Origin of the sequence: Bacillus nitratireducens (assembly GCF_001884135.1) — a bacterium.
GTDB classification, from domain to species: domain Bacteria; phylum Bacillota; class Bacilli; order Bacillales; family Bacillaceae_G; genus Bacillus_A; species Bacillus_A nitratireducens.
The window spans coordinates 288,358-346,028 of the sequence record NZ_MAOC01000091.1; the positions used below are offsets into that span (position 1 = coordinate 288,358).

General features: G+C 35.8%; 56 protein-coding genes (2 of these 56 only partly in view). 17 read left to right on the forward strand and 39 right to left on the reverse strand.

What is annotated here, in order from left to right; translation table 11 throughout:
• Positions 1-36: the end of a hypothetical protein gene (locus BAU23_RS26325; protein ID WP_016130033.1), read on the forward strand. 192 nt of this gene lie to the left of the window's left edge; only the last 36 of its 228 coding nucleotides appear in the window; its start codon lies beyond the left edge, outside the window; the stop codon is at positions 34-36.
• Positions 37-145: 109 nt separating this feature from the next.
• Here the strand turns inward: BAU23_RS26325 and BAU23_RS26330 are convergent, their stop codons facing one another.
• Complete coding sequence (locus tag BAU23_RS26330) at positions 146-1,372, reverse strand: MFS transporter (RefSeq protein WP_208611249.1); 1,227 nt, start codon at positions 1,370-1,372, stop codon at positions 146-148.
• 97 nt (positions 1,373-1,469) lie between these two features.
• Here BAU23_RS26330 and BAU23_RS26335 point away from each other — a divergent pair, with 97 nt between their 5' ends.
• The 3 genes from BAU23_RS26335 to BAU23_RS26345 all read left to right on the forward strand — a co-directional run bounded on the left by BAU23_RS26335 (position 1,470) and on the right by BAU23_RS26345 (position 3,597).
• A complete protein-coding gene (locus BAU23_RS26335; RefSeq protein WP_071735488.1) occupies positions 1,470-2,321 on the forward strand; it encodes a LysR family transcriptional regulator in 852 nt (283 codons plus the stop codon).
• Positions 2,314-2,826, forward strand: coding sequence for a DUF3916 domain-containing protein (locus BAU23_RS26340; protein WP_071735490.1), 513 nt, complete (start codon positions 2,314-2,316; stop codon positions 2,824-2,826). Before BAU23_RS26335 ends, BAU23_RS26340 begins: the two co-directional genes overlap by 8 nt.
• Before the next feature lie 93 nt (positions 2,827-2,919).
• Positions 2,920-3,597 carry a YdcF family protein gene (locus BAU23_RS26345; protein WP_071735492.1) on the forward strand — a complete coding sequence of 226 codons (678 nt, stop codon included), beginning with the start codon at positions 2,920-2,922 and terminating at the stop codon, positions 3,595-3,597.
• A gap of 55 nt (positions 3,598-3,652) precedes the next feature.
• Here the strand turns inward: BAU23_RS26345 and BAU23_RS26350 are convergent, their stop codons facing one another.
• From BAU23_RS26350 to BAU23_RS26400, 11 genes are all read right to left on the reverse strand, one after another.
• Complete coding sequence (locus BAU23_RS26350; RefSeq protein ID WP_016130038.1) at positions 3,653-4,012, reverse strand: hypothetical protein; 360 nt, start codon at positions 4,010-4,012, stop codon at positions 3,653-3,655.
• Positions 4,013-4,096: 84 nt separating this feature from the next.
• On the reverse strand, positions 4,097-4,693 hold the full coding sequence (locus tag BAU23_RS26355; RefSeq protein ID WP_071735494.1) for a hypothetical protein: 597 nt from the start codon (positions 4,691-4,693) through the stop codon (positions 4,097-4,099).
• On the reverse strand, positions 4,693-7,014 hold the full coding sequence (gene helD, locus BAU23_RS26360) for an RNA polymerase recycling motor HelD (RefSeq protein WP_071735496.1): 2,322 nt from the start codon (positions 7,012-7,014) through the stop codon (positions 4,693-4,695). Before helD ends, BAU23_RS26355 begins: the two co-directional genes overlap by 1 nt.
• A gap of 58 nt (positions 7,015-7,072) precedes the next feature.
• Entirely contained in the window at positions 7,073-7,657 is a 585-nt protein-coding gene (locus BAU23_RS26365; RefSeq protein ID WP_016130041.1) for a TetR/AcrR family transcriptional regulator, read from the reverse strand.
• Between the two features lie 212 nt (positions 7,658-7,869).
• Positions 7,870-9,486: an FAD-dependent oxidoreductase gene (locus BAU23_RS26370; RefSeq protein WP_071735498.1), complete on the reverse strand. Its 1,617-nt coding sequence runs from the start codon at positions 9,484-9,486 to the stop codon at positions 7,870-7,872.
• A 419-nt stretch (positions 9,487-9,905) separates the two neighbouring features.
• Complete coding sequence (locus tag BAU23_RS26375) at positions 9,906-10,265, reverse strand: 4'-phosphopantetheinyl transferase superfamily protein (protein ID WP_016130043.1); 360 nt, start codon at positions 10,263-10,265, stop codon at positions 9,906-9,908.
• Positions 10,258-11,184: a DMT family transporter gene (locus BAU23_RS26380; RefSeq protein ID WP_001180997.1), complete on the reverse strand. Its 927-nt coding sequence runs from the start codon at positions 11,182-11,184 to the stop codon at positions 10,258-10,260. The genes BAU23_RS26375 and BAU23_RS26380 overlap by 8 nt, the downstream gene beginning before the upstream one ends.
• Positions 11,185-11,262: 78 nt before the next feature.
• Positions 11,263-11,583, reverse strand: a complete 321-nt coding sequence (locus BAU23_RS26385; protein WP_000432919.1) for an ArsR/SmtB family transcription factor — start codon at positions 11,581-11,583, stop codon at positions 11,263-11,265.
• Positions 11,584-11,716: 133 nt separating this feature from the next.
• Positions 11,717-12,910 carry an aminotransferase class I/II-fold pyridoxal phosphate-dependent enzyme gene (locus BAU23_RS26390; protein WP_000214187.1) on the reverse strand — a complete coding sequence of 398 codons (1,194 nt, stop codon included), beginning with the start codon at positions 12,908-12,910 and terminating at the stop codon, positions 11,717-11,719.
• 98 nt (positions 12,911-13,008) lie between these two features.
• Positions 13,009-13,281, reverse strand: coding sequence for an acyl carrier protein (locus BAU23_RS26395; RefSeq protein WP_000186169.1), 273 nt, complete (start codon positions 13,279-13,281; stop codon positions 13,009-13,011).
• Positions 13,282-13,409: 128 nt separating this feature from the next.
• On the reverse strand, positions 13,410-13,691 hold the full coding sequence (locus tag BAU23_RS26400) for a hypothetical protein (RefSeq protein WP_000968549.1): 282 nt from the start codon (positions 13,689-13,691) through the stop codon (positions 13,410-13,412).
• A gap of 333 nt (positions 13,692-14,024) precedes the next feature.
• On the opposite strand from BAU23_RS26400, the gene BAU23_RS26405 reads away from it, so the two are divergent.
• From BAU23_RS26405 to BAU23_RS26415, 3 genes are all read left to right on the forward strand, one after another.
• On the forward strand, positions 14,025-14,273 hold the full coding sequence (locus BAU23_RS26405; protein WP_000578779.1) for a hypothetical protein: 249 nt from the start codon (positions 14,025-14,027) through the stop codon (positions 14,271-14,273).
• A 357-nt stretch (positions 14,274-14,630) separates the two neighbouring features.
• Positions 14,631-14,786, forward strand: coding sequence for an IS3 family transposase (locus tag BAU23_RS31065; RefSeq protein WP_079999286.1), 156 nt, complete (start codon positions 14,631-14,633; stop codon positions 14,784-14,786).
• 253 nt (positions 14,787-15,039) lie between these two features.
• Entirely contained in the window at positions 15,040-16,506 is a 1,467-nt protein-coding gene (locus tag BAU23_RS26415) for a protein adenylyltransferase SelO (RefSeq protein ID WP_071735499.1), read from the forward strand.
• A gap of 178 nt (positions 16,507-16,684) precedes the next feature.
• Here the strand turns inward: BAU23_RS26415 and BAU23_RS26420 are convergent, their stop codons facing one another.
• Positions 16,685-17,614, reverse strand: coding sequence for a hypothetical protein (locus BAU23_RS26420; protein WP_131802519.1), 930 nt, complete (start codon positions 17,612-17,614; stop codon positions 16,685-16,687).
• A 250-nt stretch (positions 17,615-17,864) separates the two neighbouring features.
• Here BAU23_RS26420 and BAU23_RS26425 point away from each other — a divergent pair, with 250 nt between their 5' ends.
• Positions 17,865-18,959 carry a response regulator aspartate phosphatase gene (locus BAU23_RS26425; protein WP_002066505.1) on the forward strand — a complete coding sequence of 365 codons (1,095 nt, stop codon included), beginning with the start codon at positions 17,865-17,867 and terminating at the stop codon, positions 18,957-18,959.
• Entirely contained in the window at positions 18,956-19,144 is a 189-nt protein-coding gene (locus BAU23_RS26430) for a Phr family secreted Rap phosphatase inhibitor (protein ID WP_002137631.1), read from the forward strand. Before BAU23_RS26425 ends, BAU23_RS26430 begins: the two co-directional genes overlap by 4 nt.
• Before the next feature lie 348 nt (positions 19,145-19,492).
• On the opposite strand, the gene BAU23_RS26435 is transcribed toward BAU23_RS26430, so the two are convergent.
• From BAU23_RS26435 to BAU23_RS26460, 6 genes are all read right to left on the reverse strand, one after another.
• Positions 19,493-20,098: an FMN-binding negative transcriptional regulator gene (locus BAU23_RS26435; RefSeq protein ID WP_071735503.1), complete on the reverse strand. Its 606-nt coding sequence runs from the start codon at positions 20,096-20,098 to the stop codon at positions 19,493-19,495.
• Between the two features lie 141 nt (positions 20,099-20,239).
• Positions 20,240-20,767: a GrpB family protein gene (locus BAU23_RS26440; protein ID WP_000813598.1), complete on the reverse strand. Its 528-nt coding sequence runs from the start codon at positions 20,765-20,767 to the stop codon at positions 20,240-20,242.
• A gap of 23 nt (positions 20,768-20,790) precedes the next feature.
• Positions 20,791-21,138: a DUF4260 domain-containing protein gene (locus BAU23_RS26445; RefSeq protein ID WP_001172056.1), complete on the reverse strand. Its 348-nt coding sequence runs from the start codon at positions 21,136-21,138 to the stop codon at positions 20,791-20,793.
• A gap of 39 nt (positions 21,139-21,177) precedes the next feature.
• The gene (locus BAU23_RS26450; RefSeq protein WP_000865829.1) at positions 21,178-22,146 is read right to left on the reverse strand and encodes a bile acid:sodium symporter family protein; all 969 of its coding nucleotides are present in this window, start codon (positions 22,144-22,146) and stop codon (positions 21,178-21,180) included.
• A gap of 4 nt (positions 22,147-22,150) precedes the next feature.
• Positions 22,151-23,542, reverse strand: a complete 1,392-nt coding sequence (locus BAU23_RS26455; RefSeq protein WP_000406964.1) for an FAD-binding oxidoreductase — start codon at positions 23,540-23,542, stop codon at positions 22,151-22,153.
• A 171-nt stretch (positions 23,543-23,713) separates the two neighbouring features.
• Positions 23,714-24,112, reverse strand: a complete 399-nt coding sequence (locus tag BAU23_RS26460; protein ID WP_000737900.1) for a DUF2871 family protein — start codon at positions 24,110-24,112, stop codon at positions 23,714-23,716.
• A 255-nt stretch (positions 24,113-24,367) separates the two neighbouring features.
• Between BAU23_RS26460 and BAU23_RS26465 the strand changes: the two genes are divergently transcribed.
• Positions 24,368-24,871 carry a GNAT family N-acetyltransferase gene (locus BAU23_RS26465; RefSeq protein WP_000636218.1) on the forward strand — a complete coding sequence of 168 codons (504 nt, stop codon included), beginning with the start codon at positions 24,368-24,370 and terminating at the stop codon, positions 24,869-24,871.
• A 32-nt stretch (positions 24,872-24,903) separates the two neighbouring features.
• Here BAU23_RS26465 and colA read toward each other — a convergent pair whose 3' ends face one another.
• Together colA and BAU23_RS26475 are read right to left on the reverse strand one after the other, a co-directional pair.
• Complete coding sequence (gene colA / locus BAU23_RS26470; protein ID WP_071735505.1) at positions 24,904-27,819, reverse strand: collagenase ColA; 2,916 nt, start codon at positions 27,817-27,819, stop codon at positions 24,904-24,906.
• Between the two features lie 204 nt (positions 27,820-28,023).
• Positions 28,024-28,701: an MgtC/SapB family protein gene (locus BAU23_RS26475; protein ID WP_000052100.1), complete on the reverse strand. Its 678-nt coding sequence runs from the start codon at positions 28,699-28,701 to the stop codon at positions 28,024-28,026.
• A gap of 313 nt (positions 28,702-29,014) precedes the next feature.
• Here BAU23_RS26475 and BAU23_RS26480 point away from each other — a divergent pair, with 313 nt between their 5' ends.
• Positions 29,015-29,533 carry a GNAT family N-acetyltransferase gene (locus BAU23_RS26480; RefSeq protein WP_001103136.1) on the forward strand — a complete coding sequence of 173 codons (519 nt, stop codon included), beginning with the start codon at positions 29,015-29,017 and terminating at the stop codon, positions 29,531-29,533.
• A gap of 123 nt (positions 29,534-29,656) precedes the next feature.
• Here BAU23_RS26480 and BAU23_RS26485 read toward each other — a convergent pair whose 3' ends face one another.
• Positions 29,657-30,565, reverse strand: coding sequence for a VOC family protein (locus BAU23_RS26485; RefSeq protein WP_071735507.1), 909 nt, complete (start codon positions 30,563-30,565; stop codon positions 29,657-29,659).
• A gap of 218 nt (positions 30,566-30,783) precedes the next feature.
• A complete protein-coding gene (locus tag BAU23_RS26490) occupies positions 30,784-31,695 on the reverse strand; it encodes a VanW family protein (protein WP_000488981.1) in 912 nt (303 codons plus the stop codon).
• 464 nt (positions 31,696-32,159) lie between these two features.
• On the opposite strand from BAU23_RS26490, the gene BAU23_RS26495 reads away from it, so the two are divergent.
• A complete protein-coding gene (locus BAU23_RS26495; RefSeq protein ID WP_000283697.1) occupies positions 32,160-32,486 on the forward strand; it encodes a hypothetical protein in 327 nt (108 codons plus the stop codon).
• A 118-nt stretch (positions 32,487-32,604) separates the two neighbouring features.
• On the forward strand, positions 32,605-33,696 hold the full coding sequence (locus BAU23_RS26500) for a DUF3900 domain-containing protein (RefSeq protein ID WP_071735509.1): 1,092 nt from the start codon (positions 32,605-32,607) through the stop codon (positions 33,694-33,696).
• 300 nt (positions 33,697-33,996) lie between these two features.
• Here the strand turns inward: BAU23_RS26500 and BAU23_RS26505 are convergent, their stop codons facing one another.
• The 8 genes from BAU23_RS26505 to BAU23_RS26540 form a co-directional block, all read right to left on the reverse strand.
• Entirely contained in the window at positions 33,997-34,344 is a 348-nt protein-coding gene (locus tag BAU23_RS26505) for a hypothetical protein (protein ID WP_000609021.1), read from the reverse strand.
• A gap of 388 nt (positions 34,345-34,732) precedes the next feature.
• Positions 34,733-35,578, reverse strand: a complete 846-nt coding sequence (locus BAU23_RS26510; RefSeq protein ID WP_000786406.1) for an exonuclease — start codon at positions 35,576-35,578, stop codon at positions 34,733-34,735.
• 189 nt (positions 35,579-35,767) lie between these two features.
• A complete protein-coding gene (gene cspB / locus BAU23_RS26515; RefSeq protein WP_001179147.1) occupies positions 35,768-35,968 on the reverse strand; it encodes a cold shock-like protein CspB in 201 nt (66 codons plus the stop codon).
• 218 nt (positions 35,969-36,186) lie between these two features.
• Entirely contained in the window at positions 36,187-37,086 is a 900-nt protein-coding gene (locus BAU23_RS26520; protein WP_071735511.1) for a WD40/YVTN/BNR-like repeat-containing protein, read from the reverse strand.
• Between the two features lie 16 nt (positions 37,087-37,102).
• Complete coding sequence (locus tag BAU23_RS26525; protein ID WP_071735512.1) at positions 37,103-37,546, reverse strand: flavodoxin; 444 nt, start codon at positions 37,544-37,546, stop codon at positions 37,103-37,105.
• A 141-nt stretch (positions 37,547-37,687) separates the two neighbouring features.
• Complete coding sequence (locus tag BAU23_RS26530; RefSeq protein WP_000070943.1) at positions 37,688-38,308, reverse strand: acetate uptake transporter; 621 nt, start codon at positions 38,306-38,308, stop codon at positions 37,688-37,690.
• 86 nt (positions 38,309-38,394) lie between these two features.
• Entirely contained in the window at positions 38,395-38,790 is a 396-nt protein-coding gene (locus BAU23_RS26535) for an NUDIX hydrolase (protein WP_001254075.1), read from the reverse strand.
• On the reverse strand, positions 38,787-39,128 hold the full coding sequence (locus tag BAU23_RS26540) for an ASCH domain-containing protein (RefSeq protein WP_001268351.1): 342 nt from the start codon (positions 39,126-39,128) through the stop codon (positions 38,787-38,789). Before BAU23_RS26540 ends, BAU23_RS26535 begins: the two co-directional genes overlap by 4 nt.
• A 139-nt stretch (positions 39,129-39,267) precedes the next feature.
• On the opposite strand from BAU23_RS26540, the gene BAU23_RS26545 reads away from it, so the two are divergent.
• Positions 39,268-39,825 carry a CatB-related O-acetyltransferase gene (locus tag BAU23_RS26545; RefSeq protein ID WP_000966296.1) on the forward strand — a complete coding sequence of 186 codons (558 nt, stop codon included), beginning with the start codon at positions 39,268-39,270 and terminating at the stop codon, positions 39,823-39,825.
• Positions 39,826-39,872: 47 nt separating this feature from the next.
• On the opposite strand, the gene BAU23_RS26550 is transcribed toward BAU23_RS26545, so the two are convergent.
• Positions 39,873-47,345, reverse strand: coding sequence for a DUF7507 domain-containing protein (locus tag BAU23_RS26550; RefSeq protein WP_071735514.1), 7,473 nt, complete (start codon positions 47,343-47,345; stop codon positions 39,873-39,875).
• Between the two features lie 122 nt (positions 47,346-47,467).
• Here BAU23_RS26550 and BAU23_RS26555 point away from each other — a divergent pair, with 122 nt between their 5' ends.
• Positions 47,468-48,217: a (S)-benzoin forming benzil reductase gene (locus BAU23_RS26555; protein WP_071735516.1), complete on the forward strand. Its 750-nt coding sequence runs from the start codon at positions 47,468-47,470 to the stop codon at positions 48,215-48,217.
• Positions 48,218-48,252: 35 nt separating this feature from the next.
• On the opposite strand, the gene BAU23_RS26560 is transcribed toward BAU23_RS26555, so the two are convergent.
• The 6 genes from BAU23_RS26560 to BAU23_RS26585 form a co-directional block, all read right to left on the reverse strand.
• The gene (locus BAU23_RS26560; protein ID WP_116733321.1) at positions 48,253-49,089 is read right to left on the reverse strand and encodes a GNAT family N-acetyltransferase; all 837 of its coding nucleotides are present in this window, start codon (positions 49,087-49,089) and stop codon (positions 48,253-48,255) included.
• A gap of 60 nt (positions 49,090-49,149) precedes the next feature.
• The gene (gene argH, locus BAU23_RS26565; RefSeq protein WP_071735520.1) at positions 49,150-50,658 is read right to left on the reverse strand and encodes an argininosuccinate lyase; all 1,509 of its coding nucleotides are present in this window, start codon (positions 50,656-50,658) and stop codon (positions 49,150-49,152) included.
• 101 nt (positions 50,659-50,759) lie between these two features.
• Positions 50,760-51,869: a serine hydrolase gene (locus BAU23_RS26570; protein WP_000751348.1), complete on the reverse strand. Its 1,110-nt coding sequence runs from the start codon at positions 51,867-51,869 to the stop codon at positions 50,760-50,762.
• A 117-nt stretch (positions 51,870-51,986) separates the two neighbouring features.
• On the reverse strand, positions 51,987-52,919 hold the full coding sequence (locus tag BAU23_RS26575; protein WP_071735522.1) for a nucleoside hydrolase: 933 nt from the start codon (positions 52,917-52,919) through the stop codon (positions 51,987-51,989).
• 119 nt (positions 52,920-53,038) lie between these two features.
• Complete coding sequence (panF, locus tag BAU23_RS26580) at positions 53,039-54,478, reverse strand: sodium/pantothenate symporter (protein ID WP_071735524.1); 1,440 nt, start codon at positions 54,476-54,478, stop codon at positions 53,039-53,041.
• A 3-nt stretch (positions 54,479-54,481) separates the two neighbouring features.
• A complete protein-coding gene (locus tag BAU23_RS26585; RefSeq protein ID WP_000656242.1) occupies positions 54,482-54,760 on the reverse strand; it encodes a YhdT family protein in 279 nt (92 codons plus the stop codon).
• 273 nt (positions 54,761-55,033) lie between these two features.
• On the opposite strand from BAU23_RS26585, the gene dhaS reads away from it, so the two are divergent.
• The gene (gene dhaS, locus BAU23_RS26590) at positions 55,034-56,518 is read left to right on the forward strand and encodes an aldehyde dehydrogenase DhaS (protein ID WP_000080284.1); all 1,485 of its coding nucleotides are present in this window, start codon (positions 55,034-55,036) and stop codon (positions 56,516-56,518) included.
• Positions 56,519-56,568: 50 nt separating this feature from the next.
• Here the strand turns inward: dhaS and fabG are convergent, their stop codons facing one another.
• Positions 56,569-57,309 (reverse strand): 3-oxoacyl-ACP reductase FabG, encoded by a 741-nt coding sequence (gene fabG / locus BAU23_RS26595; RefSeq protein ID WP_000365010.1) that lies wholly within the window; start codon positions 57,307-57,309, stop codon positions 56,569-56,571.
• Positions 57,310-57,594: 285 nt separating this feature from the next.
• Between fabG and BAU23_RS26600 the strand changes: the two genes are divergently transcribed.
• On the forward strand, positions 57,595-57,671 hold the 5' portion of the coding sequence (locus BAU23_RS26600) for a YfhD family protein (protein WP_000792006.1). It continues 73 nt past the right edge of the window; the window shows 77 of its 150 coding nt (coding positions 1-77); its start codon is at positions 57,595-57,597; the stop codon falls past the right edge of the window.

The window sequence follows — 57,671 nt, forward strand, 5'->3', positions numbered from 1 at the left end:
ATTACAGGTAATTTCAAAAGAGGAAATGAGCGTTAATGAAAACGAATCTCATTTACAAATTGATTATACAGCATATTAAAAAAGAAATGTCACTCCCATGACATTTCTTTAGATTTTCTTCATAAAAGATTTACATTTTTAATATTCATTTACTTTTACATAAACTTACTGCTGAAACGCTTAGTAATGCAGCTATCCCCATCCATGCATATGTGTAGCCTTCTCGATCTACTATATAACCAAACAAAGCAGGTGCAAAGATAATAGCAATTTGATTAAGCGTAAGTGCAAAACTCATTGTTAAACCTACCGATTCCTCACTTGCAGACTCAGCAACTTCGACCATAAAAAGACTAAACCAACCAATTGCAAAAAATCCTAATAGTCCGCTTACCACAAATAATGCCCCAAGTCTCATTGTATGTATACTCATCACAACAACTAGAATTAAGCAAGAAGAAATACATACACAAATAAACAACGGTGTCCGACGATTCCCTTTGTAATATGTATCACTTATTGTAGCTAATATAATTCGGCCTATCATTCCCGCAAATAGCATAACCGAAAATACTTTCCCTGCTAAAATAGGTGTTATCGATTTTTCAACAGCTAAAAATTTCATAAAATGTCCGACTAATACCATCTGTAAAGAAATCATACAAATACCTGTAATAAAAATTGGATACAGCTCTTTTTTACATATTACCTTTTTTAACTGCATCCAAAAAGAAATACTTACATTTTCTTGGCTCGTGTGTTCTCGTACGTACGATTCCCTATAAAATATGAAAAACAATAACCCACCTACTATACATATAGTTACAATAACATTTATCGTATAAGATAAACTAAATTTAAGTGTAAGCAAAGGGATCGTTACTCCTGCTAACGCCCCGCCAATAGGTATACCGGCTTGCCGTATTCCCATAGCTAATCCGCGCATTTCTTTCGGAAACCATTTCAAGATTACTTTACTTCCCCCTGGCTGGGATACGCTATAAAAAGTTCCTATTAAAAGAAGGACATATAATAGCCCAATAAATCCCCTTGCCATATGAGCAAGTAAAAGCCCCCCGCCAAGTAATACAGCGCTCGCTCCAATTAATATTCTTTCGTTATATCGATCAAGTAACCTTCCGGCAAAAAGCATACAAAACAGCGGACCAATATTTACAGCACTTATTAACAACCCAACCTGCATATTCGAAAGTGCATATTTCTGTTTCCAAAATAAAGCGAGTACCCCTACTCCATATGTTATAAGTGTTGCACTTGCCTGTGCTACCGTTGCCAAAGTTAACATGATCCATTTATTAGAACTACTGTACTTTTCAATTTTTTCTTCACTTATCAACGTTATCTCCCCCATATCCCTTTCATTGTATGAAGGTTCTGATATCATGTAAAATAAGTGTTAATAATAGAATCCATCAAAAAAATTGATACCTTTTTCGGGGTGATAATAAATGGACATAAAAGATTTAACGGTTTTTTACGAAGTTGCGACAGTAGGAAATATATCTCATGTCGCAAAAAATTTAAACTATGTACAATCAGGTGTAACGATGCGTATAAAACAACTAGAAATCGAGTTAGGTGTGCCTTTATTTTATCGAAATGGAAAAGGCGTTACTTTAACTTCTAACGGAAAAATTTTATTAACATATGCAAAACAAATCATCCACTTAATCGATCAATCCATTCAAGCTGTCCAAAGTAACGGAACCGAGCCAAAAGGCACGTTAAAAATCGGGTGTACAGAATCGACAACAGCCGTTCGTCTCCCGCCCATATTAACGACCTATTATGAAAAGTATCCAGAAGTTGAATTGATTCTAGAAACAAATACGACAGACCAATTAACTCAGCTCGTTTTAGAGCGAAAACTTGACGGGGCTCTTATCGCTGGAAATATTCAGCATACTGAACTTCATACACTTTCATTTCGAGAAGAAGAACTCGTTCTCATTAGCAAGACTCCTCTATCTTCCTTTAAAACAATAGGAGAACTGAATTTACTCGCTTTTAGTCAAGGTTGTTATTACAGAAAACTATTAGAAAACTGGCTTCAAGAAGAAGGGATTTCACCTAAAAGAATACTAGAATTCGGAACAATTGAAGCAATACTTGCATGTGTAAAATCAGGTATGGGTACGGCTATTATGCTGAAATCTATTATTCCAGATTACGAACATGGGTTATCTTTAAATACATTACCAAATCACTTTAAAAAGGTTCCTACTACCTTTATTACTCGAAAAGATATTTTCCACTCAGCTGCCCTGCAAAAATTTATGGAGATGATCAACAATGCGTGAAAAAAAAATACGCGGAATGAAACGAAAAACAAAAACTCTTATAAAAAGAATTGAAGACTCTACTAAAGCATTTCCGTCTACTTTCTATAACGATGAATACTGGCATATGTCTTTACCAGGCTCTCAAGCTTTTATCGATTCTAGTACAACACCTAGGAAAGTAAAGCGATTGTGCATTCAAACCCTGTTAAATCAAGCGAATCAATTAATGACAATGAAACCGAACGATACAAATACATATCGAGTCGTTGTTATGATCAAAATAGCAAGCTTATGGAACTCACAAATCATCATATTTAAAAACGACGACTACTTTCAAAAATTTTTCAATAGAGATAATGAATTTCAAAAATGGATTCCCCTCCCCAATGATTCCGACTTCGGGCATGAATGGAAAATATCAATTTCTAACAGTGTCCAAACATTGCATTTCCAAGAGATAATCAAGGATGAAGATGAATTTTATGATGAAGTAGAACTTTTGTTTATAGGAGAGTTATCATAAAAGGGGAACTGTCAAATGAAAAACTTCCCTTTTTCCACTAAACAACATCGCTATATAATGAATTTAACATTTCACTATATAGGAGGTTTTCATATGGTAATCCCTAAATACCCTGAAGTCCCACATCTTACGAAAAAACAAATTGAAGAAATAACCGAAATCGCTTTCCTAAAAGAATCAACACCACAACAGTGTGATGCAATTTTCGTTTTCGGTGGTTCCCATCCTGGGAATTGGCAAGCTCCTTTACATGCTTATCAACAAGGTTTAGGTGCACAAATTATCGTCACAGGTGGTACTAGTTTACATGGAATGAAACATCCAAACTGGAATTATGGAGAGTTATCAGAATCAGAAGTAATTGTTAACAAGTTAATTGAACACGGTGTACCAGAAGACGCTATCATTTTCGAGAAAAACTCTCTCCATTCTATCGCAAATGTAATTGAAGCTAAGAAGATTTTTGATTTTACAACAATTAATAGTTTACTGTTTGTATGTAAAAGTTTAGGAGCAGGTCGGCAATATAGAGTATTAAAAAAACATTTACCAAAACATATAACTTGTATTCCATATACATTTGATACAAGTTTTGATGGTGATTTTATAATTAATAGATATAATTGGATGGAAAATGAGAAAAATCGCTCTATAATTTTCGGCGAATACTTGAGAAATGTTTGCTACGGCCGAAAAGGTGGAATTGAACCTCCTGAGAAAGAGATTGAAGGATTAGAAAAATACGTAGTATATTACCAACATCTTGCATAATATTTTTTCAGCATAAAAAATATCGGGAAGCCAATATAAAGGCTTCCCGAATATTCTAATGATGCATAAATAACACTAAAATTACTTTTCCTCTTTCATTTTCCCACATTTCAACAAAGAAGAGATATTCATCTGGAAAATCTTCTAAAGATACTGGTTCATCAGTAAGACAAATATTATTGTGATATTTTGTATCCCATTCGGCTCTCACATCATCTATTGATTCACGCTCTAAATTACTTTTTCGATCGTCAAAATAATCGGATATAAACACTTCTTCTATTCCACCGTTATAAATCATTTGTTTCAGTTCTGCCAACGTAGGATTATTAGAATATATTTTATTTGAGACTACGATGTCATTGTTGTATAACCGCTTACTCTCATTGTCTATAAAATAACCTTTTCTTCTCATATTTCTCAGTCCTTTATGTGCAGTTTATTATATAGATAAAATATTACTAACGGTATATTATCATAGAGACCTACCTATTACATATTAAGCTAAAGCAGCTGGCGACAATAATTGTGGTCCTTTCCCCATTCGTGCCAATACCCAGTCATCATAATACCACATTTCTGTTTGACGGCGGCTCATCATATAATCCCAGCGTACTTCACGCTCAAATTCGATGATTTGTCCATCGCCACCAATTGTCACCCAGTTAAAACTTCCGTTATTATGCATCATCTTTACCCATAAAACAGGAAATTCCACAGTTTGTCCCCCATCAACATAATGTCTCGTTTGTTTTTCTATGCGAAGCAAAGTTAGGTCATTTGCATATTGTCGATCAACCTTTTTCATTACATCCATTGCTATTTCCTCTGCCTCATCCTTATGAGGTAGTTTATTAGAGTATACTGGCATCATATTCGTATAACTTAAAAGATGCTTATCTTTTTGAGAAGTAATAGTTGTTATATGAGAGCCACCATAATTTAGTCGTTCTTCTGCTTGATAACGATGTATTTCAACATTTACACCATCACGCAATTCTTCATGCTCATGCACTAATTTTACATACTTCGGAATGGATAATAACATTGAAACTTCCTTATTACAGTTTTGAAAAGCATTTAATTGATTAGCCATTAAGCATCTCTCCCTTTACTAGTTTCGTTTTGAAATAATGCTTTCGGTACTTTCGAAAGCATTGTCGTAATCTCTCCTGCATAATATACATATAATTCATGCATCGCTCGTGTACATGCTACATAAAATAAATTCCGTTCAGATTCTTTGCTATACATGTCATTTGAAGCATCAAATATAATAACAGCGTCAAACTCTATCCCTTTTGCCAAATAAGTAGGAATAATCACAACGCCTTTTTCATAAGTCGTATTTTCTTTTTTTACAAGATGAAAATCTAATTTATTCCCTATTGACTCCATAGCCCTTATACATTCTTCATCTGTTTTACAAATGATTGCAATCGATTTATGACTTTGCTTTTGTAAATCTCTTACTTTATCTATGATACTTTCTGCGCGCTCTCGTTCATCATTCACTTTTATACATAACGGTTTCTTCCCGTTACGGTTAAAAGCTTCAATTTCTTTTCCATTTGGAATGATATGTTTTGTAAATTCAATTATCGGTTTTGCCGAGCGATAACTACGGTTAAGCTGAATTTTTTCTACTTTTCTATTTGCAAACAACGTTGAAATCATATCCATCCCTCTATCGCTAGCGTGTGATAAAATGTTTTGATTTACATCCCCAAGCATTGTCCATTTCGCCTTAGGAAACAGCCGCTTCATAAACGCTAACTGAAATGGTGTATAATCTTGTACTTCATCAATAAATACAAATTTCACAAGGTGATTCGTTTTAAATCCTTCAATTAATTCTTTTAAAAACAAATACGGCGCTGCATCTTCATACGCTAATTGTTTTCTCACCAACCGATTTACTGTTTGTTTACATATCTCTTCCCAACCATCTGGCACAAAAACATCTTTCTGGATGGTTTCAAAGAACTGCTGAAATATTGCAGAATGATTTACAAAAGCTAAAGATTTCACCTTTCTTCGCAATGAACGAAAATGTTTTCTCACTACATATTTCGTTAATAATTCATGTTCCTGCTCATAATAATCAAATTGATTATCCTTCTCTAATTTTTCATAAAAACGATTGTAATCTTCTTTATTTAAATACTGAATTTCTTGTTCTACCCAGTCTTTTTTCGCTTCTTTCTTTTCAAATTCATTTATCTTCTTACGAATCCATTCCGCTGTAAGCTGCATTCGATTCGGTATGGAAATAGACGTTTCTAGCGCATAAAAATAATCATATATCGTTCTTTCCTCAATCAGCACTTCACCTTTAAATGTGACATCATGAAAACCTAGTCCTTTTTCACTTAGACTTCTCGCATATTTCTCAATCAGTCCCATAAATTCAATCGATGATTTATATTGAATTCCTTTTAGCCTCGTTTCATACATGTTTTCCTGTTCTTTCGTTAACATGTATTCTAGCTGTGAAAAAGAATCTTCTACAATAAAACTTTTGCTGATCATATGCTCCACATACGCCTGAAAAGTCGTTTGCTGCATATTTTCCTCACCAAGCTCTGGTAAGACGTTAGCGATATAGCTATTGAACAACTCATTCGGAGAAAACAGCAAAATTTGATCCGCGTTTACTGTCCCGCGGTAACGATATAATAAATACGCAACCCGTTGCAGAGCTGCTGAAGTTTTTCCACTTCCAGCCGTCCCTTGCACAAGTAATACATCACTTTTATCGTTTCGAATAATTTTGTTTTGTTCCTTTTGAATTGTCGCTACAATACTTTTCATTTGTTCACTTGCATTTCTTCCTAGCGCTTCTTGAAGGAGTTCATCCCCTATCGTTACACCTGTATCGAACATACTTTGAATGTTACCATTCCGGATAATATATTGACGTTTCAAAAGTAAATCACCTGATATTGTCCCCATTGGTGCTATATACTTTGCACTTCCTAAAGAATAATCGTAATAAAGACTAGAAATAGGTGCGCGCCAATCATATACTAAAAATCCATCTGTCTCTTTATCATAAAAAGAGCCGATACCAATATAGATCTCATCAGTATCCGCCTCTTGTTCTTCTTTAAAATCAATTCTTCCAAAGTACGGTGTATCTTTTATTTTCGTTAAAAGATTATATTCATTTTTCGCATGGTGATGGGTATGCTCCCTTTCTGAAAGAATCTCGGCCTCTTGCCTAATACTAGCCGCCGTTTCAACCGCCTCTTTAATATTATCTATATTTACTTTTACATCTTCCCAAAAGTTTTTTCTTATATTTACAATTTCAGACTTCACCGAACCAATTCGGCTGTCCAGCTCTTTCAGTTCCTCGTCTACTTTTTCAATGACTACATTTACACGTTGTTGTTCTTCTTTATAATGACTCATATAATCTCCCCTTCTCATTACGTTTCCTGATTGAAAGCCTTATATGATACGAAGTTCTTTACTTTTGAAAAATACCACGCGCAACAATTTCCCATGACTTTTGAAATTCTTCGTTTATCTTCTCTTCTTTCCATCGCTCAGAAAAAGCAGGATGATAAAACGATGATAGGAGTCCAAAAATCGTATGCGCTAAAAATAAACTGTCTTGTTTTTCAATCTCGTTACGCTCTATCCCTTGATTTATAACCTTTTCCAGTTGCCTAACTAATCTTTCTTCGTGTTTTTGGATAACAGCATTCTTTTGCTGCACTAACGAACTATTCAATGTAAATAGCTCTTCATTTTCCAGTAATTCTTTCTTTTTAAGTTGGAACAAACATAAGAACCACTCTTGTAAAATCACTGCTGTTTCTCCGTCTTTTCCACTAATTTTCTCAAGTTGATCTGAATACTTTAATAACCATCTTTCCAAAATAGCGTCGCGAAGTGCTGCCTTACTACGAAAATAGGAGTATAAAGCTGCATGACTAACATCAAGGGATTTCGCAATACTAACAAGCGTCGTCCTACTCCATCCATATTTAATCAATTCCTTTTCCGCTGCATCCAAAACAACATTTCTCGTTAATGCTTTTTCTGTCATTTTTCTCACCGTCCACTTTATTTACATAATAAAATTAGCTTCTGTTATTTCAACAACTTACATTTTTTATTATTTGTAAGTTACAATCAAAAAAATTCATCTTTCAAGTAGGTTATAAGATTAGCACATCCGCTTACAACTTACAATATTTTTTTTTGTAAGTTGTAAGCAATAAAACCACCGCTTTTGAAATACAAGCGGTGGTTTTATATTTAATTACATAATAAACGATTCATTATCTCTTCAAGTAATATACCCGGCTTTACTACCTCATTTTCCGTACGCCATCCAATAAATCCATCTGGTCTTATTACTACCGCTCCTCCATTTTCTATCCCGTATAATTTTCTAAAATAGTTACTTTGATCGATGAAATCACCAGTTAAACCCACCTGATACACTTTTATCTTTACTCCTAATCCGGATGAAACAACATTTGCAGCTTCAGTCCAAGTACTAGGCTCTGCTCCAGTAAGTAACACAAAGTTGCTACCAAATAGATCAAGTACAGAAACTTCTTTTCCTTCATAAGTTCCCCAAAAATGTGGCGCACGCGTTCCCGGGCGTCCGTTCAAATCAACTATATTCATTCTATGCGGTGTGTTACACTCGTCTATAATTGCTTCTGAGCAATACTGATAACCAGCAGTGACAGCTAAACTATCCATATTACTCAAATTACCTTCTTCTCTGCCCGCAGCACGAAATAATATACTACTCGCATGGTCCGTCGTTAATTTTGCAACAGGATATCTCTCGTCATGATACGTTTCTAACAATTTTGGATTTGCTTTCCCTTTTATAACAGCCGCTAATTTCCAAGCTAAATTATGCGCATCTTGTATTCCTGTATTTGAACCAAATCCTCCTGTTGGCGGCATAATATGTGCTGAGTCACCAACTAAAAAGATGCGATTGTCCTGAAATTTTACCGCTGTACTTTCACTCGCTTCCCATGGTAAAACACTTAATATTTCTGGCTTAATATCCATACTTCCAATTGCAGTTTGAATAATTTGCTTACAGCGTTCTATAGAGAAATCCTCTGGTTGCTCCCCTTTTAGTGGATCATAAGCTACATGATAAATCCATTTACTTTCGTTATCGACTGGAATAAGCGCGCCAATTACTTTTGGATGTCGTATCATAGTAAAACCGAATGCGTCTCCTTTAATACATTCACTTAAATCTGCTTCAAAATATATGTTCATATAATAACCACCGATTGTACCACGGCCCTCGGTTGAAATACCTAACTGTTCACGTATTTTACTTTTCGCTCCATCTGCTGCGATTACATAATCACAATAAATAGTACTCTCTTCCTTCGTTTCACAATCTCGAATAACCGCTATTACTCCGTTCTCATTTTGCTCATAAGAAACCAGCTCATGATAAAAAGATAGCTCTCCGCCTAACTTTTGCGCGTATTGTAACATCATCTCTTCTAAAGTAATTTGATAACAAGCAGTTTGTTTTGATGGGCTAATCTCTTCCACTTTACGAACTAAATTTTCGTTATTTTCATACTGAGCCGCCCTTATTTGTTCCAGCTCTTCATTATTTACCTCAGCTATTGTTTGAACCGCAATTCTCCCGTGACAATTCTCTAACGCTTTACCAGCTAATCTAATCCTTTTTTCTAGACCTAATTCTCGAAATAATTCCATCGTACGAAAAGTGATTCCACCTGCTTTCGGATGAATCGCAGTAGACGGATGCCTTTCTATAAGCACATAATCAATGTTATGTTTTGCAAGAAATAATGCAGACGATAATCCTGATAATCCCCCTCCAACAATTAAAACTGGTACATGTTTCGATTTCATACATTTTCCCTCCACATATATTCTTCTGAGCTCAGTGACATAAATATAATCAAAAAAACAACAAAAATATAGACTTATATTTCATTTTGAATTATCATATAGATAGATTACGCCCCAAATTTCTTTTTTCCTTTTATACATCTACAACTATGAGGACTGTGTATGAATAAAAGGAAAAAAACAAAAAGAGCCTTCGTTATATGAACTGTATCCCGAATCATGGACACTTAAAAAAGCCCCATGATTCGGGTTTTTTGTGTATTTTTATCAAAAAACCTCGTTATAATGGAACCAACGATAGAAATGAGGTACGGAGAATGAATGATGCATTGACTTTAAGTTAATTAGATTGATAAGAAAAAACCTATGCCCATGCATAGGTTTTTTCTTCATTTCCTTCTATTATAATAGTAGATTAATTACGCAAAATGAGTATCAGTCCAAATTACTTGTGATATCACATTCGTACTGTTTCTTGTCACATCAATATGAAATTGATCTTCTGCCGTAATGTGACAGGTTTGTCTTGCTGCTGCGCTAAAATGTATTTCGTATTTTCCATCAATGTTTATTATCTCTATATCTTTCCACATCGTGTTCTTTTGAAAGCCAGTACCGATTGCCTTTACTGTCGCTTCTTTGATACACCACATAATAGAATAATTGATGTAATTTTCTTTTGCCCACAGTACTTCTTGCTTTGTAAATAGCTTTTGAAGTGCTTTTTTATTCTTCCATCTTTCAATCTCTGTAATATCGATGCCTATTCCTTTAATCATTTAAAGCGACTTTCTTGCTTTGATTTGCCGATTTTGCAGTCGCGATATATACACCGATTAATACAAATAACATACCGATTACTTCTTTCCAACTCATGACAGAACCATAGAATACGACAGAAATTAAAGTCGTAACGATTGGTGTAAGGTTCAGATACATGCTCGCTTTGCTCGCCCCGATTTGCTCTACACCTTTATTGAAAATAATATATCCAACGAGCGTACCACATACAACCATATAAAACATTTCTAACCAGCTTTGTGCAGACATACTAGGTACTTTGTCCCAACCCCCTTCATATAAGGAAGAGATTGCTAGGAAAACAGAGCCCATAACAGTCATTATTGTCGTAGCAAATAATGGTGAAACGTCTTTCATGACAGCTTTCCCTACTAAACCATATATAACGCCGCATGCTAGAGCTGCTAAAAACAATAAATCCCCAACATTAAATGCTAAGGAAAGTAACATATCAAGAGATCCTTTTGTAATCACGATAATAACACCGACTAAAGATAGTACTAAACTGATTCCAACTTTACTGTTCCATTTTTCATTTAAAAAAAGAATCGAACCTAGTGTAACGAAGATTGGCATGGTTGCAATAATTAATGAACCATTGATAGCGGACGTATAGTGTACACCTAAAAAGAATAGAGCGTTATAGCCGAAAATACCAGTTAACGCAACGAGTAATAGTCCTTTCCATCCTTTCTTGATAGAAGCCATATCCCATTCCGATTTAATTGTTAAATACACCATAAGGATGACACCTGCGATACCGAAACGAAGAGTAGCTGCGACTAATGGCGGGATTTCAGTTACAACATGTTCAGCTGTCGAGAAGGAACCGCCCCAAAACAAAGGAACTAGTAGAAGTAAGAAATAAATCTTGTTTGATTGGTTTTGATTTTGCATCTTTGTACCTCCTAATTAGTTAAATTTGTAAGTTTCGTGTTTACAGGTTCAAACTTATAAACTTGTTATACAAAAAAATTAATATCCTGCTTCAATCGCAGATACTAATTCTTTCATATAAATAACGAAATTACTGGTTGTCAAAGAATAGTATACTTCTTTTCCGTGTTTCTTTGGTCTAACCAATTCTGCTTGCTTTAATATTTTTAAATGATGTGATACTGCAGGTCTAGAAATTGACATTTGTTCTGTTATTTGAGTTACATTTAAACCATCGGTTTTAAGTAAAATCATGATAATTTGTTGCCGATTTACATCGCCCAATGCTTGGAAAATGGGAGTCGTCAAATTGAATTGTTCAAGAATGTTTTCTCTGTTTTTGCATTCGTAATTTTCCATGATTCGCATCCTTTTTAATAAATATATTTATAATGATACCATCAGCGCGGGGTTAATGCGGTAATGTTGCTGATGGTATCCCAACTATTGTAAGTATATCATCTTTTCTAACAATAGTTAGTAAATATAGGAATTAAAATTTGAAAACTTCTTTTGCTTCTATTAATAGGTCCACAACTTTTTGGCATTCTTCAAGGGAGTGGCTACTTGTAACACCAATACGTAAGCGCCCTTTATTTACTGGTACACCTGGTGAAATGAATGCTGCTGTAAATAGTCCTCTTTCCATTAACCATGATGTAACACTCGCTGTTTTTTTGTCGTCGCCGACTAAAACAGGAACAATTTGACTAACCGTATCTAGTAAATTAAAACCATTCTCTTGTAGTTTTTCGATTAGGTAAGAAGAATTTCTCCATAGGTCTTCTCTTAATTGTATGCCGTGTTCTTCCATATATGTTAAAGATGCAAGTGATGCGGCAGCAACTGCTGGTGTTGAACCTCTTGAACTCGTATATGATGGTGCATAATATCTAATGGCACTTTCGATTTCTTTATTTGTAACAATAAATCCACCAACACTACCTACAGCTTTACTCATTGTTCCTACGACAATATCTACTTGGTCTAAAACACCAAAATGTTCCGCTACACCTAAACCATTGGGCCCTACAACACCAAATGAATGTGCTTCGTCAACCATGACAATTGCGTTATATTCTTTTGCAAGCACACAGATTTTATCTAACGGAGCATAATCTCCATCTGCGCTGAAGAGGCCATCGACTACGATGATTCTTTTTCCTTTATCCATGCTTTGTTTTAAGATTGATTCAAGCTTCTTTACGTTATTATGAGGGAAAGATCGGATTTGTGCACCTGATAACTGGCTCCCCATAAAGATGGAGATATGATTTAATCTGTCATTGATAATAACATCATCTGGACCAGCCATTACCGTTAACACACCGATATTTGCAGTCATTCCTGAAGGGAAGATAATACCAGCTGGCTTATTATATAATTTCGCAAGTTTGTTTTCTAATTCATTATGGATCGTTGTATGACCACAAAAGATTTGTGCACCATATGTATTTGTACCGAAATTTCGAATGGCTTCAATAGATTTTTGTTTTAAGTAATCATTTTGTGACAAACCAAGATAATCGCATGAACCAAACATTAACATTTTACCGTTTTCTTTTGTCGTAATGTAGTTGTCAGTTGTGGATTCAACTGTTGGGAAGAACGGATAAACGCCTTCTTTCTTCCATTCTTCGAATTTCTCTACATCAAATCGTGTACGCGTATCAACTGTAGTCGTCATCTTATTAACTCCTTCTACGAATCATAATTTTCTTGCATATTGACTTTTATTTTAAAATCTGACTATTAACTTAAAAGAATTATAACAAGTTTAAACTTCTAAACTTGTAAACATGTATAAACTGCTTTAACTAATTCGTTAACAGTGGGCTTTGATTCTTTAGGGTTTAAGTGGTCTTCTACTTCCAGCTCTTGATCAAATTCATCTTGTAGTACAATCATAATTTCTGCAAACAATAATGAATCCACATCTAGATCTTGTAAAGTTGCATCTAATGATACTTCATCTACTGAAGCTTCTTCCTTGATTACATTCGTGATTACTTCCTGCACTTGTTCATAAGTAAATTTTGTTCCTGTTACGTTTGTCATAACGCACAACCTTTCCATATTTTGTATTTTTTCTACAATTAGAAGTTTATTCCAAAAATCAAGAAATGTAAATAAGTTTTTCCGAAAAAATATTTTTTATTTTTAGAATTCTTAATGTATTCATTCTTCTAAACACGGACGAAATCGTTGGTGCATTCGAATTGAATATACTCTTGTTTTTGCAGCAATTTCTCATGTATTTGCTTTAATTCTGACGCATACGAACTGTCTATTAACATAAAAAGTTCTGTTAAATGAATCATAATCTCGATATCTGATAAGATCGTTTGCAGCTCTTTCTCAACCTGCTCCTTTTCTCCACAGTCTTCTAGTTTAATAAACTCGTATGTACAAAATTGCAATTTCTCGTTTAGGTTCTGTATAAAACACTTGGTTTTTGCATCCATCATTCTCACCCCACCTTCTAATACGCATGAGGATTCATAAGAGTATATTCAGATATTGGGAATTATGTGTATAATTCTAACACAAAAAACTAAAACACGTTACATATAATAACAATATTATCCATAAATTTACAACATTTTTCCTTTACTTTGTAATATTTTTGTATGTTTCTTGTAAGCAGAAGCGCAGTATAGACTTTCTTACGTAAGGTAACAGGTCATGGTTTCTGTTATGGATAGATCGCCACAAAATTTTTTCGAAAATGAGAGGTAAACGAAAATCCACAAGGAAAAGGTCCTAGCCAAATCTTTTTAGAGAATGGGTTTGACTTAGCTGTGATTGGTGAGAAGAAACCAAAACAATGCTTGAAACGTTGGCGAAGAACCTTTGAACAATTTGGAGAGGAAGGCTTTTATACAGAACACTGTGGGAAAGGAAGTACGGGACGCCCTTCGGAAAAACCCCTCTCTCCTGATAAAAAATTAAAGAAAGCGGAAGTACGTATTTCGTTTTTAGAAGCAGAATTGACATTCCTAAAAAAGTTAGACGAACTCGCAAGGCAGGCGTTACAGAAGAAGCGTTAACAGCACGAGAAACATACACACGATTCCAATTCCCACGTATGGTGCGTTACCTTTGCATACTGACTGGGATAAGTCGGAGTGGATACTATGCGTGGCTCCATCAGACAGATAAACAGCTGCAAAAAGAACGCAACGATGAAACAGATTATGAATGGATATCGTCTATCAAACATTAGATAACTTGGAAGAGAGATTAGGAGAAGTCATTCATACTGAAGCGCTTCTACATTCAGACCAAGGTATTCATTATACACACCCTGAATTTCAAAAACGTGTAAGAAAAATCGGGATCAGACAGTCTATGTCCTGTAGGGGCAATTGTTTAGACAATGCACCATTGGAACCTTCCTTGGTCATATGAAAGATGAATTAGATTATAAAGATTGTCAAACCTTTGAATCCCTTGAGCTCAACATAAAGAATTATATGGAGGAGTATAATTCTAATCGTTATCAGTGGACATTAAAAAAGATGGCTCCGATCCAATATCGGAACCACCTTTTAAGTGCTTGATTTTTCAGGGCTTTTTTATTAAAATATCCATTTTATAGGGTACAGTTCAATATAACGAAGGCTCTTTTTGTTTTTATGACAGTTAAATGGACACAATGCAGTGAAGTCCTTACAATAGATTTCAAGGGGATAATTCACAATAAACGTATAATATTTTTAGTTAACCTCACACAGAATACATATAAGTACAAGAAAATAATTAAAAACCAATTACAATTCAAATTTCAAAAATACACAAAAAGGAGGAGATACGATGACTAATAAAAACGAAACTGGTTGGAATTTAGAGAGTAGTTATACTGACCTGCCCAAATCATTTTTCACCGAAATCCCCCCAACTCCTGTACACTCACCGGAGTTAATTAAACTAAATAATTCTTTAGCAATATCTCTTGGTTTTAATCCTGAGGAACTAAAAAAGGAAGCTGAAATTGCTATTCTCGCTGGTAATGCAATTCCAGAAGGAACTCACCCGCTAGCTCAGGCGTATGCTGGGCACCAATTTGGTCATTTCAACATGTTAGGAGATGGTCGTGCCCTTTTAATTGGGGAACAAATTACTCCTTCAGGCGAACGGTTTGATATTCAATTGAAAGGTTCCGGTCCAACTCCATATTCGCGCCGTGGTGATGGCCGCGCTGCACTCGGTCCGATGCTACGTGAGTATATTATTAGTGAAGCGATGTACGCGCTTGATATTCCAACTACTCGCAGTTTAGCAGTAGTCTCAACTGGCGAACCAATCTATCGCGAAACGAAATTACCTGGAGCAATTTTAACTAGAGTAGCAAGCAGCCATATTCGCGTCGGTACTTTTCAATATGCCGCAGCTCGTGGATCAATCGAGGATTTAAAAGCTTTAGCCCACTATACGATACAAAGACATTATCCAGAAATTGAGTCTCATGAAAACCCGTATGTCGCATTACTACAAGAAGTTATTAAAAGACAAGCAAGCCTTATCGCCAAATGGCAACTCGTCGGCTTCATTCACGGCGTAATGAACACTGACAATATAACGATTAGCGGTGAAACGATTGATTACGGTCCGTGTGCCTTTATGGATAGTTATAACCAAGGAACAGTATTTAGCTCTATTGACACACAAGGCCGTTATGCATACGGAAATCAACCATACATGGCTGCATGGGATCTCGCACGTTTAGCTGAATCTTTAATACCAATACTACATGAAGATGAAGAAGAAGCACTAAAAATTGCACAAGATGAAATTTCAAAGTTCAGTGTGCAGTACGAAAATAATTGGTTCCTCGGAATGAAGAAGAAATTAGGACTATTCAGCAATGAAGAACAAGATCAATCATTTATTGAGAAACTTTTAAAAGCAATGGAAAAATATAAAGCAGATTATACAAATACATTCCGTGCATTAACTGACAATATATTAGAAAATGCACCTTTATTTGAAAGTCCTGAATTTAAAGAATGGTACGAGCTATGGCAATCCCGGTTAGAAAGACAAAAAGAATCACAAGATGATGCCTACAAGTTGATGAAAAATAACAATCCAGTAATCATTCCTCGAAACCACAGAGTAGAAGAAGCACTAGAAGCAGCTGTTAAAAATGGAGACTATAGCGTAATGGAGAAACTTCTTCAAGCTTTAGCAAATCCTTATGAATATTCTCAAGAACAAGCGGATTACTGCACGCCTCCAGCGCCGTCGAATCGTCCTTATCGTACTTTTTGTGGGACGTGATTGTTTAATATGTAAAAAGGTGTGTTCATACAAATTGTGTGAACGCACCTTTTTTATACATTTTCCATGAAAGTACTTTTCAATCAAATATTCTTGTTTAATTTTAGAGGCTAATTTAATGAAAGTCACTTTAAACCTAGGATCGCTTCCACAAAGGCTTTTAAGTCATTATAAAAACCTATAATTGCAAATATAAATTATAAATAGGCCATTTATGTACTTCCGATTGTTGTCCATCATCCATCCTATTAAAAATTCTACTCGCTTGCTGTTTCAATCCTAAAATCACATTTGCAACAAACTTTAACTGTGGATTATCTGTAGTTTCTAATAAATCATATAAATAGTTTTCTTCTTCGCTTTCTAACTTTTGATTAATTCTCTTTTGAATTTGCTTATCATGTTGACTTTCAATCAAATCTTCCAAAAGCCTCTTTGCTAATTCAAGATACGCTATATTTCCACATTCATCATACGTAGAAATTAAATCCAATGCAATTTGATTATTTTCCATTAATCCTTTATCATGTCGTTTATTATCAAAAGATTTTTTATATGTTTCAAAGTTAAAATTAGTTAAGGACAATAAATCTTCTCTAATTTTATATACAGCATATATGCTAACATTATTATAAGTATCTTTATTAGGGTTAAACTCTCCTGGGTTTTTAGGAATAAATGCCGCCAATCTCTGAAAGATTTTTTCATCAAACATATTATAAAACATATTATCTTTTTCATCTTTGAATAATAGTAAGGTAATATATTCTGATAATTTTAACCTTAGGATTATTTGGCCATCTATTTTTGATTCGCCACTAATTAATTCATATTTTTGTTCTCGAAAAATATTGCAAATACCGGTAAATAAATCATCCAAATTTTCTTTTTCATCAAATACATAATCGCCTGAAATACCAATTCTCTCACAAGTCTCGAGTAAATCTTCATACTGTTTAATTTCCTCACAAATGGTATTAAATTTTTCTACCTTATTTATCGAAGCTCCTATCTCATATATTTCTGAAGGGAATTTTTTATTCTCTAAAATATATTTTAAAATTTTACATGCTTTTATATATGAATTTATACTTGTTAACCTTTTCATATTAAATTTTCCCGTTTTCATCTTCTTAGAAATCTCAAAGATTAGTGTATTTTCAAATTCAATATTCAAATCATTTTTTGATTCTGTAATATGGTATCTAACCTCTCTTAAACTAAAGGACAGAATTCCTCAACATTTATTTAATAGTAAATCCATTAAACAAATGTTGAGAAATATAAAACATCATTTCTAAATATTGTTATTTTTGATACTATATTTTATAAGAATATTCAAAAAGTGAGGGGATTTCATGAACGTTCAACTACAAGGTAATGAACAAATTACGAAATTATTTAATGATTGGTATTTAGCTATGCTTAAACAAGATGTGTCTCAGGCGACAAACTTAAAACATGAAATTGAGGAAAAGGAACTAAACTTTGAGGAAGATGAAAACTTAGCATTATATCATTCCTTACTAGATTTTCGATATAAAGTTTTAGTAGATAGTTTAAGCATTTCAAAAGATAGTTTTGATAAAATAGATTCTTACGTAATCTCATCTAATCACCCACTGTCTTACTACTATCATTTCTTTAAAGGCATTTATGCAACTTTAACCACAGACTATAACTTAGCTAGCGAACATTATGAACAGGCTAAATTATTATTAGTAAATAACACTGATAATCTAGAGCAGGCTGAATTTTATTATCGGATGGCTATTTTCCATTATCACTTTTACCAACCAATTGAATCTATTGAATATGCGACAAAGGCTAAAGAGATTTTCAATAAACAAGCTGGCTACGAAGTTAAAGTTGGATTATGTAAAAATACATTAGGTGCCTCATTTGTATATTTAAAACAATATGAACAAGCAGAAGAGCAATATAATTCAGCAATACACCTTTTACAAAAATCCGATGAAAAAGAATTAATTTTAAGTGTACGTAATAATTTGGGTTGGTTATATGCCAGTCAAAACCTCTCCACACTCGCAATACGTCACCTATCAGAAGTAACTGAAAAGAGGCCTACACATTTCAAAGCTCTCTTCTTACAAGCAAGAGAACACTCTAAACTAGATGAAACAAGTATTGCTGAGGGGTTAATCCAAAAAGGATTAAAAATTTGTATGGAATTAAATAATGAAGAATATATATATCATTTTAAAATTCTAAACGAAATAAATAATAATGTTCCTTCTGAAGAATTAGAAACAATTATTCTTAAAGGAATTACGTATTTCGACAAAGAATTATTATATAACTACACTCAAGAATACTCAGAAAAATTAGCTGTTAAATTTTATGGTGAAAATAACCACATTAAGGCAAGCGAATATTTTCATAAGGCGTTACAGGCAAAAGAAAAAACATTTGAGAAAGGGGCATTGAAATGATTAAAAAAATTGGCTCTGTTTTTTTAGGACTATCTGTTTTCGGTATTTTAGCTACTGGTATTCATAGTTCAATTACATACCAAGCGGGTCATGCTGATCTTCCTGCACCACAAAGACCTGACTTTGTTCAATCTGTTGACGTAAGTAAAGACTACAACTCAACAACAGCTGTAAAAGCGCTTTAAAAACGAAAGACCTTCCATTAAGAAGGTCTTTTTTAAATGCACTTATTTAGTTAATGTAATCGAATATTTCTTCATACAGGGCTTTCCATATGCCTCCGACGGGATTCGAACCCGCACTCCTTTCGTAAGCATAGGCTAAGGGGAACACGCTTCCCTACGGAATTTCACCGACAGGAGTTTCACCTGTCTCAGCTTATTTGCTTTTCGGTGCTTCTGAAACCTTCGCCTTGCGACCCGGTTCTACACTGTTTTCCGGCGCTCTTCCCTTCTAGAGCTACGGAGGCAGTTTTTCTTTCAAGTAAAAGATATTTCTACAAAAATAGAAATATCCCTTTGCTTCATATGAAATCACTCTATTTCTTTCATCAAATCAGCAATCCCCCTACTCCCCTCACTACCAACTTTCTCAAGTTCCTCCACAACTAATTTCCGTCTTTGCCCAGAATGATTTTGACTTAACTTCGCTTTTCCTTCTATTTTATTTATCTTTATTTTAAACCCAACTATTCCCTTACTTAATCCTCCCATATAATTCGGGTCTACATCATTAAGTGAGTACGTGCTCTGTGGATCTTCATATTTATGTACTAAATCTTGAAGAGAATCTATTAATTCCTGTTCATCTTCAACAATTTCCAACTCTCCATATACATGGACCGCAACATAATTCCATGTTGGTACTGCATTGTTTGTTTCATACCATGACGGCGAGATGTAACTATGTGGCCCTTGGAATATAGCGAGTACTTGTTGATTTCCACTATCTTTCCACTGTTCATTCGGACGTGCGAAATGGCCATGTAAAGTTAGAGTCTCCCTATTTAATAACAACGGTAAATGCGTTGCATATGGTTCCCCGTTATGTTGAGAAAATAATGTCGCAAAGCTATTTTGTTCAATTATTTCGTAATTCATCTCTTCATCTTGTATTGCGAAATATTTTGGTATGTACATAAGCTCCCTCTTTTCCAGTCTTTTCTATTTTATTTCCTATTATATTTAGTAATCGCATCAATCAACAGGGCCAGATTGTATTTGTTTTACAATGGCAGCCTTCTATTTCAAAAAAATAGGCAGCATGTACTCCATGCCGCCTTAGTTCATTTGCCCCAATATATTTGTAATAAATGCTGTCTTACCTTCATTATAGCTAGCTCGATTTTTTGACGCTCTTGCTAACTCTTCTTTTAAGCTTCCATATTTAATAGCAACTTCGGTATGTTCACGAAGGTAATTACGAAAAGCTACATGTCTCCTCAACTCTTCACTATTCTTATCACACACATATAGATGATGTTCCATCCAAACTGTACTTTCCCCGTCCCACGGAACGAAAGCGTCCTTTCTGCCAAACGCCTCTCTCCCATTAAAGCTCCATTCCGCTTGATGATAGTACCCTATCGTTTCAAGCTTTTTTACTACTTCAGGAAAAACTTCATAATCTTCTATTACAATATCAATATCTAATATTGGTTTTGCTGCAAGTTCTTTAACAGATGTACTCCCAACATGCTCAATGGACAAAACAAGTTCTTTTATTACATTGTTAATGAGCGATTGTAGTTTATAAAATTCATTTTCCCATTTGATGTTATATTCTTCGATAGTAATTCTCTGTTTCAATGTATCCCTCTCCTCAAAAGCAATTATAACCTTTGAATATGAGTATCCTTAAAATCTGTCTCATATTTCAATCCATATCCAAACATTCGATCCATTCCAATGTGCGCTGTCCATATTAAACCAATCATTATAACGGAATCTACCTTAAAATAGACACCTATGATAGCAATTAATATGGATATAATATATGTGTGACATATATTATAAATTTTAGCACCAACATAATTATTTACACCATACGCTAACATTGATAAATCCGGCGCTAAAAGGAACACAAAAAATATAATCCAACTAAATTCATATACTGAATACGCATAAATCGTGGCTACCAAAACAACTAGCCCTTCAAAATGTACAATACGTTTTTGCATTTTTTATCATTCCTCTATTTCAACTAAAAGGTTGCTCTCCTATTTTTCTATATTTACCGATAAATTTTCATCACTGAAAGATTTCTTTGCATTTTTTGACCAGATTGTTGCTAAAATTGGCCCTGCAATGTTATGCCACACTGCCGCTAATACACTTGGAAGTGCCGCCGCTGGTCCAAAATGTGCTGTTGCCAGCGCAACACCTAATCCTGAATTTTGCATTCCTACTTCTATTGAAATAGCTCTTCTTGTACCTTCGTCTAGTCCAAGTACGAACGCTGTTATATATCCGAGCAAAAAGCCAAATGCATTATGGAGCATAACTGCAATAAAGATAAGAAGTCCCGAAGAAGTAATACTACTTACATTGGCTGAAACCACCGCTGAAACTATAATGATAATTGCTAAGACCGATATTAAAGGGATAACAGTCATTCCTTTAGTAACAGTTTTAGGGAAAAACTTCTTCACTAATAATCCTAAAATAATAGGTATGATAATGACTTGTACGATAGAAAGAAACATAGACATAGGATTCACTGGCATCCATTGTCCTGCAAGTAATAATAAAATGAGAGGTGTAGCAATTGGCGCTAATAAAGTTGATAGTGACGTCATTGCAATAGACAACGCTAAGTTTCCTTTTGCTAAATAAACCATAACATTTGATGCAGTTCCACCCGGTACAGAACCGAGTAACACTAATCCAGCCGCTAATTCGGCTGGTAACTTCATAACGTAGGCTAGTACGTATGCGACAAGTGGCATAATAATAAACTGAGCACATACACCGATAATAACTGGCAATGGTTTTGTAGCAATGATTTTAAAATCAACAGCCTTTAATGTTAATCCCATCCCAAACATGACAACTCCAAGTAAAATCGTTATGTAACTAGTTAAACCTAGAAATGGTCCAGGAATGAAATATGCAATAGCTGCAATACAAATAACCCAAAATGCAAAATACTTTCCAGCTATATTACTTATCGCTTCTAGTACTTTCACCCAATCATCCCCTATCCTTCAATTGAAAAACTTTATTCGGATTCAAAATGTTTTGCGGGTCAAGAGCTTTCTTTATTTTCTCCATTACTAAAAGCGCAGCCCCATGTTCTTCTTCTTGATACTTCTGTTTCCCTATCCCAACGCCATGCTCTCCTGTGCACGTTCCACCACGTTTAAGAGCATACAGTACGATACTTTCGTTTATTTCGTCCCCTTTTCTCACTTCATCTTTATCATTTGGATCAATCATTAATAGCACATGGAAATTCCCATCTCCTACATGGCCAAGAATACCACCAACAAGACCTACTTTATCTAATGTCTCTTTCGCATGTTGGATTGCACCCGCTAATTCTGAAATTGGTACACATACGTCTGTACTCATAAGCTTTTTACCAGGATAGCTATGAACGTAAGAGTACGCTAGATTATGCCGTGCATCCCATAATTTATTTCTCGCCGCAGTTTCCGTTTCAAAAACAACTTCTTTACATTTATGATCAAAAACAATTTCCTTCGTAAATTCAATGTCTTGCTTTAGCCCAGCTTCATTACCGTGAAACTCTAAAAACAATGTAGGCTCTTCTCTGTAACTTGTTTCATTATAATGATTTACTTGTTTCATAGATAATTCATCTACAAGTTCAATTCTCGCAATTGGAATACCCGCTTGCAGTATATTAATAACAGCTTCTACCGCATCATTTATAGTTGGAAACGATGCTCTCGCAGCCATAACATGTTCTGGTATGCCGTATACTTTTAATGTTAACTCTGTAAAGCATCCAAGCGTACCTTCTGATCCTACGAAAATTCCATTTAAATGATAACCTGATGATGACTTCGCTGCTAAATTTCCAGTATGTATTACTTCCCCCTCAGCAAGTACCACCTCTAAATCACGAACTTGATCACGCATAACTCCATATCTCACCGCTGTCGTTCCGCTTGCATTCGTAGCAGCCATTCCACCTAACGTTGCATCTGCACCTGGGTCTACACTAAAGAACAGACCGTACTTTTTCAATTCTTTATTGAGCTGAGAGCGTGTCACTCCCGGTTGTACCTTCACTAGAAAATCTTTCTCTCTTATTTCAAGTATTTTGTTCATTAATGAAAAATCAACTGTAATCCCCTTTTCATAAGGAATTATATGACCTTCTAAACTAGAACCTACCCCAAAAGGAACGACAGGTTTTTCATGCTCACTCGCTACTTTCATTATCCTACTGACCTCTTCGGTCGTCTTCGGAAAAACAACTACATCAGGTAAACTACTAGTATGATAAGATTCATCTTTACTATGTAACTCTCTTACTGTCTTATTCACAACTACTCGATCTTCGGGAAGTACACCCCTTAATTCATTTACTAAACGCTCTACCGTTATTTCCATCGTACACTCTCCTACTTTCTACAAATTAGAATTACAAAATATGTTAACTATTTTATACATAATAATCCGAAAAATTAAATAATTCAAGTTTTACATATATAAAATTCGCTTCCTACTGTCAAATAAACAAAAAGAACTTGCACTAATTAGTGCAAGTTCTTTTCAATAAAACTATATTTTAAATGACTTTTTTATTAACAACATAAACCAAATTAAAGTAACTGCCATCAACGAATGAGAAAACCCTACAATATAAGTTAACCCTTTAAAGTCCGCTCCATTTAGCTGAAGGAGCCCTCTCGCTGCTAGCGAACCTAACATTAAAGTTAATGCAATATTATGTAAAACAAACCACTTATTAAAACTTTTCGCTTCATGAAACGCGAATACTTTTGCTAATCCTAATGCAATTAAAAAGAAGAAAAAGCCAAGTACAAGTGTATGTGTATGCAAAAGATTTAACAAAGTAGATCCTACAATCCCCTTATACTTTCCATACTCCCTAGCGAAAATTCCTGATAGTAAACCAATAATTAAATACGTAAACGATGCATTATATAATTTCTTCATTATGTACCTCCTTAAGTAGAATGTGTAGTGCGTCATATTTAGTAATAATGATAGTTACATAGTAAAAACTCCTAGTTTCCTAGGAGTCATTGTATAAGCATCTCACTCTTTACAGTCAATCCTAATTATAAAATATCCTTTTATACAAAACAATCGAACTTTATGTGAACAAGCAGGGCTCTATTAAAATATGTTGCGCTTTTGTGTTACACAATCCATACTAATTATTATAACTTATAAAGGTGGTGCAATAGATTGATAGTTCTTGAAACTGAACGACTCACTCTTCGTTGGTTCGATATACAAGATGCTCCGTTCATTCTTGAGTTAGTAAATGATCCTGCATGGATTCAGTTTATTGGTGATAAAAGGGTTAAAAACTTAGAAGATGCAAAAAATTACATCTTAAACGGACCTTTCGATATGTATAATAAAATGGGCTTTGGTCTTTACTTAGTTGAACGAAAAGAAGATCTCACTCCACTTGGCATGTGCGGCCTTATTAAAAGAGATTCATTAGAAGATGTTGATATCGGCTTTGCCTTTTTAGAAAAATTCCGTTCGAAAGGGTACGGCTATGAATCAGCTGCTGCGGTAATCGAATACGGTGTACATAAGCTAGGTATGAAACGAATTGTAGCAATTACTTCTATAGATAATGCTGCTTCAGGCAATCTGTTAGAAAAAGTAGGATTGCGATTCGAAAAAATAATTTCAGACTCCGGAGAAGATCTAAAATTATTCGGGTATAACGCATAACAAAAAGGTCGCCATTCATGGCGACCTTTTTGTTACTTCACTTCTACCGTATAATTCCCTGTTCCCCCACCATATTGATATACATGTAAATAATACTTACCTGGATGCGCATTGTAGCTGCCCACTAATTTATTTCCTTGCGTCTGAGCATACGTAACATAATTATTTAAATCTGCTGCTGAATAAAGAACCCAGTTTACCCCAATATTATTTTCCTTCGTTACGTTAATTTGGAGATTCCTAGCTGTTTCCACATTTATTTCAAAGTAATCACTTGTATCACCGTTTCCTAAACTTGCACGTAACAATTGGTTTAACTGCAGTTTATTCGCTGTTTGGAATGAATTATTCGGCTCTTTTTCTACACTGTTATCTTCTTTCTTTTGAACAGTTACACTTGCTGTAGCAGTATTAGTTAATCCTTTATCGTCTGTTACTGTTAATTTCGCCGTATACGTTCCTTCTTTTGTATATACGTGAGTTGGATTTTGCTCATTACTTACCGCACCATCACCGAACTCCCATTTATAAGAAGCAATTTTCCCATCTTCATCTTTTGATCCATCGCTTTTAAACGAGATTGCTTCATTTACATTTCCGTTATACGGACCATTTATAACCGCTATTGGCGCTTTATTCACAGCACCTTCTTCTGTATTAATACCGTGGAACACAACATCATATTCAAATTGCCCTGATGCATTCACACGGTAATTCACGAAGTAAGCTGTTACTGTTTTATAGCCTGTCCATTCTTTCGCACTTAAACGTTTTAACGTATCATTAACGTTTTGCGTAATTGTTTTCCAGTCTTCATTTTCTCCTTTTGCAGAAGTTCCTGTATATGTTCCTTGTAGTGTAAATGTATTAAAGAACTGTGATTTATTTTTCTTTACTGATACATTACTTAATTTTGCTTCCGCTGTAATTTCTGCTGCAATATCCGAAACTGGTTTCGGTGCATGAGTTGCTAAATAATCATCTGATACTAATGGAACGTTATATTTCTCACGATTATCTATTAACATTTGCATATAATCTTGATACTCTTTATTTAAATTCGCATCTTGACTTAATGCAGAGCGGTATGCATCATATGCTGTCACATCATTTTTCCTAATAAGATCATGAATTTTGTCAAACATATCGTATCTCTTATTGTACATATACGATTGTAACGCAAAGGAATAATTGTAGAAATCCCACGTTCCATACTTTGCATTTAACGTTCGCTCTGCCGTATAACGTTCTGCTGGATTTGAAGATAGTCCTCCTATAATACTCTTTCTCGGTACAACATTATCTGTTCTCGTTGCCCCTGCGAAAAACTCAGCATTCCCTTCTTCAAACCAAGATAATCTCTCATTCTCATACAGCTTACCTTGTCCCCAAAGTCCTGGCACTTCATATCTACCTTGTAAGTAATGCGTGAACTCATGGCGGAACAATTCTTCTAAACTATAAATACTTTCTTCTGGCGTACGTTCATAAGTAAAGAACGTACCTGTTCCTTCTATATAAAGACCACCGTTATTCGTTTCATATCCATATAATTGACGATTAAATTGATATTCAGCAGGGCTATTATAAATAACCATCGTTAATACGTCATCGGGATTTCCTTTTTCTAACGGTTGGTCACTTTCAACCGTACGATGGAATTGTGCCTTCACTTCTTTTGCTGCCCAATATAAACGTTTAACTTTCTCCTCAGTCACTTTATCTCCGGCTTTTAAAACAATTGCACCATCATCAAACGTATACGTTTTCGGCAAATACTTTTTCTTCCCATCTTCTCGTATTTGATCTAAATTAACAACGTTACCGTTTGCATCTTTTCCGCCATAATTCGTCGTAATTTGCTCAGCTGCTACGAAATATTGCTCACCTAAATAAGGATAGATTTTCATCGCATCTGTTGCAACTTGTAATCCTTTTGTCCCTGTACTATGGAATATACCGAGTCTACCTGTATAATAAATGCCATTATTAATAAGCCATCCGTTTTTCTCTGTAATCGTTCCCATTAACGCAAATCTACTTAACTCATTAATATAACTATCTATTCTCTGATACCATACTGTATCTTTCGGTGCTTTTCTCGTATCGTACAAATACGATTGAATATCGTAATCAACACCTTGCATAATATCGTAAATCGCATTTCCAGCTGAAAGATTATCTACCAATGTAGAAAAATTATCATTATATTGCTTAAAAATCTTTGCAGCCGATGTTATCGTTTCCACATCACTCGAAGCATTTCCTATTAATTTTCCGTATGATGATACAACTCTATTTTGTTCCAATGTACCGAGCTTGAAATTTGGATTGTTCGCAATCGTTTTTAACGCCGGCAAGCACTTGTCATGATAGCTCCGTTCATTAAGTTTGCTTAATTCTGCATTATAAAAACCTAAATAAAATCCAGAGCGCAATACCTCTACTAATGTCTCAATCCCTTTTGAATCATCCTTCGTATAAGCTTGTCCTTGCTGCTTCAATTTATCAATAATCGCCTGCATCCTACTATCATTTTGATAGAATGCAAGGCTGTCCTTATTAAACTGAAATAGCCCCGTAATTTGCTCCCAATCGATTGTTACAAGTAAATCTACTAATTGTTGATTGCTTAATTGATTTAATTCAGCAATTGTATAAGTTTTTGCTACAGCTAATTGTTTACTTTCCTTTTTTACTTCAGGCGGTCTTTGCGATAAATCAGCAAATTGTAGCCTTTTCTCAAAAGACTTGCTTTCTAATACTTTCGATGAATGAGCTAATTCTTCCACTGGCAGTTGTACACCAACCGGCTCCATTTTTAGCACATTTCGATATGAAACTTGCTCTCCCTTAGTATCTTCCGCCAATATGCTTCCTTGAAAACTCCCTAACATTAAACTAGCAAAACTTACCCCTACTAAAACTTTTTTTGAATAGCCTTTCATACTCTCCCCTACCTTACATTTTTTAGTGTCCCGCACCATTATTTTACTATTCTGACTATTTATTCTGTATTGAGAAAAAAGAAGGGAACGTTCACACATGTATCCATTCAAAGTGAAATTAACACTTGACTTCACATGTGATTCATGTCAAAAAAAGGATAGATAATAGCGAAATTCCTGCTACATCTATCCTCTATTTCAACACTATGATTTTAACTTTATAAACGTAATTCCCGGCAATGTTTGCATATGCTGAATAAATGCATTCTTTTCTTCTGACGATATATTTTTCAATTGTATTCCTACCTTATAAACTATTTCTGTATCTTGCTGTAAAGCTTCAACTTCATATGAAAGTATTGGAATACCTTTCACTTGTAGCGTCTCTACTATTTGTTGTACCGCTTCCTGTTTATTTATACACATTTGCACTGTTATATTTTGCGGAAATAAAAATTGCACCTTAAAAATACGACTTACAATCTCTAAACCAATCAAAACGAGAATCATCGCTCCAATCCCTACAACATACATACCTGCTCCAATTGCTAACCCTATTCCTGCTGTAGCCCATAAACCAGCCGCTGTCGTTAATCCTTTCACTGCCTGCTTTTGAATAATGATTGTACCTGCACCTAAAAATCCAACTCCACTAACAACTTGCGCTGCAATCCGGCTCGGATCAAGAGCCATATGTTCTTCAAACACAATATCCGAAAAAGCATATTTCGAAACGACCATTATTAAAGCACTCCCTACGGCTACTAGGAAATGTGTTTTTAATCCAGCTTCTTTTGAGCGAATTTCCCTTTCAATACCGATTATCGCCCCTAACAAACCAGCAACACCGATTCGTATAATTAAATCAATATGTAAGCTCACGGGCACTTCCCCCTTTTATTCATTATAGAGAGATAAAACAAAAATTATCACATGCATCTATCCATCGATATAAAAGCATTTTATTAAAATACATTTAATATCCCAATGATTTTATGTTAATATTTTAAATATTAACATAAATAAAACAACCTACTTCTCATACAAAAAAACTTTAAAGTTCAACATCTAACTTATTTTCAGTTAAAAATGGCAAATGAGTTGCGTGAAATGAGGTTGAGAAAGTCAGAAAACGCTTTCATTTTATATCATAATTTTTGTGAAATAAAACATAAATAAAAGGAGCTTACTAACAATGAACGTCTCTTTACTTACACCTACTACTGATTTACAAGAAGAATACTTAGATTTTTATACCGAATGGAAAGATAGCGGTGAAACGATGATTCCATGGGTTATTTCAAAAAATCCTTCTAATTTCACGGCAATGATTCAAGAATTACACGACGCACATAACGGAATAAATATTCCTGAAACTTGGGTACCAGATTCTACTTATTGGCTCGTGACAGATGAAAATAGAGTTGTAGGAGTTGTTAATATACGTCATAGTTTAACTGATCATCTATTTAACGCTGGTGGTCATATCGGTTATGGTATTCGTCCTTCTGAAAGAAGAAAAGGTTATGCTACGAAATTACTAGAGTTATCACTAGAAAAAACGAAAGAATTAAACATCACGAAAGCACTTGTCGTTTGCGACGAAGTGAATACTGCTTCAGAGAAAACGATTTTACATAACGGCGGTCTCCGTGATGATGATTTTACTGAAGAAAATGGTAATGTTGTAAGAAGGTATTGGATTGAGCTATAAATAATCAAAAACAAGCCAGAAAGTGATTACACACTTTCTGGCTTGTTTTATCCCGCGTTAACGGGCAGTACAACTAATAATCAGTGGGGGATGAACAAAACCCCCACTGATTATAGTTTCACTTTATACTGCTTCTATTTCAAACTGGACTGCAATACCACTTGGATCTACTACTGTAAATCCAAGTGTATTTTCATTTATCTCATGTTGTTTTTCTATTAATCTTTCTTTCACTTCATCTAACGCTTCTTTGTGCGGTAATACAATTGTATACACCTTCAGTCCAGTTGCATGTACTGGTGGATGCGGGTTATTTACCCCGTTCCACGTATTTGCACCAATATGGTGATGGTATCCACCTGCTGAAATAAATAAGCAATCATCTTCACGCTGCTGTACTTCAAAGCCTACTGTTTCTACATAAAACTCATGTGATTTCTCTACATCAGCTATTCGTAAATGTACGTGCCCAACGACAGTATCAGCAGGTAATCCATCAAACTCATAATCAACAAGCGTTGCTAGTTCTTTTAAATCAAGTGGCGTACTTCCTCCTGGCCCTTCTCCCCACTGATCACGCGGACGGTCTGCATATATTTCGATACCATTCCCCTCTAAATCTTGTAAATAAAACGCCTCACTATACGTATGATCACTGGCGCTATTAAACCTTGAAATTGGTAAAATTTCATTTGAATATGTATAACGTCCTTCTTGCTCAGCTGGACTATCAATTACGTTCTTATTGCGAAGCACACCAATTAATGCCGAAGCAAAAGCTTCACGAGTCGGAACTAAAAAGGCAACATGGTATATTCCCGTTGTACGTGGTTCTTGCAGTACCCCGTCCTCTAATTTTTCAAGAACAAGTAATGTATTATTACTACCTTTTCCAGCTAAATGTGCTTTATTCCCCTCTTGCTTTATAACTTCTAAGCCTACTACATTCTTATAAAAATCAACTTGACGCTCTAAATCTTTCACTTTAAATTCAACATGACCAATACGTGTTTTCGGATGAATTTGTACCATGGATAACTTCCTCTCCTAGTCCTTTATTTCAAAATAAATTAACATAGCCGTTACTATGAAGGATACAACTAAAAACACACTATGTAAATAAGAAAAATCAGAATTAATAGTTTTTGTGGGCCGTTAATAAAAAAAGCCATCTCCTCTGAAACTCAGAAGAGATGGCTTCTATTATAGAAACTATAAATCTTTTACTTTATTATCTTTTAACTAAATATTTATTTCATCTTATGTACTTCAGCAACTAACTTTCCGCCTTGTATGCCCATATAAAGCTTAACAGGCGCATCATTTGTGTTTTCAAATACTAAATCTAAATATGGATACGCAATTGTAGCATCTCTTCCCTGAGGGACATAACCTACTGTTTTAGAATGTGTAGTTCTCTCTACCATTTTCAAACCAGCTTGATCTGCTGCATTGTATAGAGTTGATGATGTTTGACAAACGCCACCACCATAACCATCTACTAATTTACCATCTACAATTTCTTTACCTAATTGATATCCTTTATCCGGCGTTGTATCACCGATTAATGCATTGAAAGAGAAACTGTCTCCTTTTGCTAATACAACTCCATTTATGCTCGCTGCCGACAAACGAATATTCTCAATACGGCCACCTGCTGATCCACCTAAATTCGTTTCATATCTACCAATTACCGTGCCACTTCCTTGCGCATCACTTAATGTTGCGATAGGCTTTTTCTCAACAATAGGTAATTGATATGAAGAATCCCACATACCTACGTTTAATAATTTATCTACTAATTCTTTTTCCATTAATTCATAAGAAGGTTTTCCTTCTTGCCAACTTCCATCAGGAGCTATACGTGAAGGAACCATCTTTTTGTCAACGCTTTTCCCAACTTCACTTGCAACCTTCGTTACCGATTTTTTAAATTTCGCTTCATCTTCAAAATAACCTAAGCTCGATAAGTCTAATTTTTTCACTTCAGTACCAGTACGCGCATCAACCAAGCTAATTGAATCCTGTACATCAGCCTTAGCCTCTACAACGTTCCCACCAATATCACTCACTAATGCTACATCACTTACTTTTGCGCCACAACCACTTACTACAGCTACGCATAGTACCCCTACTAATATACCCTTTACTTTTCGGAACAATATACTCTCTCCTTTTCCCCAACATTATTTCTTAAGTTTTATTTCATTTTATGTATGTTTTGTTACAATCATTTTACAATATATTTAGAAAATGTTACAAGTTGTTTTTTACTCTATTTAAATTACTCTTTTCTTTTGTAAATGTCTATACATATTTATATAAATTTTTAAGTTTGATAAGATTGTAACTTTTATGTAACCTATCTCTATCCAGTATATACCATTTAACAGATGAAATACAATTGTAAAACTCTTTCATTTCACCTCTTTATTCACCTACATGCTTCATAAAACATAATGCTGATTTCTCATATATGATCATTATTAAACAACTGAAACCAACTTTTTATAGATCAAAAAAATCAATCCATTCAGCGCATCTAGGTATTTGCCGTGCCACTACTCCGCTTTTGCACATACATTATGATGAATTTAACCTATTTTAAAGAAATGGAGGATGTTTTATGTACCCCTACAATCCATACGATCCATATAACCAAAATGCTTATCAGCCTCAATATGATTTACAAGCACAATACCAACAATATATAGATCCAGCAGAACAAGTAGATCCATATGATCAAAATCGACAATTCCAACTTCCAATCTCTTTTCCTGGTACTGGAAACCGTCAACTAGAAAGACGAGTAAATGAGCTTGAGCAAAGAGTACGTCAACTAGAAAACACAGTTGAGCGACATACGCGTAGATTAAACCGCTTAAATCAGCGTTTACGTACAGTTGAAAACAGACTAAACATTCCATTTTCAGCATTAGAAGATGGATTTTAATTTCGAAAACTAAAAAATATATGAAGGAAGGGGCTCCCCCCTTCCTTATATAAATTGACGAAAGTTTTTTCCATCTCTATACTGATAAGAGTTAATGAAATGAAACAAGGTGATAAAAATGGATTTTGAAATAAATTTTCTTTCCTTTTATGTAGTACAAGTAGAAGGAAAAGGTGAAGCAGTTGATAAACGCTATAAACATTTTCAAACATTAGACGCTGAAGAATATGAAGATAGCTCCTTAAAAGAATTTTTGAATGGTGAATTATTAAAAATTTCAAAGCGAAAAGTAGAACGTCACGCAAAAACGGAACAAGCCCCAACCAAGATTGGTCGCTTTATTGTAGAAGCAGGACATGAACTTGATTCAAACCCTCATTACAACCTTTTTAATCGTATTCGCTTTGCGGAAACAAAGGAAAACTTCAAAGATATGAGTGAGCCTCTCGTTTATACATATCTTGACACAAGTGCTGTACGCGGTGGTGTATTTTTAATTGCGCAAGCAAAACTACGTAAATACTTTGATGATCCATTCGTTTTCGTTATGAAATGTGACTTCGAGCCGAAAGTCGCTTCTATTTCCGATGAATCCACACTGATTCGTAACGTCGAAATGGCCATCACAACAAAAAACATGAAATCTATCCAATATCCGTACATGCCTGAAGAAGGCATCGTCGAAGTAGGCGAGCTAAAAATTCACCAAGCATCACACGCCCGTTACTTTGAAGACTTCTTAAAATTCGTCGAGTACGAGCGCTCTATGCCTGAAATTATGAAAACACAAGTAATGGACATGGTATACGACCAAATTGAAGATGTATTTGAAGAAGGTACGGAAGAACGCGAACAATTCGACCAAGCAATGGAAGTATGGGCTGCCAGTCCGAAACGTGAAATTATGGAACAATTTTCAACCGAAGAAGTAATGGAAGCTACCGCTCAAATCGTCGAGCATGCTCCTGAAGTGGAATTAAAGTTAAAAGCAGATCATATCTCTGTGAAGGCCCTGCTTGCTGATTTCGGAGACTTAATACATATCGCAAAGGTAAACGACCGCTATGTATTAATGATTGAGGCTGACACACTTACGTTTGAAAAAGGCTTCTCTCCCATTGAGTTTCTGAAGCCGGATGAGTTGCAAGACGTAATTGAGCGGATTGAGAATAAGCAGCAGTATTCTTATGATACGAACGGGATTGAATAAATGCTTCCATATAATTATTTTTACTAAGCGCTTTTAACAAGCGCTCTTTTATTTTGGACATAGTTAACATTTATATGAAAAACCGATTCTACTAAGAATCGGTTTCTCTGCTTTATACAAAATATGCTTATTTTTAATCCAAGATAACATTTGTTGCAGCGTCAAGTAGATTTCTTCCTTGTTGCACAAGCGTATTTCCATTATAGATATCCGCTTCGATATTTCTAGTAGACCAAGTTCTTCTATAAGTTTTTCGTGTTTTTCCTTTTAGTCAATATGTATGTTGTTAAAATGAAAATTTCATTTTACTACCTCAAATTTATTGTACTCGTAAAAAGATAATTGAAAACGATATTTCGGATGCTCTCTCACCCAATCGTAGGCTTCTTCTAAAATATCCATTTTGTTTTGCGGGTCATTAAGTTCACTACATTCGTCCCTTTTCTGTTTGCACAGAGGGCAGAATCCATTCACTATCTCAGCACTCATCGCACGAATAGTTTTACTTTCTACGTCAACTACTAGACGAAGAATAAGGGCATGTTCCGCTTTTGTAGTCACCATCATTTCAGCAATCCTATCCTCATTCCAAAAGACACCGTTTAATTCCATCTTTACGTTGACATCTTTGATATCCAAGTTTATCATCATCACATCTCCCATGTATAAAACGCTTATCTTACTCTTCAATTTTAATCTTTAATACACCACGTTTTAAAGATATGTTAAGCTTTTTCCAATTCTTCTTCTTTGCTATAAGAGGAAGTGTAATAAAAGCAAAAAGTGATGTGAATATAATACAAAAAACTAAAATGGTTAAAATGTTAAAGATTGCTTCCATTTAACTGTATCCTCTTTCATTTCTATGAGTTCTTATTTTATTAATACACTTTAAAATTCTTACTACGCCTTAATTTTCAAAGCAATTATAATGACTCAATTGCAACAACAAGTTTATTCCCATTTAATATGAATACATTATTCACCCGTCAATACGATGACATTAAATTTATGTAGTTAGAAATGGAGGAGAATCTCATTTAACCTCTGTATTCTTCTCCATCTCAGCCAAATACCTAAGTTGCCGCTCTGCCTTTCTCACTGCAGTAGGAAAGTGCTTTTTCAGAAGTTCTACTGCAGATTCACTTATATAATATCTTTCCGTTATACTTTCCCACGTGTCACTACTTTCAAATGCACCCCATACAAAAGGACGCTCTGCACTTTTTTTCATTTCTTTAAATGCCCATTTTCGCATCTTTTTTTTCGCTTTTTCTGTTAGTTTTCCGTTCTTTACAAGTTCAAGCTCACCATGTCTCTTGTATCGCTTATTAATATCTCTCTCACTATATGCTTTAAGAAATATATTCGCTGTATTCTCAGCATCTGCGAAAGCACGATGTTGCCTACCTTCCCATGTTAAATCAAGCTGCTCCACTGCAAATTGTAAACTTGGTGTATGCTCAAATAATTCTTCATACGCTTGGAAAACAAATTTTTGCACATCAAATCTGCTCTCTTTTTCCATGCATGGGCATTCTACACCATGTAATGTACAATCGTGAGATAGAAAACGATAATCTTCTTTTCCCCATGAAATAAATATAAAATCTTCTCCGATAAACTTAATAAATTTCTCTATAATTTGAGGGAACTTCTCTACACCAATTAAATCTTTCTTTGTAATTCCGGTTAATTTTGTTGTATGACGAGTTAATGGGGCACTTGGTTTTACTAACTCTGAAAATTCTCCAATAATCTTCATTGTACTCGCATCTATTTTTACAGCTCCAATATCAACTATTTCTGACGGATCTTCCGATTTATATGGCCTAAAATTCCTTTCAATATCAAACACAATGAAATGTGTAGCGTTTTTCAATTTATTTACCTCTTTCTAAATTCCTTTTCACGCAAATACTTTATTTTCAGTATTTATTTATTAATGCACTTTATGCATGAAATACCTCGTGTAAAAAAACAAAAATTCAGTCTTATTATCATATGTACATTGGAGGATATTCAATAAGAACGCAAAAAAAAGAAGGGCAAGCCCTTCTTTTTTTCATAATTACTTCTTGTTTACGTTTGTAGCTTGAGGTCCACGGTTACCTTGTTCTACTTCGAAAGTAACTTCTTGACCTTCTTCTAAAGATTTGAAGCCGTCGCCTTGGATAGCTGAGAAATGAACGAATACGTCTTCTCCGCCTTCAACTTCGATGAAACCGAAACCTTTTTCTGCGTTAAACCATTTTACTTTACCGTTTTGCATTTAAAAAATCCTCCTACAATGTACCTATATGTACATATTCATTTTCAACCACTTTACAATAATACGTCATAAATTAAAAAACTGCAACCCCCCGAAGGAGATTTAACATTGCTACCCCCTTGGAAGTTACAGCTCATTTAAATCTCTATATTATTAAAAGTAAAATGGTTTAAAGTAACTATATCATATCAATATAATAAAAGTAAAGTTTTTTTCAGCTATACAGCTTTTTTCTTCCATTGCATCGCTTTTAATTCACCTGATCCAGCTACAACATAGTCTTCCTTTTCATTCACAATGCGCCAACCATGCCCTTTAACCGAATCACATACTGTAACAATTCCTTCTTCAAGAAGCACACGGCAAACAGCGCTAATTCCCGCCTTATTTTGCGTTGACGTTGTATATAACACATGTTGATCTACACTTAAATCTAAATAGCTACTCGCTTTTTGTTCACTTTGACATGTATGCCAACATATTTTTTCATTCTCAATACTATCATCTATTTTACAAAAAGAAATATTCCCACTAACTCCCCTACACGATCCACTTGCCGCTACTAAATAGGAATTATGTATAGTCAACGCAGAAATCATCTGGTTCATCGCTATTTTAATCCTTTTTAATTTACGTGTCTCTAAATCAAAAAGCCAAACACCACCATATTTAGTATGTATTTTCGTACCGATAAATAAGTAATGTTTATATAAAAATAATGATCGAATAGATGGTGCCTCGCTATCATAATCAAGAAATGGCTGAATAGTCTCCCATGTGGAACCAAAATTATTAGAATGATACAGTGTTTTATCTCCATGAGCAATTACTGTTCCATTTTCATTACTACATACATTCCAGCTCGTTGCTTTCGTTGGAAAGCGCTGGATCGTCCACGTTTCTCCACCATTCATACTACGAATAAAAACTCCTTCGTCTCCTACTCCATAAACTACGTTATCTTCACTATGTAAATCTCGAATTCGTTTTTGGAATCCAGTTAAAATCTGTTTCCATTCTCCATCTTTTTCAATGAATAAACCATTATATGTAGTAGCTAACAAAAGCTTTCCATCTCTTAACTTTGTAATAGCGGTTGCACTGAACTCTGTTTTCACGTTGACACTCCCATTCCTAGAACTTCTCGGCAAAAGCAATTGCAAAATCACTGCATTTTTCAACGTCTTCTTTATCTTCTGGAGCTAATTCAATTTTCAATCCTTCTTGTACAAGTTCTGCCCCGCATTTTACAAGACGTTCTTCAAATATCGTTACCGCTTCACAAAACAGTTCATACGCCGTATCACCTGATCCAAAAACAGCCACTTTTTTCCCCGTTAAATCTATATTTTCTAACTCATCATGGAAATCTTCCGCTTCAAATGGTAATTCACCATCACCCCACGTATAAGATCCTAAAATGATTCCATCATAAGCTAATAATTCTTCAGCATCCATACCTTCCATCTCTTGTACTACTACTTCATGATCAAAGGCATCTAAACTTACTTTAATTAAATCAGCAATACTCTCTGTATTCCCTGACATACTTGCATACGCTATTAAAATTTTCGCCACTTTGGCATCCCCCTCTTACAATGAATGATTCTCATTCTCATTATATTAATAATGAGAATCAATTTCAATTATATTTTTTGCTATTTTATTTAATTCCATAAAAAAAGAACGGATGACTATACAATCATCCGTTCTTTTTTATTATTTTTTAAAAATACCAAATGGTTTTCCAACTGGTAATACAACTTTTCCGAAGTGTGTATTTAACACAGCTGCTGCTGAACCATAGAAAGATAATAATGAAATACATAGTTCAGAATACGCTGCTAAATTATGCATTGCGTGCGGCATAACACCTAAAGTACTTAATGAAAGACCGATAAATAAGAAATCAATAAGGACGAAAATCATAAATAATACTTTATGTGTTTCCATTGCACCAATTGTCATAAAGATCGTGAAAATCAAGTATCCGATAAAGGCTACACCAAGCTGTTTTGAATCTGCAGTTTGGGCTAATTTTTCGCCAAATACTCCAAGTTGAATTAACCAAGTCATTCCAACACCTAACCAAAATAGGCCGTACGCACCAAATGCTGTTGTACCAAACGTATTGTTGTGCTTTGCATCGTGAATGCATGCAAAGATTTGTGCAAATCCTCCTAAAAAGATTGCCCATGGTAATACAAGTGAAACGCCATCTGTTAAGCCTAACTTTTGAGACGATGCTACAAGTGTTACCATCGCTAATCCAAATAGACCGATTCCAGATGGATCTGCTGTTGTCATTTTCACATGATGTGTAGTAGTTTGATTGCTCATATAAACCTCCTGATTATAAACATACTCGAATACAATACTTAAATCAGAAGGCTATGTCAATGGTTTTTTTTGTATGTTGTCAGACCTTATTCCCTATAATAATCGAATACACTTTGGGCGATTTCATACGGTTTTATATTTACATTTGGCAACTCGTTTACCGGCATCCATAAAGGAATATAACTCCCTCTATCTTTCAGCTCGAACTCCTCGCCTTTACCACTTCCGAACACTCCATCTGTAATATGGGCATTATAATAATACTCCGTACCTTTATACTCCACCTTTGCGATCAGATTCTTCACTTGTATATGTACCCCTAATTCTTCATAAACCTCTCGCTTCGTTGCTTCTTCAGGTGTTTCTCCTTTTTCAATTCCCCCGCCCGGAAAAACAAAATATATTTCATCTTCTCGAACACGTTTTATAAGAGCGATTTTACCGTCCTGTACAATAATAGCTGCACCACGATTTCTTCTCACTTTATTACCTCAACACCAATCGCAACTGTTCCCCATTCATTTTCTTGTTCTTTCGTATATATTTCGTATGTACTTTCTAACATTTCTTTTATACTAACTTCTTCACAATCAAATAATTTTTTATCAATTTGTTCGTACATTGCTTTAAAGCTTTCGTATCGTTTTATCTCCGTTACTTTTACAGCCATCGTTTCTGCTGTCGTAAGGTTCGTAAATACAATTTCATCGTCTTGTTTTATAAGTTGACGTTTTTTATCGTATAAGCGTACTTCATATACTTTTTTTCCTGATTGAATTGACTGAAAAGGTTTATTATATAATCCCATTTCGTATCTCATACATTCCACTCCCTTTTATTCATCTTGCCTACTAACATTTTTGCACATTACTATTTCATACAACATAGTTCGCCTTACTTCACCTTGCATATAATGTTCCATATCCATTACTTTCTTTAGAGAGGATGCTAAAATTGGTATGTTATATTTAAATCAAAAACCAGAATATAATAAATATGATATCGGTGATTATACTTACAGTAAAGTAGGCCCTTTTATTTTTTCTTGGAATGATGAAACAAAATTAAAAATAGGTAAGTTTTGTTCATTAGGAGAAGAAGTCGTTTTCATACTTGGCGGTGAACATCGTGCTGATTGGATAACAACTTATCCATTTAATGTCCTCTTCGAAGAAGGAGCACACATTACTGGTCATCCTTCTTCAAAAGGTGATATCGTAGTCGGCAATGATGTATGGATTGGTTATCAATCCTGCATTTTATCTGGTGTTACAATTGGTAACGGGGCCATTATCGGGGCCAAGAGTGTTGTTACAAAAGACGTACCTCCATATGCAATCGTCGCTGGTAATCCTGCCAAACTAGTTCGATATCGTTTCCCGCAAGAAATCATTGAAAAACTAGAAAACCTTGCATGGTGGGACTGGGACATTTCCGTTATAAAAGGAGCTATTCCATTTCTACTCTCCAACAAAATCAACGAATTTTTCACTTCTCCCGAAGAAGAAGCTACTTGATCCAAACAAAAAGAGCATCCTATTCTTTCAGGATGCTCTTTTTGTATTTATTTTTTATTTATTTGTAAGTGATTACATGGAGAACATTGAAATGGAATTTTATCTAAGCAATTAAAGTTTGTTTCACAAATTTGTTCAATTGTTGGAACAAACGGAATAACAACCATATTACTTTCTATTATTTGTGTAACAGGTGGCAATACTGTTCCTACTTGATGTTCGAAACGAATACTTGCTTGATTAATATAATTCCCTGAACCACTTGGCGCGCTCTGAACTACTACTTGGAACGAAACTGTCCGTGCTTCACCTGGATTTAAACTTCCTATAAGAAATCCTGATACTGGGTTTACATTTGGCACCGGCGTATTATCAACAGTTACACTTCCAAGGACAAATTGAACACTACTATCTAACATATCTTGAAAACGAATATTTTGTATCGCTGTATCACCCGTATTTGTAATAACTGTCGTAAACGTAATAACATCTCCAATTGTTGCTGTTTGATGATCCGCCGTTTTTACGACTGTCGTTGAGACATTTTTAGGAATAAACGGGATAACAACTGTATTGCTATCGCCTTCAACTACTACAGGCGGTTCATTTGGATTCACAGTTGCAAACCCACTCGCTGTCGCTGTATTTGTAACTAAGTTATTTATTTGCCCTCCTGTTATTACAACTTGGAAATTAATAATCGCTGCATCATTTGGTTGAAAATCACCTAAAGAGATACCAGTATTCGGATTGGCAAATGGAAAAGGTACATCATTTACTATTATCGTGCCATTTATAAATAACGTATTTGGGTCAATGATGTCTGTTAAAATAATATTCGTCACAGGAACTGTACTATCATTTATAACAGCAATTCCGTAAGTGACAACATCTCCTACCATTGCTACTTCAAAATCCGCTCCTTTTGCAACAAACAAAATTGCAGTATTTACCGTTACAATAACTGTATTACTTGTGTCCATCACTGTAACTGGTGGCTCTCCTGGTACTAAAATATACTCTGCTAATGCCCCAGCAACGTTCACTACCGTACCACCATCAGGAAAACTTGTAATCGTAGCTTCATATGTTACAAATGCCGTCTCACCGACTGGAATGTCTAAAATTGTAAATCCAACCTGCGGGTTTACTCCTGGTTGGGGGATTCCATTTACAGTTACACTGTTTGGCACAAAAACAGCCTCCTGAGATAACACATCTATAAATTGAACATTCATCGCATCAGCAGTACCAGTATTTAATATACGAACAGTATACGTTACCGTTTCTCCTACTCCAACAATTGGATGATCTACTTCTTTCAGCATATCTAAACTACCTCTATTTACTGGTGTGACTGTCGTATTACTTGAATTCGTAATTGTAAACGGTGGTTCTCCTGGAATCAATTCGAAATCACCAGTTACTCTCGCTGTATTCATAATGCTACTAGAAGGTGGAATTGCGATTACATTTACTTCAAATGTGATTAATACGCTATCCCCTACTGCAAGATCCGGTAATGAAAAACCTACAAAAGGATCTAAACCTACCTGCGGAATTCCATTTATTTGTACACTTCCTGGAACGAATTCTAAACTAGGTGATGGGACGTCAATAAACTGAACATTTGTCGCTGTTACCGTTCCCGTATTTGTAACTTGCACACTATAAGTTAACGTATCTCCTAAACGTGTCGCGTCTTTATTTGCAGATTTTATAACGCTGAATCGTCCTCTATTTACCCTAGTTATCGTCGTATTACTTGGCTGATTCACTACAACCGGTGGCTCTCCTGGCACTAAAGTAAAACTTCCAGTTATATTTGCAACGTTCGTAATCGTTCCTGATGACGGGATGTTTGTAACTGTCGCTTGAAACGTCACTATTACCATTTCACCAACGAGTATATCTCCAACTTCAAACCCAGTAACCGGATTTAAGTTTGGTTGCAGGGCTCCATTTATCGTTACACTATTTGGGACAAATGACGCTCCTGCTGAAATCGTATCAATAAACTGAACATTGTTAGCTGTTACTGTTCCTGTATTCGTTATTTGCACTGTATACGTTAATACATCCCCAACTAAGGTAGCAGCTCTATTGACTTGTTTAATAACAGTATAGCGTCCTCTATTTACAGTTGTAAGCGTTGTGTTACTTGGCTGATTTACTATAACTGGTGGTTCTCCTGGTACTAATATAAAGCTTCCAGTAACATTTGCCGTATTGGCAATTGTTTCGTTTGATGGGACACTAACAACAGTTACTTGGAATGTGACTTCTACACTTCCCCCTGGATTTATATCTGGAAGTGGGAATCCATTATTAGGATTGAACCCAGGTTGTATCACACCACCTATCGTTACACTATTCGGTACGAATGTTATAGAGGAAGGTAATACATCACTATATTGAATATTCGTCGCTGTCACTGTCCCTGTATTTTGAACTACTGTCGTATATGTGATTGTATCGCCTACTGCAACAATTGGCTCACTTACTGATTTTAAAACATTCAAACCAGATTCATTTATTTTCGTTAATGTCGTGTTACTTGTCGTTGTTTCAGTAATAGGCGGCTCTGTTTCACTTACAGCAAATGTAGCTGTAACGTCTACAAAGTTAACAACGGTTCCACCTTCCGGTATGCTCGTCACCATCTCTTGATATGTGACAAGTGCAAAATTATCTACAGGTATATTTGGAACTGTAAAACCAATGAAAGGATCTAATCCTGGTGCCGGCACCCCGTTTATGCTCACACTTCCCGGTACAAATGCTACACCGGCGGAAGTAGTATCGATAAATTCAACATTGATCGCTGCCACTGTGCCGAAATTAAAGATTAATACATCATACGTTAAAATTTCTCCTACAGTGGCTACTTCTTTATCTACTAATTTTAATGGAAAAATAAACGCTATATTAATTGTCGTAACGACTAAATTCGTTAATATCGTTTCCGTAATCGGTGGTTCCTGCGGATTTGGTTGTGAAGTAAATGTAACGTCTGCATCATTTAATATGACTTCATTATCTGGAATTTCTGTAATCGTCACTCGGAACGTTACCTCAATACTTCCACCATTAATTAATAATGGAGTAACTGTAAATCCTATTTCTGGATTTAAACCAAGTTGCTGCACCCCACCTATCGTTACACTATCTTCTACAAATGTCGTTCCTTCTGGTATGACATCTTGGAAGAACACATCTGTAACAGGTATAATTCCTACGTTTGAAATTAGCACGGTATACGTTAATACATCCCCAACCGCTCCAGTTGCAACGTCAACTGTTTTGATTGCTGTTACTTCACCAGGAGGAGGTAACGGTATCGTAACTACTGTCGTATTACTTGAATTTGTCGTTGTTACAGGGGGCTGTAAAGGATTTAATAAAAAAGTGGCTGTAGCAGATGCCGTGTTTAGTACGGCTCCGCGCGTGGATGGCGCAACTACTGTTACTTGGAACGTTACAGTCAATGATGTTCCAGCAGCGATATTAGGAAGCGTAAAACCTATATTTGGATCAAATCCAGGTTGAGGCGTTCCATTTATCGTTACACTATTTGTTACAAATGTTGTTTCTGAAGCAATTGGATCAATGAAGGAAACATTCGTCGCTGTTACCGTTCCATTATTTCTAATGACAACAGAATACGTGTAAGTTTCTCCAAGTACAGCTTGTTGTACAGATGAAGATTTTTGTATATTTAACTGTGCTGTGTTTACTTGCGTCACGACGAAATTGCTATTCGTAACAGTTGTTATTGGAGGATTTGCTGGGTTTATAAGAAAACTTGCAGTAACGTTCGATTGATTTCTTATATTCCCTCCACTTGGAACACTCGTCACTGTAACTTGCAACGTAATTGTAGCAGTTTGCCCGACTGGAATATTTGGTACTGGAAAACCTGTCATAGGATTCGCGCCTTGCTGAACGACTCCATTTATCGTTACGCTATTCGCAACAAACGTTGTTCCAACAGGAATCGGATCTTGAAAAATAATATTTGTTGCAGGAACAGTTCCTGTATTTTGAATGCGAATTGTATACGTTAACGTATCTCCTACTCCTGCTTGTGGTGTATTTACACTCTTCATTACATTAAGTGATCCTATATTCACTCGCGTCACAACAATATTACTAATCGTTACAATTGTAATTGGTGGCTGCAAAGGACTTACTTGAAAATCAGCAGTCACATTCGCATTATTCGGAAGAACTCTATTTGGTGGTACACTCGTGATCGTCACCTGAAAAGCAACTGTTACCATCCCTCCTACTGGAATATTGGCAAGCGGAAATCCAGTCGTTGGGTTTAAACCTGGCTGCGGTGTTCCGTTTATGGTTACACTATTTGCTACAAACGTTGTTCCAGATGGAATAGGATCGAGGAATGATACATTTGTTGCTGCTACTGTTCCACTATTTTGTATACGAACTGTATACGTTAACGTATCTCCTACACCTGCTTCAGTAGCGCTTACACTTTTCATTACATTTAGCCCTGAAGAATTCACAACTGTCATAACAGTATTACTTGGTACTGTTACAGTAATTGGTGGCTCTGTTGGATTTACAAGGAAATCTCCAGTTACATTCGCATTATTTACGACATTATTTCCTTGGGGAATTTCATCAATTAATACTTCAAACGACACAATTACACTCGCACCAGTAGGCAAATTATTTAGCGGGAATCCAAGTTCTGGATCTGCCCCTTCTTGTAAAACACCATTAACCAATACACTATTTTCAATAAATAAAGTCCCTTGCGGAATTGAATCTTGGAAAAACACATTTGTAGCTGGTACACTACCCGCATTAATTATTTCGATTGTATATACTAAAACATCCCCTACCGTTGCAACATCCGTATTGACTGATTTCACAACCTCAAAATTCCCTGATTGTACAGTTGTATTAACAATGTTACTAGGAACATTAATTGTTACTGGTGGTTCACTCGGATTCACTTGAAAACTTGCTGTTACATTTGCTTGATTTAAAATATCTTCATTTGGCGGATCCTGCTCAATTAATACTTCAAATGTAACTAAAACTGTCTGAGCCGCAGGGATATTCGGAAGAGAAAATCCTGAATTTGGATTTAGTCCACTTTGTGGTGTTCCATTAATTGTTACAGAGTTTGCAACGAAAGAAACCGCTGAAGAAGTAGTGTCTTGGAAAAATACATTTGTTAACGGAACGTTACCTGTATTTTGGACGGCAATCGTGTATGTTAAAGTATCACCTACTGCCGCTTGAGCTGTATTTACTTCTTTTATTACATTTAAACCACCTGTATTAACTTGTGTTACAACGGTATTCGTTTGCCTATTAATCGTTACTGGCGGTTGATTCGGAATAACGACGAAATTAGCAGATACATTACCGCGATTCGCAATCGTACCTCCTGATGGGGTAGATGTCACTCGTACTTGAAAAGTCACCGTTCTACTTCCACTTGGAGATATATTCGCTACTGTAAACCCAGTCGCAGGATTTGCTCCAGGCTGTGAAACCCCATCTACAGTCACACTATTTGGAATAAAAGTCGTTCCAGTTGGGATCGGATCTTGAAAAATAACATTTGTCGCAAGTACATTTCCTGTATTTTCAATTGTAACGGTGTACGTAAGAACGTCATTCACTGTCGCAAAAGCTCTATCCACTGTTTTTCTCGTTCTTATATCAGCTATATTAATAGTAGTAAATACAGTATTACTTGTCGCTTGACCTGAAATTGGTTGTTGGCCAGGCACTGGAGTAAAGTTAAATGTTACACTTGCACGGTTCGGTATTGGATTGACAAGAGGGTTCGATGTCACTCGAACTTGAAAGCGCACTACAGTCGTTTGCGAAGCATTAATACTTCCAAGATTAATACTACTTGATGGATTCGCTCCTGGACGCGCTACTCCATTTACCGTAACACTATTTGGAACAAATGTTGTTCCTGCAGGGATACTATCAACAAAAATAACATTGTTTGCAGCAACATTCCCATTATTCGTGACATTCACTGTGTACGTTAATACGTCATTAAGCGTTGCCGTCTGTAGATCTACAGATTTTTGCATACTTATAGTTGCTTGATTCACTGTCGTTTGTACTGTATTTGAAGAAGACGTACTTGTAATAGGGGGACTACCGACAAAAGGACGGAATTGATATGACACCATTGCACGATTTGGAATAGGGTTTGGGTTCGGGAACGATGTTATTCGAACTTGAAATGTAACAATTCTTTGCGTGTTATTTGGGATTGTACCTAAATTAATTCCATTCGCTGGATTCGCACTCGGTTGTGTTACTCCACCTACCGTTACACTACCTGCTACAAATGTCGTTCCGTTCGGAATACTATCTTGTAATACAACGTTTTCTGCACTTCCTGTTCCTGTGTTCGGGACCGTAATCGTATAGGTGAGAGTATCCCCTACCCCTGCAACTGTTCTATTAACCGATTTAACAGGATTAATGATTGGACCTGTCGCATCAATTTGAACACCAAAACCAGCTGCAGCGTATCCATCTCCATTTGTGACAAAGCGAACAGTTGCTGACGTCTGATTGTTTACTAAAGAAGATGAGGCATCTACATTCGTAATATCCCACCCTTGTCTTCGGACCGCTAAAGCTATTCCTAACGGCTGATTCAAATCTCCAAATGTGCCGCTCGTATCTAGATTGCCACTATCATTACAAATTTGTGATTGAAAGAAATTATTCGTGGGGTTTCTCGGTCCGAATAATGCGACTGTAGCATTTGCATTCGGTCCAAAGCGAAGCTGATCTCCAACAATGTTAGAATCACCTTCTTGAGCAGTTACGAGCACTCTTCCTGTAACAGCTCCTGTTGCCGGAGTAGCAAATCCTGAAATAGTAGCATCAACTGGCGGGGATGAAGCATCGATAATTTCTTGACCTGCATATACTGATAAATTCCGAAGTGGTAAACTTGCATTTTGATAAACTACCTCAAGCGTCCAGCCAGCTGAACGACTGATTGTTGGATCAGCTGAAGTTCTTGCAGCTGGCACGGCACCTGTTGTATATGTGCCTGCCCCACCTGCACTTACAAGATTCGTTACATTAGCAGAGCGAGCATAATAAAACTGGTTTCCTACCGAACCTTGCTGCGCCGTTGCAGGATCTGGTGTAACAGAAAATGTTCCTGCTGGTGTTGTAAATGAAATATTATCATTTAAAAATGCTGTAACATCCTCTGTATCGGTCCGGTATGTGCCGGCCCATACTAGTTCTGCGTATAAAACACTACTCCCTGCTGGAAGGTTCAAAATTGCACTTGAAGAATTTAATGGCCAGTCATTCGTTGTTCCTGCCGGGAATCCAGGTATTTGAAGCGATGTATTTATCGTTGTAAACACATTAATCGTACCGAAGTTATTGTTTGGTGCAGGTGATGTAGGACTTAGTCCCAACGTGTTCCCAGTGAACGTGACGGCACCAGTTACAGTTGTCGTAAAGCGATTCATAAAAGGCACACAATCATCTCATTTCATTTCATTTATAGTAAAAAGTGCTCTATACTATAAAATGTAGACAAACTATGCAACGTACGTTGTCCAACAAAATTCCACATATATGGAGAGGAGTTTATTACACTATGCGCTACGTTATCGTAACAGGAACTTCCCAAGGTTTAGGTGAGGCCATCGCCACGCAATTGTTAGAAGAAAATACAACGGTCATCTCTATTTCTAGAAGAGAAAATAAAGAGCTTACTAAACTCGCAGAACAATATAACAGTAATTGCATTTTCCATTCCTTAGATCTTCAAGATGTACATCATTTAGAAACTAACTTTAACGAAATCATTTCATCCATTAAAGAAGACAATGTATCTTCTATTCATTTAATTAATAATGCGGGTACAGTTGCACCTATGAAGCCGATTGAAAAAGCAGAAAGCGACCAATTCATTACGAACGTTCACATTAATTTACTTGCCCCTATGATCCTTACATCTACGTTCATGAAACATACGAAAGACTGGAAAGTAGATAAACGCGTTATTAACATTTCATCTGGCGCAGGAAAAAATCCTTATTTCGGATGGGGCGCTTATTGTACAACGAAAGCTGGCGTAAATATGTTTACACAATGCGTAGCGACTGAAGAAGAGGAAAAAGAATATCCAGTAAAAATCGTCGCTTTTGCACCTGGTGTTGTGGATACAAATATGCAAGCACAAATTCGCGAAACAAATAAAGAAGACTTCACAAATTTAGACCGCTTCATCACATTAAAAGAAGAAGGAAAGCTATTATCACCTGAATATGTGGCGAAAGCTATTCGTAGCTTACTAGAAACAGAGGACTTCCCGCGGGGTGAGGTAATTCGAATAGATGAATAACAAAAAGGCACGCTATACTAGTGTGCCTTTTCATTCTACTTCTCTAAAAATATAAGTACAGACTCCATAATCTGTTCATAACCGATTTCTTGATAAATTTTATTCGATGTTGGATTTGCCAGGTCAGTATATAATGTCGTTGTTTTGTAACCTTCATCTAACATACGTTGACTAAGTGCAGCTACACAATTTGATGCGTACCCTTTTTTCCGTTCTTCTTTCGGCGTATATACGAAATTAACTGTTATATTATTTGTAGTTGTTCTTGTTTTTGCAGCTACAGAGACTAATTTCCCGCCAACCTCCAGACCAAATAGACGGTTGGTAGTTATTAATGTATGTGCGGTTTGCTTCGCTTCCTCTTTCGTAGTAGGTAGCTTCACGTCTTCGCAAAATTGATATATCCATTTTTCTATTAATGGTAGCTCATCACTATTTATCGTACGAAAGATCTCATCCTTGTTCCACTTCTTCTTTACTCGTTTTAATTCATATACACCTTGCTCCATTCCAACTACAATTTTTTTCTGTTCTAATATCGCAATCTCTTCAGCTAACTTCTGTATGACTTTCTTATTACCAATGAAACCAGGAATATCCGGATATACTTTCGTTAACTTCTTTGCAAGTTCCACAATATCTTCTTCCGCAATTTCAGACGTAGCAACAATCATTTGTTTCTCTACAGTTTGAAGAAATACAACTGCAATTTCTTCTCTTCGTTTCGCTACCGCCATAAATATCGGTTCTTGAACAACTTGTAAAACGCCTAATATTAAATTGTTCTCCTGCTCATTCTTTTCTAAAAATGGTGTAACATCTTCTTTAAAACGGAGAACCTCTTCATATACGTGTAATTGAATCATCGACAATCTCTTCCCTCAATTTATATTTTAATTAAGTATTGGCGATTAATTCATTAAATCCTCCTTTTACGATTCAATAATATTTGAAACTAATGTGCTCAAATCATTTTCAGCATGCAACACTCTCTTCTTTTCCTTCTCAAATATCTCTTCTTCTTTTCGAAAAGATTCTTTGCGTTTTTGAATCATACGCTCCATCTCTTTTTTACTCGGACCACCATATACATTTCTTTTTTGAATAAAAGCTTCTGGTGATATAATTTCTTTCCACTCTTCTTCTAATAAATTTACTCTTAACTTTTCTTGCAAGTACATATTTACTTCTTTGAAATGTAATTCATGTAATTCTTTCTTCTGCTGCATAGACATATTCGCAATCGCACTTGCTGCATGGTGTGCATGCCGGAATGGTATTTCATAGTTTTTTGTTAAAACATCTGCGAAATCAGTAATCGTAATCGCGTGTTTATATGAACGGCTTTTTAACGTTTCCGCTTCTACTTTCATCGTTCGAATAACTGCGTTCATAATACAAAAAACACGAATCACCTTTTCGATTCCTTTATATAAATACGGCTGCAAATCATCCTCCGTATCGACAATATCGCCAAATGGTGTATTATGAATCATTTGAAATACAGTAAAGGCTTCCCCTAAAGCACTACTCGTAATAGCGCGGGCATGTTCAATTGAAACAGGATTTCGTTTTTGCGGCATAATACTACTTATTTGCACATATGGCTTCGCTACAGTAATCCCACCATATTCTTTCGTCGCTAATAGTAAAAAATCATGAATCCATCTACTTGTGTTCGTCATAATAACCATTAGCAACGAACTAACTTCTAATAAATAATCCGCCCCAGCGACAGCATCATATGAGTTCTCAATTACATTTGTAAATCCCAGTAGCTGTGCCACTCGTTCTCGCTTAATCGGGAAACTTGTTGTAGAAAGGGCCGCTGCCCCCATTGGAGAGTGATTTACAAGATGATACGCTTTTCTCGTTCGTTCTAAGTCTCTTTGCATCGTATCGTAAATTGCCAAAACATAATGACCAAATGTTGTTGGTTGCGCTGGTTGTGTATGTGTATACGCAGGCATAATTGTTTCCATATGTTCCTCAGCGAGCTCCAGCATACTTTCTTGCAGCAATAAATGATGTTCCATTAACCGTAATACATATTGCCGCAAACTCATGCGATACATCGTTACACCCATATCATTTCTACTCCTACCGATATGCATATTACTGACAAATTCACACTTTGCTTCTTGAGAAAGTAAATGTTCAACTAAGAAAAAAAGATCTTCATGTTGCTCTGTATATAGCAACTGATCCTTTGGGATTGCCCCTACCTTTTTAAGTGCTGTTAGTATAACTTTCGCTTCTTCTCTTTTCATTAACTTTTCTTCTGTTAACATAATAATATGTGCCCTATGCACTTGAAACATATCTTTCAATAAATAATTACGCTGAAAATCAAATACATGCTGTAGTACACAGTCTACATATGTTTTCCCAGGGAAATCAGCGCCTTCATTTTTAATAAACTCTTCTTTACTCTGTTTCATCACCTTTTCCCCTTTCGCCTAAGTATTACTACCCATCATACCCAGGGATGAAAAAAAAGTGCTTGTACGTAAAAATAAACTCGGCGCTCATAGCACCGAGTTTATTTAATAAAAGTCGCATCATACTTATCACTTTGCAATACTTGGAAATGTAAATTTGCTAAATGTTTACGTATTTCAGCACTGTCATCTTCATTTAAATTATTTGCCAAGAAAACAATTTCTGTACAGTTTCCGCGTTTATCCATTGCATAAACTGCTTTAGTTACCGTCCATGGTGTATAACCATTCTTTTGCCCGGCATGCCTGAATGTTTTACGATATTTCTTCGCACTCATATCTGTTTCAACGATATTCGCCCACACTTTTTCTTCCGCTTCTGTAAGACCACCTTGATGATTGGCCTTTTGAAGCAGTACCATATAATCGTTAGCGGAAGCAGCCGGCAATCTATCCGACCAAATTTTATCATATCGTTCCTCTAAATAAAGAGGAATTTCCTTCTGTAATAATGGCCCCTTCTTTTTTAAGCGTTCATGAATAATCATAGCATATTCACGATATTGCTCTTGAGACATTTCTTTTAACTTTTTCTCTATTTTATATTTTGGAACATGTAATTCTTTATGCAAATATCCCGGAATGTATAAAGATGAAACAATCGGAAATAGCGGTTGATGTGCAGGAAGCGCTAAACTTTGTAAATTCCGATTAATATTGTCTAATCCTAATACCTCCATTAAATATTCAGTATTTGCATTAGAACTAAACTTAACCATTCCTTTTGCAACTTCTTCTAAAGAAACCGCTCCTTCAGTTATCTTTTCTTTTTTTTGCAAGTAACTTTGCCATCTATCTTGTGCACCACCATCTGTACTCGGCACATAATAACGATTCACATCATTAATTGAAACGAAACTAGACGGATCGATTTTCCCCTCTGTAACTTGTTTCGTATATTCAAGCGCCACAATTAACTTCATCGTACTAGCAACTGGCAATACAACATCTGGATTTACAGAATACACAACTTTATCATTTCTCTTTACTAGAAGAGCGCTATTTTTTTCATCTTTATGTTCTTCAATAAAGGATGCTATGTACTGCGCATCATCATTATTTGAACTCCACACCTTTTCCACTAAAAAGTTACCCGATATCAGCAAAACAAAAATACCCAAAATCACTGCGCATACTATAGTTTTTTTCAAGTAAAATTCCTCTCCTATTGTGTAACTCTTCTCTATTTATCTCTTAAAAACAAAATAATGGAGATGATTATTTAAATAATCATCTCCATTATTTTAACTTGTATGTTCCTATTATGTCTACGTCATAATTTTCACGAAATCTTCAAGAAACTTTTTATAATGTAATGACCAACCAATTCTCACCCAATTTTTCAATGCTTTCGCATCAGGTTGCGGGCGAAAATCAGCGATACTTTCTCCTTTTGCAACTCCAACCGTATCGACATCAACACGGCGATACACGTAATCTAAAAGAGATGGATTTGCCGCTACCATCATTGTAACAACGTCATGTACTGGACTACCTGTTATTTTGGGATTTAACTTTTTATAAGCTTTATAATAATACGTAAATATCGGTTCGATTAACTTATTAAAACTTGTTTTAGAGTGTTTCGTAATATATTTTACCATCTCTGGTGTAATAATTGCTTCGGATGTAACGTTAAGCGGCACTACTGTCACATTTTTTGCATTTTGCATAACTAATTGTGACGCAATAGGATCACCATGAAAATTCGCCTCCGCGACTGGTGTAACATTACCAGGCATTAAGAAAGCACCGCCCATTATATAATACTCTTTCACATACTTCATCATCGGTTTTTCTAAAATAAATGCTGTCGCTAGTGTCGTTGACCTGCCAGCATCAACAATGATTAATTCGCCTTTATACTTTTCAAGAATATCGAAAAATGCACAAAAGGGTTTTATATTTGGTGAAAAAGCTTTTGGGGGTTTAATAGGTCCTAAGCCATCTGCGCCGTGAATCTCCGGATAATACGTCACAAAATCCCCGGATAAAGGGATTTTCGCACCATTAATAACAGGTATATCTTCCCTTCCTGCCATTTGCAATAAATACGCCGCATTACTCGTTGCCTTTTCTTGTGTTACATTTCCGTATCCCGTTACAACACCAACAATATCAATATCAGGATGCATAATTCCATACATGATGGCTAAAGAGTCATCAATTCCTGGGTCTCCCAAAAATAACACTTTTTTCATCGACCTCAACTCCATCCCCTCAATTGTTATTAATTTATGAATAACCTTACATATACAGAATAAAAAAGAATAAATTCACACAAAAAAACGTAGTCCTCTATAAGGACTACGTTCTTCCTCTAACCTATACTGTTCTTCTTCATAGCACTCATACTTCCAATAATATAAGCGATAAACGCAAAACAAATTGGGAAGACAACTGTATGTATACCGAACGGATTTGGATAGAAAAGATGAATACACATATATGAGCCTACCCCAACTAAAATAGAGGCAAGCGCTCCTGTTGCATTTCCTTTTCTCCAATATAACCCTAATACGATTGGCCAAATAAATGCTGCTTCTAATCCACCGAAAGAAAATAAATTTAACCATATTAAAAAATCTGGTGGTTTAATTGCTGCTGCATAAACGAGCAGCCCTACGATACCAGTAATCCACAAACTTCCTTTTCTAATCGTACTGTCTGCTGCATCTTTATTTATGTAATTTACGTATATGTCTTTAATAATTGATGAACTTACAAGTAACAATAACGAGTTTACTGTAGACATAATCGCTGCCATTGGTGCAGCTAAGAAAACTCCAGCTAACCAAGGTGGCAACACTTCCATCGCGAGTAGCGGCATGACTTTATCCGGTACTGTTATACCCGGAAGTACGACTCGCGCAAATACACCTGTTAAATGCATACCAATCATAATTGTACCTACAACAACCGTTCCAATTATTAACGCTTGGTGCATAGCTTTTGAATTTTTATAAGACATGGCACGCACGCTAATTTGCGGTAAACCAACAACACCAATTCCAATTAAAATCCAAAATGATGTCACATATGATTTCGTTAAACTACCATCCGCTCCGAATGGTGTAATTAAATTTGGATTGATTTGAATAAGCTCCTGCATAATCTTTTCAATTCCACCACCAGCAATGACAGTAGCAATTAAAATGATTGTCGTTCCAACTAACATAATGATTCCTAATAACGTATCTGATAAAGCAACTGCACGAAATCCACCAATTAATACGTATACAAGTACAGAAAAAGTAAATAAAAATAGTGCTGTTGTATAAGATAGACCCGTTAGTGATTCAATTAATCGGCCACCACCGACCCATTGAGCTACTGTTGCTGAAAATAAAAAGATAATAATACATAACGCAGAAAGTATAACAACTGCTTTATTATTGTATCTTCCCTTTAAATAATCGATAAGAGTAATGGCTTCCATCTTCCTAGTGATAATTGCAAACTTTTTACCGATAACCGTTAAAACGATATACCCTGTTACAACTTGAATCGCAGATAATAATACCCATCCGAGGCCCATATTGTACGCAATACCTGGACCACCAATAAAGCTACTAGCACTACCGTACGTAGCAATCATTGTCATCGCTAATAATAAACCGCCAAGTTCACGCCCACCAAGAAAATATTCTTGTAAAAATTTATTATTAGCAGTCGCTTGTACGCGTCTTGAAGCATATACACCAATTAAAAACACAACGATAAATGAAATTATCATTGGAATGATCACATACCAATTCATCTATTATTCCTCACTTTTTTCTTCCTCATCGAGTGAAATATCTTGAAATACAAAACGAACAACTAAACTAAGTAAAATAACCATAACGACAAACCCAACGATACAGCTATAAAAAAACCATGCTGGAAAACCGAATACATATGTATATTCACTTGGATTTTTACTACCAAGCCCATAAGCAAATCCGTACCATATTATAAAATTAATAATAGCAAGTCCAAGACCAATTAACGCTTCTCTATGGGCGATTCGAAAGCGTGGATCATCATGATAATCCTTCATTTTTCTCCCTCCTCTCACGATGTATTATTGTACCATTGTTCTTCTAGTTTTTCCTACTAGAAAGCAAAAACAAGCAGGATTTTTTATAATCATATAGAAGACCCTCTTACATTACATATTTTTTACAATTGTAACACAAATGAAATTTGAATTTTCAGCATTTGTTAATTATGATTTAAATTAGAGGCTTTCCATCTAGTTCCCACATCCTTGATTTCGGAATAAACGCCGTCTCGTACTGCGTTTACATTATACTTTCAAGGGGGTTATACAATGAGTCAACTAGCTGTAAATCTTCATGAAAAGGTAGAAAAGTTTCTTCAAGGTACAAAAAAGTTATATGTGAATGGATCCTTCATTGAAAGCGCTTCCGGTAAAACATTTAAAACACCTAACCCAGCAACCGGCGAAACACTTGCCGTTGTTTCTGAAGCTGGTCGCGAAGATATTCATAAAGCTGTCGTTGCAGCTCGCATGGCTTTTGACGAAGGTCCTTGGTCTCGCATGAGCACTGCTGAGCGAAGCCGTCTTATGTACAAGTTAGCTGATTTAATGGAAGAACATAAAGAAGAGCTTGCACAGCTCGAAACATTAGATAACGGAAAGCCAATCCGTGAAACAATGGCAGCAGACATACCACTTGCAATTGAACATATGCGCTATTATGCTGGCTGGGCGACGAAAATCGTTGGTCAAACAATCCCTGTTTCTGGTAATTACTTTAACTATACACGCCATGAGGCTGTTGGTGTCGTTGGTCAAATTATTCCTTGGAACTTCCCACTTCTTATGGCAATGTGGAAAATGGGAGCAGCGCTTGCTACAGGATGTACAATCGTTTTAAAACCTGCAGAACAAACTCCACTATCCGCTCTATACTTAGCTGAATTAATTGAAGAAGCTGGATTCCCGAAAGGTGTTATTAATATCGTTCCTGGATTCGGTGAATCAGCTGGACAAGCTCTTGTTAATCATCCACTCGTTGATAAAATTGCATTTACTGGCTCTACTCCAGTCGGTAAACAAATTATGCGACAAGCATCTGAATCATTGAAACGTGTTACTTTAGAGCTTGGCGGTAAATCACCGAACATTATTTTACCAGATGCCGACTTATCTCGCGCGATTCCTGGTGCACTTTCTGGTGTTATGTTTAACCAAGGACAAGTATGCTCTGCTGGATCACGCTTATTTGTTCCAAAGAAAATGTACGATAATGTCATGGCTGATCTCGTCCTTTATTCTAAAAAATTAAATCAAGGCGCTGGTCTAAGTCCAGAAACAACAATCGGTCCTCTCGTTTCCGAAGAACAACAAAAACGTGTAATGGGCTACATTGAAAAAGGGATTGAAGAAGGCGCTGAAGTACTTTGTGGAGGAAGTAATCCATTCGATCAAGGCTACTTCGTTTCTCCTACAGTATTCGCTGACGTAAATGACGAAATGACGATCGCAAAAGAAGAAATTTTCGGTCCAGTTATTTCTGCAATACCTTTTAACGATATTGATGAAGTAATTGAACGTGCAAATAAATCACAATTCGGCTTAGCGGCTGGTGTGTGGACAGAAAATGTTAAAACAGCACACTATGTTGCAAGTAAAGTACGTGCTGGTACTGTATGGGTAAACTGCTATAACGTCTTTGATGCAGCATCTCCATTTGGAGGATTTAAACAATCCGGCCTTGGCCGTGAAATGGGATCTTACGCATTAAATAACTATACAGAAGTGAAGAGCGTTTGGCTCAACTTAAACTAACGAAAAAGAACCTGACCTATCCGGTCAGGTTCTTTTCATTATGTATTCATTTAAACTTGCAATCCCCCGCTTACATTTAACACTTCTCCTGTAATATAGGAAGCGTATTCTGATGCTAAAAAGGCTGCTGCGTTCGCAATATCTTCTGGCGTTCCAATTCTACCAACTGGAATCGCGCCAATCATCTTTTCTTTTACTTTATCTGGTATCGTTTTTGTCATATCTGTATCCATAAACCCTGGACAAATGGCATTACAAGTAATACCGAAACTCCCAACCTCTTTCGCTGCTGTTTTTGTTAAGCCTACAACACCTGCTTTTGTAGCTGCATAATTTGCTTGTCCTATGTTTCCTTCTCTACTAATTGAAGATATATTAATAATCCGCCCATACCCTTGTTGCCTCATATAAAGAAGTGCTGGCTGCATACAATAAAAAACGCCTGTTAAATTAACTTGTAATACTTGCTCCCAAGCAGACTTCTCCATTTTATGTAACATTGCATCTCTTGTAACCCCAGCGTTATTCACTAAAATATGTAGTGTACCAAATTTTTGAACCGCATATTCAATTAGCGACTTCGCTTCATTTTGATTGCTCACATCACATCGATATAAGCTCACTTCATATCCTTCATCCAATAACTCACGTGTCGTTTTTTGTAGCTTCTCTTCATTTACATCACTAATTAATACTTTAGCCCCTAGTTTTGCAAAAACTCGTGCGATTTCTTTTCCAATCCCCTGCGCAGCACCTGTTACAACTGCTGTTTTTCCATTTAACAAGTCCATCCCTATCCCCCATTTCTATTAGCTATACTGTATATTTCGGCTCTATGCTTTCCAAATCCTCTTTGTATAAAAAAGTCTATTTGTGTCAAACTAACTTTGCAACGTCGCATAAAGTGAAACTTTAATCAGTGGGGAGTTTGTTCATCCCCCACTGATTATTAGCCCTCACCAATCGGGCATTTACGGGCAGTTAATCTCCCACCTAGCTTCTTTGTTCCATCTGAATTTTGAGGTGGGAGTTTTACTACCCGTTATGCGGGATAAAACACAAGGAGATTGTGTCGAATGAAAAACAAAAATGTAAACCGAAACAAATCTGCTGATGGCATTGATGTTGAGTTCTCTCGCGAACTCGCTGACCA

What these genes read in the sequence shown, in the direction of transcription:
- cspB (WP_001179147.1), bottom strand. Translation starts at nt 35,968, where the DNA reads ATGCAAAACGGTAAAGTAAAATGGTTTAACGCAGAAAAAGGTTTCGGT.
- BAU23_RS26335 (WP_071735488.1), top strand. Translation starts at nt 1,470, where the DNA reads ATGGACATAAAAGATTTAACGGTTTTTTACGAAGTTGCGACAGTAGGA.
- BAU23_RS26555 (WP_071735516.1), top strand. Translation starts at nt 47,468, where the DNA reads ATGCGCTACGTTATCGTAACAGGAACTTCCCAAGGTTTAGGTGAGGCC.
- BAU23_RS26400 (WP_000968549.1), bottom strand. Translation starts at nt 13,691, where the DNA reads ATGATGGATGCAAAAACCAAGTGTTTTATACAGAACCTAAACGAGAAA.
- BAU23_RS26485 (WP_071735507.1), bottom strand. Translation starts at nt 30,565, where the DNA reads ATGGTACAAATTCATCCGAAAACACGTATTGGTCATGTTGAATTTAAA.
- BAU23_RS26445 (WP_001172056.1), bottom strand. Translation starts at nt 21,138, where the DNA reads ATGCAAAAACGTATTGTACATTTTGAAGGGCTAGTTGTTTTGGTAGCC.
- BAU23_RS26420 (WP_131802519.1), bottom strand. Translation starts at nt 17,614, where the DNA reads ATGAAAAGGTTAACAAGTATAAATTCATATATAAAAGCATGTAAAATT.
- BAU23_RS26385 (WP_000432919.1), bottom strand. Translation starts at nt 11,583, where the DNA reads ATGGAAAATTACGAATGCAAAAACAGAGAAAACATTCTTGAACAATTC.
- BAU23_RS26345 (WP_071735492.1), top strand. Translation starts at nt 2,920, where the DNA reads ATGGTAATCCCTAAATACCCTGAAGTCCCACATCTTACGAAAAAACAA.
- BAU23_RS26430 (WP_002137631.1), top strand. Translation starts at nt 18,956, where the DNA reads ATGATTAAAAAAATTGGCTCTGTTTTTTTAGGACTATCTGTTTTCGGT.
- BAU23_RS26340 (WP_071735490.1), top strand. Translation starts at nt 2,314, where the DNA reads ATGCGTGAAAAAAAAATACGCGGAATGAAACGAAAAACAAAAACTCTT.
- BAU23_RS26480 (WP_001103136.1), top strand. Translation starts at nt 29,015, where the DNA reads ATGAACGTCTCTTTACTTACACCTACTACTGATTTACAAGAAGAATAC.
- BAU23_RS26365 (WP_016130041.1), bottom strand. Translation starts at nt 7,657, where the DNA reads ATGACAGAAAAAGCATTAACGAGAAATGTTGTTTTGGATGCAGCGGAA.
- colA (WP_071735505.1), bottom strand. Translation starts at nt 27,819, where the DNA reads ATGAAAGGCTATTCAAAAAAAGTTTTAGTAGGGGTAAGTTTTGCTAGT.
- BAU23_RS26415 (WP_071735499.1), top strand. Translation starts at nt 15,040, where the DNA reads ATGACTAATAAAAACGAAACTGGTTGGAATTTAGAGAGTAGTTATACT.
- BAU23_RS26330 (WP_208611249.1), bottom strand. Translation starts at nt 1,372, where the DNA reads ATGGGGGAGATAACGTTGATAAGTGAAGAAAAAATTGAAAAGTACAGT.
- BAU23_RS26425 (WP_002066505.1), top strand. Translation starts at nt 17,865, where the DNA reads ATGAACGTTCAACTACAAGGTAATGAACAAATTACGAAATTATTTAAT.
- BAU23_RS26435 (WP_071735503.1), bottom strand. Translation starts at nt 20,098, where the DNA reads ATGTACATACCAAAATATTTCGCAATACAAGATGAAGAGATGAATTAC.
- BAU23_RS26545 (WP_000966296.1), top strand. Translation starts at nt 39,268, where the DNA reads ATGTTATATTTAAATCAAAAACCAGAATATAATAAATATGATATCGGT.
- BAU23_RS26375 (WP_016130043.1), bottom strand. Translation starts at nt 10,265, where the DNA reads ATGATTAAAGGAATAGGCATCGATATTACAGAGATTGAAAGATGGAAG.
- BAU23_RS26585 (WP_000656242.1), bottom strand. Translation starts at nt 54,760, where the DNA reads ATGAAGGATTATCATGATGATCCACGCTTTCGAATCGCCCATAGAGAA.
- argH (WP_071735520.1), bottom strand. Translation starts at nt 50,658, where the DNA reads ATGAAACAGAGTAAAGAAGAGTTTATTAAAAATGAAGGCGCTGATTTC.
- BAU23_RS26380 (WP_001180997.1), bottom strand. Translation starts at nt 11,184, where the DNA reads ATGCAAAATCAAAACCAATCAAACAAGATTTATTTCTTACTTCTACTA.
- BAU23_RS26575 (WP_071735522.1), bottom strand. Translation starts at nt 52,919, where the DNA reads ATGAAAAAAGTGTTATTTTTGGGAGACCCAGGAATTGATGACTCTTTA.
- BAU23_RS26455 (WP_000406964.1), bottom strand. Translation starts at nt 23,542, where the DNA reads ATGGAAATAACGGTAGAGCGTTTAGTAAATGAATTAAGGGGTGTACTT.
- BAU23_RS26505 (WP_000609021.1), bottom strand. Translation starts at nt 34,344, where the DNA reads ATGATAAACTTGGATATCAAAGATGTCAACGTAAAGATGGAATTAAAC.
- BAU23_RS31065 (WP_079999286.1), top strand. Translation starts at nt 14,631, where the DNA reads ATGAAAGATGAATTAGATTATAAAGATTGTCAAACCTTTGAATCCCTT.
- BAU23_RS26540 (WP_001268351.1), bottom strand. Translation starts at nt 39,128, where the DNA reads ATGAGATACGAAATGGGATTATATAATAAACCTTTTCAGTCAATTCAA.
- BAU23_RS26530 (WP_000070943.1), bottom strand. Translation starts at nt 38,308, where the DNA reads ATGAGCAATCAAACTACTACACATCATGTGAAAATGACAACAGCAGAT.
- BAU23_RS26355 (WP_071735494.1), bottom strand. Translation starts at nt 4,693, where the DNA reads ATGGCTAATCAATTAAATGCTTTTCAAAACTGTAATAAGGAAGTTTCA.
- BAU23_RS26390 (WP_000214187.1), bottom strand. Translation starts at nt 12,910, where the DNA reads ATGACGACTACAGTTGATACGCGTACACGATTTGATGTAGAGAAATTC.
- BAU23_RS26495 (WP_000283697.1), top strand. Translation starts at nt 32,160, where the DNA reads ATGTACCCCTACAATCCATACGATCCATATAACCAAAATGCTTATCAG.
- BAU23_RS26460 (WP_000737900.1), bottom strand. Translation starts at nt 24,112, where the DNA reads ATGAAGAAATTATATAATGCATCGTTTACGTATTTAATTATTGGTTTA.
- BAU23_RS26350 (WP_016130038.1), bottom strand. Translation starts at nt 4,012, where the DNA reads ATGAGAAGAAAAGGTTATTTTATAGACAATGAGAGTAAGCGGTTATAC.
- fabG (WP_000365010.1), bottom strand. Translation starts at nt 57,309, where the DNA reads ATGGACTTGTTAAATGGAAAAACAGCAGTTGTAACAGGTGCTGCGCAG.
- panF (WP_071735524.1), bottom strand. Translation starts at nt 54,478, where the DNA reads ATGAATTGGTATGTGATCATTCCAATGATAATTTCATTTATCGTTGTG.
- BAU23_RS26395 (WP_000186169.1), bottom strand. Translation starts at nt 13,281, where the DNA reads ATGACAAACGTAACAGGAACAAAATTTACTTATGAACAAGTGCAGGAA.
- dhaS (WP_000080284.1), top strand. Translation starts at nt 55,034, where the DNA reads ATGAGTCAACTAGCTGTAAATCTTCATGAAAAGGTAGAAAAGTTTCTT.
- BAU23_RS26370 (WP_071735498.1), bottom strand. Translation starts at nt 9,486, where the DNA reads ATGAAATCGAAACATGTACCAGTTTTAATTGTTGGAGGGGGATTATCA.
- BAU23_RS26500 (WP_071735509.1), top strand. Translation starts at nt 32,605, where the DNA reads ATGGATTTTGAAATAAATTTTCTTTCCTTTTATGTAGTACAAGTAGAA.
- helD (WP_071735496.1), bottom strand. Translation starts at nt 7,014, where the DNA reads ATGAGTCATTATAAAGAAGAACAACAACGTGTAAATGTAGTCATTGAA.